This window comes from Pseudomonas oryzihabitans (assembly GCF_024652905.1).
Classification (GTDB): Bacteria; Pseudomonadota; Gammaproteobacteria; order Pseudomonadales; family Pseudomonadaceae; genus Chryseomonas; species Chryseomonas benzopyrenica.
In genome coordinates, this window is record NZ_CP102430.1 from 54,374 (window position 1) to 98,312 (window position 43,939).

Sequence of the window (43,939 nt, forward strand, 5' to 3'; positions counted from 1 at the left end):
TGGAACATGCTCAGGACGCCACGTCTGCCAGGCCGTGTCCCGATGGAAATTGCCATCAACAGCGCCGGCACCGATCAGCTGGGCAGCGCCGGCCAGGGCGGCGTCGTGAACAACCACTGGGCACAGATTTTCGGGGTGGCCGCTGCCGTTTCGATCATCGGCGCCGGCGCCTCCAACAGCGGCGTTTCCTCTGGCGATGAAGAAAACTCGGCGTCGCGCTACCGCAGCGAAGTGCAGGAGGCGGCAGCGAATTCCTCGCAAACGATCCTGAGCCGCTACGCGAATATCCAGCCGACGATCACCGTTCCCCACGGGTCGCGGGTAGTCATCTACCTCCAGCGCGACCTGGACTTCACCAAGCAATTCGCCAAGCAGGCCGAGCAGGCTGAAAACGGCGGCGTCACGTTCATCAATTGAGGGACCGTCATGTCTGAGATCGCATCCTTTCGGCGCAAACTGGAACCCCTGGTTTCTTTGCTGGACGATCCCGAAGTCTCCGAGATCGCTATCAACGGGCCGGGTAACGTGTGGGCGGGCTATCGCAGCAGCCGGTTCATGCGTCCGGTTGCTTGCGAGGGCGTGACGCTGCCACTGATCAAGTCGCTGGCCGATCTGATCGCCGCGCATACCGATCAGGAGGTCAGCGCCTATACACCGATCCTCTCTGGTCGGATCCCCATCAATCTCGACGATGGGGTATCGGAAAATGAGCGCGGCGACTATCGCGTCCAGGTCGTACTCGCCCCGGCTGTAGAACAGCACATTGGCGGGATCGTCTGTATCCGGAAGCCAGGTCGCAAGCAGATATCGCTGGATGAATACGAGGCCATGGGGGCGTTCGATTTCATCAACCAGCCGCGTCAGCCCGCCGAGTACGGCGACGATCACCTGGTAGAGCTCTACCGGGCCAAGCGCTGGAAAGAGTTCTTCAAGGGCATCGTCAAGGCTCGCAAGAACATCATGATCTCGGCGGGTACCAATGCCGGCAAATCCACGTTCCTGAACGAGCTGCTGCAGCACGTAGACCTTAGCGAGCGGCTGGTAACCATTGAGGACACGCGGGAGATCAAGGCTCCAGGTGAAAACGTCGTCCACCTGATCTATTCACGCGGTGGCCAGGGCAAGGCGAGGGTGACGCCGTTCGATCACCTCGAATCCATTCTTCGCCTCACGCCCGACCGGGCAATCATGGGGGAGCTTCGCGGAGGCGAAGCCTTCCCGTTCCTCGAACTGCTGAACACCGGCCACAGCGGCTCGATGTCCACCATCCACTCCGACTCCCCGGACCTGATGTTCGACCGCCTGGCGTCGATGGCATCCCGTGGCGGTGCCGACATGAGCAAGAGCCAACTCATCGAGTTCTCCCGTCAGCTCATCGACGTGGTTATCCAGTGGGAATACGGCTTCGATGGCCGCCGCATCATCACCGAGGTGCAATATGCAAAAGCTGCCTAAATTGACCCTGGCGATGCTGTTCGCTGCGGGCCTGCCTGCCCTGGCCTCAGCCGATGAAGGCCAACCAATGCGCTTTTCCGAACTGGCGGCCAAATGCGCGCCTTCGGTGCACCCTTCGACCCTGAAAGCGCTGGTCGGCAATGAATCGACCTTCAACCCCTATGCCATCGGCGTTGTGGGTACGCACCTGGCACGTCAGCCGCAATCGCTGGGTGAAGCCATAGCAACCGCCCAGCAGCTGGAACGCCAGGGCAAACGCTTCTCGATGGGCCTTGGCCAGCTACTGGTCACCAACATGCGGGCGAAGGGGCTGGACTACCCGGCAGTCTTCGAACCTTGCCGTAACCTGCAGGCCATCAGCGAACACCTGGCAGCTGACTACAAGAAGGCGCTAGCTACCAGCAGCAGCGAGCAAGAGGCGCTGCGCAAGGCCTTTTCCATGTACTACAGCGGCAACGAACTGCGAGGGTTCAAGCCGGATCATCCGGGTGAACCTTCCTATGTCGAGAAAGTGGTCACCCGGGCTCTAAACCCCTCGGCCGATGACCCGATTGTGCCTGCCGTAGAGGGCGCAGAAGCGGCAGAACCCATTTCCGCGGTAGCGGAGCCGGCCCCAGCTCGAACAGCGCCCCAGCGCGCTCGTAGGGCCGCTGAGCAGCAGGAGGGGCCATGGCTCACCTTTACAGACGACAACGGCCAGGTTCTTGCTGCTAGTCAGCAGCAAGCTCCCCAGCCCCAGCCCCAACAAGCCGAACAGCCGCAGATCCAGGTCCAGCTGAATACCGACGCTGATCCCGTCGATGCGCCGCGTGAATTCCAGCGCTTCCAGCCTACGGCGCCGGCTCCCGTCCAGCGCGAGGTCCAGGCTCCCCAAACCGTGGCAGAGCAGCGCCCGGCTACTCCCTCCTTCATTCAAATCGTCAACTGACTTCTCGCATGCGAGAAATGGAGCGTCTATGAGCATCAAGACCGCGATCCTCGCCGCAGCACTGGTCCTGGCCAGCAGCGCCTATGCCGATCAGCCGACCTCTCCGGATTACAGCTACGGATCCAAAAGCGACTCGGACGCTTGCGGCGCGACGCTGTGCCTGTTGGGCATGTCCCGCGATGGTGACTGCGACAAGTACGTCACCCGCTATTTCAGCATCGTTCGTACGAAGCATGGGAAATTCAGCCCCTCTCGCACCTCCGAGGCGCGGGGGGACTTCCTGGCCCAATGCGTCGAAGACAAAGCCAGCGGCAAGCAGGCAAACGACAAATGGGGAGGCTCCAAAGGTGGTTTCTAAGCTAGCAGCCATCAAGTCCCTTGCCCTGGTGGCACTGCTGGCCACGGGCATGCCGTATGCGCTCGCTGATCAGCAGCCAGCGGAAGGCAAGGCCCCGGTTCTGATCGATGGGGCTCGCCGGATCGAGGTTGGATTTTCTCCGGAAGGATCGGCCCTTGCCCTGGTGCTGCGCTCGATCAGCGCAGCGACCAATTCGATACGGCTATCCGCCTACATGCTGACCAGTCCCGATGTGACCAAAGCCTTGATCGAGGCCAAACAACGCGGCGTGGACGTGGCGATTGTGGCCGACCACGACGGCAATCTCGAAGGCGGCGCCGCCCGAGCTGGCCAACATGCACTGACGCTGCTGGCACGCGCCGGCATCCCCACACGGACCGTCAAGGTGTACCCGATTCACCACGACAAATTCATGGTGATCGACGGAAAGGCGGTCGAGACGGGCAGCTTCAACTACACGGCTGCAGCAGCAAAGAGCAACAGCGAGAATGCCCTGGTGGTCTGGAACGATGCCGATCTCGCTGAGCAGTACCTTCGCCACTGGCAAAGCCGGTGGGACAAGGGACAACCGTTCAAACCCAGCTATTGAGAGGTATGCGTATGGACAAGCAAAGCAGCGAGCCAACCACCTTCCAGCTCTTTCAGAAGGGCAAGGATCCGCAGGCATTCACGGATCCTCGCCAAGCAGGTGCAGCCTGGTTCAAGGCTGAAATGTCCGACAAGTCGGTTATCACGGTGCAGAAAGGTAACGGGCCAGCGCGGGTATACGCACAGGTGGGCAAGGAGGGCGCCCAGTACGCAAAGGATCTGCCATTCGACAACATGCCGGGCGCTGCCGATTTCAAGGCCTCTTTCAAAGACGCCCTGGAGCGACACAAGACTGAGCGAGCTGGAGCAGCTGCCGGCAAGGCGGCAGATTCACAGAGTCTGTCCAAACCGATGGACATGCCGGCAATTAGAGCCGCTGAGCGTGGCCACACCTATGAGGGGAAGATCGTCGGGTTCCAGAACAACAAGGTCATTCAGGCCGTGAGCGAAGGCCAGAAGACCTATCACGTCGCCCATGATCGGACGGCGCTGAGCAGCGCGAAAGCGGGCCTGCTGCATACCGGAAAGGATCTCTCCATCCGGTATCCCTTCGCGGGTGTCGGCATCGTTCAAGAACGCCAGCTGGAGCGCGAACGGAAGGCCCCGGCCCTGCAGCCGAAGTCACTCGGAGGCAAGGGCTTTTGAGGCTGCTGATCGCCTAAAAAGAACCCCGCCATGGCGGGGTTCTTTCATCTGTGCTTATTAAACGCAGGTAATGAGGCTTAGGAAGCGGTATCGGATAGCGAAAGCAACGGGAAACCTCTTCGACCGTGTTTCCCGCTGGAACGCTTTAGGGTTCCAGCTTACAGCCCCATGCTCCCCGTTTAATAACGGAACCCAAGGAGACTTCCAGTAGGGTCAGTATCGGTGAGTCGGATCCGGACGAAGCTGTCGTAATCAAAGCCTGAAGTAAAGTCAGCCACAGGAACCATATCGGTGTTCAGTGTGCAGATGTATTGGAAGCCGTATTTTGCAGCCATCGCGGCAGCAAGTTCCAAAGCATGGGCACGTTGCCGAGGGTCAACACCGTCAAAAATCGTGCTGTCGTGGATCAGGAAGTCGATCCCGAGACCACGCTGGCGTGCGAACGAAATCAGCATGAGGTCGTAGCAGAAGATTTTCATCTTGCTGATGCCCTCACTCGGACTGCCCGCTATCTCGACATCGAATTTGTAGCCAGTTTCGTCGATATCGATGACAAGCCGGCCAGGTGACTTATAAAGAGTCTCCGAGAACTCGGAAAAGAGGCCAAGCGCCTTTGACCACAGCACACGCCGCTCTTCATAGTCGAGGGTTGTTGCGCGCTTTAACTCGACGGTCTCGACCTTGATCGTGTCGGCCTTCGTGCTCATCTGACGAAGCTGGGTAATCCTATTGGTCAGTTCGTTAACTTTCAGCCGAGTAGCAGCATGCAGTTCCTGCAATTGAATAAATTCTTCCAGAGCGCCCTGTCCTGCAAGCGCACTAAGGTAGCCGGCACGTCGATCTGTGAGGGTCGCAATATCAGTCTCGCGCTCAACGACGGCAGCTTCTAGCGCGGCAATCTCGCTGGCGATGAACTGACGGCGATTGGCGATGATCTGGGCATTGAATGCCCGTGCTTCCTGCAGTGTCTTTTTGACCGCGCCAGGTAATGCGATGCCAGCCTCACTGTAAAGGGCTTCGAGACGGTCTATCGTTGGAGCGCCTTCGCTCATTAACGAATCGCGGTAGCGATTGAGACGGCGCTTATCCACGATATTGGCGTTGACCAGGCTATGAATTTCGCTAGTCATGAGGTTCGCCTGACTCTCGATTTCACGGTATTGGGGAAGAACACGGAAATTCGATAGAGCCTCTCGTTCACGCTCAAGCTGGGTTGCAAGGCGCAGGCGTTCGGCTTCGAGTTCGCCGAGTGATGCCAGCTCGCCTTCTATGGCTCCAGTCTTGATCGCCTGCTTGAGCGCATCGAGCGCTTTCTTTTGATCTTTCAGCTGCTGCCAGGCGGCGGCCTTCTCCCAATTCAACCCCAGTAGAAAGGCATTGTGGAGCTGAATGTCCCAAGTTTTCTGGTTGTCGAAGTGCTTGAATGGGATGTTATAGGCGGCTGTCTGGTTACGCACAAAATAGGAAAGCAGCGAACGTACCGAGGGCTTGTACCCGGATTCTGATGACAACTCACTGACACCGAATAGTGACCAGGCGAGAACGGCTCGCCACCTCTTGACGTCTAGTCCCGGGACACCTTCCTTGTTCGGCGTTGGCTTGATAGGCCAGTCATCGGTAGTCCCTTCGATTGCAAAGAACCCAGGTGTATCGACCGCGCGCGTCACAGCAACGTCGTTGCCCTGCAAGGAAAGCTCTAGCGTGAAAGCCCAACCCTGCAGAGCTTCAATGCGAAGCCCTTTTCCAGGTGCGGTATTACTGGCGAGGCAAAAGTCGATGATTTCAATTAGCGTCGATTTGCCCAGAGCGTTGGTCGTATCTTTATCCCCGGCCGAGGTAGATCGGTCCGCTAAGATAAGATTGACCCCCGGCTTTAGCGGCGTGGTGTGGAAGCCCTTTCGGTTGGCGCGAACAGCTCTGATCATGAGGCGGTCCTCACAATAAGGCCGTCTCGGATATCGATAGCGCCGATTAAATAAAGGAGGTTCGAGGCCAGCACAAATCGCTCGAAGGTCCCTACATTTGGTTCCTTGCGCAGACGCTCCCAGAGGCCTGAAATAGTCATTGGCATGTTGAGATGCGCCAACAGCGTAGCGCCGACACCGATCAGCGCCTCGTTCTGCGGGATATGTTTGGTCGGAAGAATCATCTCTCAAACACGTCGCAGATTTCGAAAAGGTAAATTAGAACGGCGATGCCTGCGGTCTTGTCTGCCTGTCGACGCAGACCACGTTGGGCAAAGGCGCACATTAATTCGAATAGCTCGTCACCCTTATGGCCCTCTTGCCGGCGAGCGTAATATTCTGCCAGGAAGCCGGCTTTCAATCGCTCAGGAAAGTCAGGATCCAGCTGCGCTTCTGCCTCGACATAATCGCTAACGGTGGCTCGTGAGGTTAGCCCAGCAGCGATGATGTGGCGAGATCCATTCGAAAGCGAGTTCTTCTTGACCTTCTCGTCTGGTGCGAGAAGGTCGAAAGAGCCATTTGGCGCCGGCGCCTGGCCAGCAACCCAAGAGACGGCGTTCTGCAATTCGGGAAAGGCAACATCCGCAAAGGCTGCTTCTATAGCTTGCCGGACCTGTCTTTCGTGGCTTTCTTTCAGTTGTAGAAGGGTTGCAGTAGGCCAATCGGCCGCAACCTTGTCGATGATCGTGTGGTGATCGGTACAGAGATAGATGAGGTTTTGGACGCTATCGCGCTCATCATCAGTCATAGAGCCGTCATGCCGGGCAGCAGTCGGCTTTTCGCCACAAATATGCGCTGCCTCGCCAACATAGGTATCGTCTCCCACCTGGGCACGGTACGTAAGGTGTTTGCCACACATCGGGAAGGCGCAGACGCCCCCGCTTCTGAACGCCAGGATGATTTTTGTTGTGTAACTAGCGCCCATGGCCACCGCCGATTTGGAGAGAATCCCTGCTGCTATTGCTATTTGACACGGCTTTCCGTACCTGTTCTGACGGCTCAATCAAACCGTTTTCAGTTTGAAGGCGTCATCGCCGTAAAACAATGGTTTGCCGTCAGCTCCCGCCAGTTCGAGCTTACCGTCAAGGACGGAATATTCTGGGGTTCCGGCTTACACCCCCGATGCCATTTCTTAGGTAATAGCCCTGCCTCATTCAGGTCCTCGCTTGGCCACCGCCCACGCCATCAAGGCCCGTCCGACGCTTGCGTTCCAGTCCAGCCTGGCCGTCCACTACAGTGCGAGGCTGTATGGGTTCGCGCCTTTGCTTCTCCCGATCCTGCTGTAGGGACAACGCCGTGGACTTGTCGTAGCGTTTGGCGATCGCAGCGGGTAGCCCACTGATCGAGTCAGCGTAAACCCGGGCTTCGAGTCGAGCCCGGCTGATGGCGACATACCAGAGGTTTTGCGAGGTCGTCCGGCTCTTGGTATTCAGCGAGATCATGACCCGATCATTCGTCAGGCCCTGGGCGCTGTGCACCGTTGCCGAATAGGCATGCTCCAGGTGCAAGGGCCTATTGGTCGGGAGGCTGACCGTCCGCTCAGGCTGGCCGTTCACCTCCTTGATCGAGGCCAACTGCACCACGCCATTCTCGATGCTCGTCACGCGCATACGGTCGCCGTTGGTGAGATCGAGCTTCGGATCCTGACGGTTGATCCGAATGAGGTCGCCGACCGACAGTTCGGGCTTTTCCAGCTTGTACACGCTGAGCTTGGTGGCCTTGCGAGGATTGAACTCGTAGCGATTGCCGCTGCGGTCTTTGACCACCAGCACGTTACCTGGCAGCGCCTGGTCTACCACGTACAGCTCGCCCCGAGTCAGGCCAGCGGCCTTGTAGTCCTTCTCGGGCTGGATGACCATTCCCTGCTTGTAGCTAGGGGCATACCGACGCTCTGCTTCGGTGGAATCAACCCGGTTTAGGGTCTCGAACTCCTTGCCTTTGCCCGACAGGCCGAGCGCCTTGCGGGCCATCTGGTTGATCTCCTTTCGATCCTTGTTGGTGCCGGCGACGATCAGCACCTCTTTCCGCTGCTCCGGGGTCAGGGCGATGTAGTCGCGCACGATTGCCTGGTGCCGGTCCGAGGCTTGCCGCAGTTCTTCGACGTGCTGCAGGTGCTGCAGCGCCTGGGCGGGCTTGCCATCCGCCGCGTACTGGACGGCCCGCTTCAATTCCGGATCCTTCTGCCGCTGGATCTCCTTGATTCGGGCCGTCTCCATGCCGTTGTGCTGCAGCTGCGCGAAGGGCTTGCCGGCTTCAATGGCTTCGGTCTGCTTGGTGTCGCCCAGCTGGATCAGGCGCGCACCCGTTTGCTCGACCTCTCGCATGAGCCGTTCCATCTGGCGGGCACCGACGACACCGGCTTCATCGAGAATGACGATTGTCTTGTCATCGAGGGTCTTGTTCTTGGTGTTGAAAAAGCTGGCCAGGGTATGGGCATCCAATCCCTCGTTCTTCAAGGCGGTGACCTGGTTGCCATAGGGTGCCAGCGCGACGACGCGATAGCCCGTCAGTTGCTGCGGGTCGCGGGTACTCATTGCCGTGTTCACAGAGTTGATCAGCTGCACGGCCCGCTCGACCGAATAGGTCTTGCCCGTGCCGGCGTCGCCCTGGATTCCAACGAATCGGTTGTTGGTCCCGACGATCACCTCCACGGCTTGGTACTGGCCAGCGGATAGGGTGGACCCTTGGAGCGCGCTCGCAACCTGCTCCTTGGTCATCAGGGGTGTGACCTGGCCACGTCCAGCGCGCTCGATGGCAAGTATCGCCTTTTCCCGCTTCAACGCTTTCTGTGTGGTGTACCGCTTGCCGGTCACCTCCAAGGATCCTCGCTTGATGGCCATGTCCACGTATTGACGTGACTGCTTCTCCGACCAGCCTTTCAGCTCCTGCAGGTGAGCGCGCCATCCTGCAGGCGAGAGTGCCGGCGAATCGGCATCGCCGCTGGCCATCCGGTAGGTGGGGGCGGATTCGATCAAGGTCCCCTGCTTGACCAGCCGGCGTATCTCGTCATCGACCTGATCAGGCGTCGCAAGGCCGATGGCCCGGCGCAACGCGACAGTCCGCAAGTCGTGGTCGCTTACCACTTGCTCACGCTCGGTCAGGTGGTTGATCGCGTACTGGACCACGGCCTGGCCGGGGGTGATGCCTTCCGGCAGGCTGTATTCCGCCTGGCCCTTGGCGGATCTGGCCGCGTACTCACGATTGTCGAGGTGACTGCGCGAACCGAAGTCGATGCCCAGCTCTCGCGCCTTGGTAACCCAGTATTCCTTGACCAGGTGCCGGTCGCGCTCGTCCTTTCGCGGACGGGTCGCCATGGCGATGATCTGCTTCTCAAGCGGTGTCGCATCGAGCCGGGTTTTTCCGTCCTTGGCGAGGGCTTCCTCGATCACCTTCGAGCGGCTGGAGAACGCTTCGATCTGCTCGCGGGAGATATGGGCCAGCTCGAAGTTGCCCTGGTTGTCCAGAACCCGGATCCCATAGCCCAGCGCTCGCAACTCCTGGGCGAGAATGCCCTTGTACATGGCATCGATCTGCGGCTGGATCTTGTAGATGTCGTCGTTCCGCAACGCCCGCCATTTGCCATCGGATCGCTGCGTCATGTTCATGACCACAGCATGCGTGTGAAGCTGCGGATCCTTGGCCCTGCTCATTTCGTGGCGAAACTTGCCGATGACAAGGTTTCCGGAGCGTTCCACCATCGACTTGCCGTCCACCTTCTTGCGGGTCTGAGCCAGGCGCTCGACCTCCTGCATGCTGCGGGTCACAGCGCGGTCGTGTGCGGCGATCACATCCTTGTCGCCGGCAATCAGGGATTGCATGGATACCGACTTGGGAGCCGAAAACGTCAGGTCCAGGCCCATGCGACGGGTGCCGGTTTCCTTGTCGAAGGTCTTGGCCATCCGCTCGCCGTTCGGCAACTTGCCGTCGAGCAGCCGTGCAAGCTCTTTCTGGTCGATTGCGCCCTCTAGGCCCAGCAGGTCAGCCCCGATGCCCTGCCATTCGCCAGGGGCCTCCTTGGCGTAGTAGTCATCAGCGCTGGAGAAATACCCTGCAGCTGCATACTGGTTGTCGCCTTTGATCAGCGTCACGTTGAACATCGGGGCACCTCGTCAGGCTGCAGCCTGGCCTAGAACAATGGCCGGCGCGCGCTCTTTGTAGTCCACGTGGGGCGATTTGATCTTGGTGATCGGGTAGTCCTCGGCAAATTTGACGTACGCCTCAAGGTCATTGAGGTTGGAGATTTCCGAGTCCATCACCACCGGCTCCGACTTGATTTCCTCGGCCCTGGTCTGCTTGCCGGCAGACCACGATCTGCGGAAACGCTTGACCTCGTGGTTGCCCAGGATCTCCCGGGCCTGGTCGGCGTTCTTCGCGTTCGCCGCCGCTAAGATGACGTAGTTTCGGAAGCACGAAAGCAGGGTTTCCGCATCGTCCCGGCCATAGCTCGCATTTAACTGCGACCAGTCCTGCAGGCTGCCAACCATGCGCAATCCATGTTTCCGGCCCTTGGTCGCGGCAGGAACGAAGCTCTCCAGCTTGCCCAGCGATTGCAGCTCATCGAGGAAGAGCCATAGGCGTTTGCCTGTCATGGGCTCCGAACTCAGGATCGTCGCGCAGATGGTGTCGATCCAGGTGGCCACCAGCGGGCGCATGGTGTCGCGCATGTCTTCCCGCCAGGTGATGAAGAGATTGCCAGCGTCTGGATCGTGAACCCACTGATAGAGCGAGAATGCGCCCTTGGTCATGTAGCGCAGTGGGCGGACGTACTTGTTGATCATGAACTGGATGCTGGCAATCGCCTTTTCCGCGTTGTCGCGGAAATAGCCCTCCGAGTCGGTGTTGGCCAGGAACGCCCGGACGGTCTCTCCGTCTTCGCGAACCAGCAGGTTCACCAGCGTCTCCTGGTCGGGGTTGTTGGTCTCCATCAGCTTGCGCATGGTGTCGGCGATGACGTTCCGTGCGTACTCGCACCATTCCTCGCTGCTCGGGTCGATCTGCGGAGGCACGATGGACTTGGCCATGCGGTTGAAGTCATGGACGCCACGGATCTCGTTGAAGATCGACCAGCCGACTGATCGGGCATCGAAGGGGTTGAGCACGTAATCCCCTTTGAAGCTGAATTTCGACAGGAACGTGCCGTTCGGGTCCACGACCGCCATGCGGTCGCCGCGCTTGAGCGCCGAGGCCATCATTCCCTCCATCGTCACGGATTTACCGGCGCCGATGGACGCGCAAATCATGGTGTTGCGGTCTTCCAGGTGCAGCGGCATCGGGAGTTTGCCGATCATGATCGGCTCAAGCTTCTCCAACCCCTTCTTGCGGCGTTCCCTGTTGGTCTTAGCGTTCCGCGCATTGACCTTGCTTTTGACGTGGTGCCAGTTGCGGATGCGAGATCCGCGCAACCACATCTGGAAGCGTTCCCCCCTGAATCCGTCGTCGCAATACTCGTACAGGTAGTAACAGAGGCCCGCGGCTGCCACGGAGGTTGCAATGGTCGCGCCGGTGACGACTGGGTTATGCCAGCCGTTGTGCAGCGTCTCCCTGAATGCCGCAGGGAACGGGGTCAAAGGCAGCCCCGCGAAGTGAATGCCTCCCAGCCAGCCCGCCAGCGGCAGACCAAAGCCGGCTGTCATGACGGCGGAATCGACCTCTTGTTTGTGCATCAGTCTTCTCCAGTCAGTCGCTCGATATCGTTGGCCAGCTCCGGCAGCAAGACCGCCAGGGCATCCTCGGCACCGTCCAGGTGCTGCAGCTGGGCACGCAACTCGTTCACTTTTCCCTGGGTCACGTTTTGCCGAATCAGGTAGATGGCCACCGTGAGAATTGCCCGGTTGCGGGTCTGCTCCTGGGCGATGCTTTCCAGCAATCCGATCATCCGTTGCTGCTCGGCCCAGTCCTCGACGCCTGGCCTGTGTGCCCCCTTGTCCATGGCCAACACGCGGTCGCGGATGTATGCCGAGAGGTGCTTGTAGCCAGCCAGTGCGGCGGCTTCTTCTACCCGGGCCAGCTGCTCGGTATTGAATCTGATGGGTACTGTCCGGCCCACGCTGCGCCCTCAATTAGCTGGGAAAAATGGAAATTTTCAGAGGTAAAGGTACAGGACAGCATGTGTAATGCAAGTGTGATACACAGAAACGCTTGATTGATGCTACTTGCGTGCTATTTTGTAATACAGATGTATCACAGTGATTTTCGGGTCTACTGGTCTGCAAGCCGCAGCCTATGCGGCTTTCACCTCCCGACAGGGAGGTGCGTGTTGTGTATTGAGACTTTGACCCTGTTAAGGGTTGAAGTTGATGCTCTTGTTAAGGGCGTTTTCAGTACCTAGGCCGAAGGCCGTAGAGATAGAAGGGGAGGGGAGTGCAAAAAGGGAGCAGATGAGACGCAGGTAGAAGGCAGAAGAGGTGCAGATTGACTACAATAGGGAGACAATTAGCATGCAATAGAAATGCAACAAGGGTGCAGGTAGGGTGCAAAATGGCAGGCAAGGACATTGAGGCAGCATTGATGGCTGTCGAACCAGAGACCAAGGCAGCAAAAATACGCCAGGTCATGCCGGTGATTGAAAGGCAGTTGAAGGCAGGGGTGACACGCAAGGCGATCCTGGAAGTGCTCAAAGCGCAGGGGATCGAGGTGAGCATGGACACGCTCAAGAGCTACCTATATCGGCACCGGAAAGCACAACGGGTGGATGCTGATCAGAAGCCAGCATTACCAGTTGGCCAACCTGAAAGCCAAGCGAGGCCAGTAGCCTCAGCACCAACAGACAGCCGCAGGGAATCAGAAGAGACGGGAGTTGTATCGTACGATACAGATGCAAAACCCAAGGCAGCTCCACAGGGTCATTTTGGACCTGCAGAACTCAGCAAGCTCATGAATCCCGGGGACGATCAGAACGCCCTGGATCTGGACAAATACGAAAGCGCAGCACGTAGCTCAAGGAAACGCAGATGAGTAAAACAGTCATCGTCAACTTCACCGGAAACTCCGGCAAAACCACGCTATCGGACAACCTGATCTGGCCTCGGAATGGTGGACTGCGGTTCGCAGTCGAGACCATCAACGCGGGCGCGGCTGATACTGCAGCCGAGATCGAGCGCTTGAAGGGCAAGCAGTTCGGCGAACTGTCGGAGGTGCTGCTGACCGAGGAAAACGTGGTGGTCGATGTGGGGGCATCGAACGTCGAAGACTTCTTCAAATTCATGGGCCAATACGACGGCTCCCACGAAGACATCGATTACTTCGTGATCCCAGCCGTACCGGAAAAGAAGCAGCAGGTGGACACGATCAACACGATCAAGACGCTCTCTGCCCTGGGCGTGCCGGCAAAGAAGATCCTGGTCGTCTTCAACAAGGTCCAGATCGAGGACGCCGACGATGTTCCGCAGACGTTCTCGGCGCTGTTCGGCTTCCATGAGGTGGAAAAGAAATTCACCCTCAAGCGGGATGCCGTGGTGTTCTCGAACGAGGTATTCGAGCGGCTGCGCGGGTTGAAAATGAACGTAGGCGAGGTGCTGGCCGATACGACCGACTACCGCGAGAGCCTGCGCGCTGCGACCGATGAGGCCGACAAGGAGCATGCCAAGCGCATGATCTCTGCCCAGCGGCTGGCCAAGTCGGCTTGGCGCAACCTGGATCAGGTCTACGCGACCCTCTTCGGCAAGGGGAAGTAGCCCATGGCCAAGGATCCGACCACGGCCCGGGAGGCGATGCTCGGGCAGATGATGGATGACTTCGATGTCATCGTGCGTCGGCTTGAGGAAGTCGATGCCGCGTTGGCAGAGAAGATCAGCCAGGCTGTTCGAGACGCCGCCGGCAAGGCCCTTTTGCAGTCGCAGATGAACTTCGAGTCGATGATGAGCGAGCAGCGCAATGCCCTGGTACAGGCCGGGCGCGAGGCGGCGGCAAGGATCGGTAACGAGATCAACCGCAGCACGGCTAGCCTGGTCACGGCACAGGCCGAGCGCCGCGCCGTTGGCTTCTCGGCGCTGTTGCTGGCCGTAGGCGCAGCGCTGGGCGCGGCTCTGATGTTCATTGCCGTGCGTGGCGGATACTTGGGTTGAAGTAGGGGGATCCACCCCCTTTTTCATTGCGTGTCTGTATCGTACGATACAGACGACAAACTGTATCGTTCACCTACCTTCCGCGCATGAGTATTCAATCCGGGGGGTTCTCGCATGCGAGAAAGGAGGCCCCATGGCCGGCACGGCAAGTCAGCTGCTGTACGACGAAATCGAAGCGGCCTATGACTGGTTCAATGAGCGGCTGTATGACGGAAAGCTGCCAGGCTGCATCTTCACGCTGCAGCGCAAGGCGAACACATTCGGGTACTACTCGGAATCTCGCTTTCTGCGCCGAAACGGCACCGGCAAGAGTGATGAGATCGCGCTCAACTGCGCGTATTTCGCCCATCGCAGCATCAAGAAAACGCTCTCCACACTGGTGCATGAGCAAGTTCACCAGTGGCAAGCCCACTTCGGTAAACGCTCTCGCGGCGGATATCACAATGCCGAGTGGGCGGACAAAATGGAGTCCATCGGGCTCATGCCGTCCGACACGGGCGAACCTGGTGGTCGCCGTTGCGGCCAGCAGATGACGCACTACATCATCGAGGGCGGCCCCTTCGATTTGGCCTGTGATGAGCTGATTGAAAGCGGGGCGATGCTGTCGTGGATCGATGTCGTCACCCAGCGTGTCCCCATGTCGGCAACCCAGCTCTTTGGTCCAGGCGGCGAGCCTGTGCCCCAGCCAGAAGACCCGACGATTGATATTCCGGCGCTCACGACTGCCGGCCTGATCCAACCGTCTTCCAGGCCCGAGGATCCGAAGAACAAGCGCAAATACACCTGCCCGAGCTGCCACCTGAATGTGTGGGGAAAACCGGGACTGAGTGGGAAGCTGCAATGTGTCGAATGCGAAGTCCGGTTTGTCGAACCCAGCGAGTTGGTTGAAGTGACCCTCGACGATGACGATCAGCCGGACACGGACGACTGAAACGAGCGTCCGCCGTCAGAATCTTTCGCCGTGCGGATCCAAGGGTGCAGCCCTTGGTCGCCGAAGGCTGCTTCTCCGCTGCAGCGGCTCCACGGAAAAAATCGGCCAGTGAGCGAGGCCCCAGCAAGGGCCAGTAGCGAGCGGTGCCGTTGTCCACGGGGTCGTTTGCGGGAAGGGGCGGAATCCTACGCTAAGGCTTTGGCCAGCGATATTCTCCGGTGAGATTGATGTGTTCCCAGGGGATAGGAGAAGTCGCTTGATATCTAGTATGACGTCTGTCGCACCTGCTTGATCGCGGCCGCGATAGCTAGATCGCGTTGCTCCTCTTCTCCATCCGCGTTCCAAGCTGCGGAAAGGCACCCATAAGCGTACGCCTGGTCGAGCAGGCGACGCGGATCGACGTCCAGCGCACGAGAGAATGCGTCCGCCATCTGTGCAATGCGTCTAGGATCGAGACAAAGGTCGTCTCTGTCAGCCGGATCGTAGAACATATTGGCGGCGCCAAAGCCCACTTCACCGACCAGACCGACGGGATCTATCACCAGCCAGCCGCGACTGGAGAACATGATGTTTTCATGATGCAGATCGCCATGTAGCCCACGCAGTTCCGAGGCATTGCTCATCATTTGATCGGCTATAATCGCCGCGTGGACGTAGTCAGTTTGACAACCTGCGTTTTGATCATCGCGCGCCCGCTGAAACAAAGCTGCAAAGCGATACCGGATCGGGAGAAGGGCAGAAGGCAGGGGTTCCTCAGATGCGGCATACAGCTTCGCCATTAGTTCCGCTGCAATTTCGGTCGCCTGGTAGTCGCCGTGCTCGGCAACGATGTGAGAGAGCATTCGCTCCCCGGCATATTCGAGCAACATCAGATTGTTCTCACGACCGAGCAACCGGACTGCTCCCCTCCCATTGCGCCATACCAGATAGTCGGCCCCGCGCAGTTCATCAGCAATGTCTTCTATAGGTTTCAATCCCTTGACGATTGCAGGAGTCCCGTCTGGCAATGAAACTTTCCAAACGAGGCTGGAAAAGGTGTCCGCAATGAGAACAGGTTGCGAAACGTGCCAATGAGCAGGAAAAACAGGCGGCATGAACATCAACCCCAAGTCAGAGGGTCCAATCGCAGATAGAAGGCAAGGCGTTCGCGGTCGGGGGCTTCGATCCCCAATACATTGAATAGGACAGCGAAGGCGCGCTCTGCTTCATCTGGCGCTGCCCAGTTCTCTTCGGCGTTAGCAATCATGAGTGCCAAATCGGCATAGCGATCTGCTGTTCCGAGCCGCCCAAGGTCGATCAGACCCGTGCATTGAAGAGTTTTAGGGTCCACCATGAAGTTCGGCATGCAGGGATCACCATGGCAAACAACCATATCGGTGCGCTCTTGGTCGAGCCGCACCGGTAGCTCTCGTTCGACACGAGCCAAAAGATCGAGCTGCGGCGTACTCTTGTCCTCGTCCGGTAAGAAGTCGGGATTGACGGCATTGCGGGACACCACATCAACGGCGCGTCCGAACATTCGCGACAGCCTGCGCTCAAACGGACATTGATCAACCGATAGGCTGTGAACAGCGCCAAGTTGCTGCCCCATTGACGGCCACGCTTTGAGCAAATCCGCTCCAGACAGATCAGCCGCCGGTACTCCCGGAATTGCCGTTATCACCAAGCATGCACCCTCCTGTTCCTCCTGCCAGTTGATGACCTCGGGGCAAGCCACACCTCGACCTTTGAGCCAAATGAGGCGGTCACGCTCTCCAGCGAGCTCACCGCGGCGGGAAGCAGGTGCGATTTTCGCGAAGGCATGCCCGTCACCACGTCGAAAAACAAAATCACCAGATTCTCCGCCTCTGACAGGCAACCAGTCAGAATGCGATTCACCAAAAAAAATATTAGTTCGATTCAATGGAGGTTCCTTCAGTTTTCTGATGAAGCGCGGAGGTGGCTCAACTTGCGAAAAGAAACGAGTTGCGACGTAAGTCCGAGAACATGCTTTCCATGGTCTCTGAGCTCGCCTTTGGGACCGACATATCGGTAGAGAGTGACGCGCTCGATGCCGAGTTCCTTGCAGAGATCGGAAACTGAAGTATCGCGCTGGGCCATGGCGGCTTGCGCGAGACGCACCTGAGCTTTGGTGAGCGCGAATTTTCGTCCGCCCTTGCGACCGCGCGCTCTCGCGGAGGCGAGACCCGCCATGGTGCGCTCTCGGATCAGATCCCGCTCGAACTCGGCCAAGGTGGCGAAGATTCCGAACACCATGCGACCGGACGCAGTCGTGGTGTCGATCTGAGCGCCCTTTCCAGTCAGAACCCGCAGGCCGATCTTGCGGTCTGACAGCTCCTTCACCGTGTTGACCAGATGGGCAAGCGATCGTCCGAGGCGATCGAGCTTCCAGACCACCAGCACATCGCCGTCACGCAATGACTTGAGGCAGGCAGTCAAGCCAGGGCGATCATCACGACCGCCGGAAGCAAGATCATCATAGATATTGTCCCGTTCGACACCTGCGGCGCGCAAGGTGTCGTGCTGCAGGTCGAGAGACTGCGAGCCATCGGCTTTGGAGACGCGGGCATATCCGATCAGCATGTATCACAAACGTTGGTTTGAGGCGGCGCTTCGGCCACGATTGCATTGACCTCTGGAAATGTATCTCAACCAGCTTCATAAACAAAGCGTCTTGAACGCTATCAGATTTTGAAAAAGGAACATGTATGCCGCGTCGCGTCACTCTAACCGATCGGCAGAAAGACGCGCTGTTGCGCTTGCCGACTTCACAGACGGATTTGCTCAAGCACTATACGCTGAGTGATGAAGACCTTGGGCATATCAGGCTGCGTCGGCGCGCTCACAACAGGTTCGGCTTCGCCCTGCAATTGTGTGTCCTGCGCTATCCCGGCCGGGTGCTGGCTCCAGGCGAACTGATCCCTGCAGAGGTCATCGAATTTATCGGAGCGCAGCTTGGCCTGGGTGCCGACGATCTCGTAGACTATGCTGCCCGCGAGGAAACACGGCACGAGCATCTTGCCGAGTTACGGGGGCTCTACGGCTTCCGCACCTTCTCCGGACGTGGTGCGAGCGAGCTGAAGGAATGGTTGTTCCGAGAAGCCGAGATGGCGGTGTCGAACGAGGATATCGCCCGTCGCTTCGTAGCCGAGTGCCGACGCACCCGCACTGTCCTTCCCGCGACATCCACGATCGAGCGGCTTTGTGCCGCGGCTCTCGTCGATGCCGAGCGACGCATCGAGACGAGGATCGCCATTCGTCTGCCTATGTCGATCCGAGAACAGTTGCTGGCATTGCTCGAGGAGACGGCTGATGATCGGGTGACCCGTTTTGTGTGGCTGCGCCAGTTCGAGCCTGGCTCGAACTCTTCGTCGGCCAACCGGCTGCTCGACCGGCTCGAATATCTGCAACGCGTCGATCTCCCCGAGGATCTGCTTGCCGGCGTTCCTGCCCATCGGGTGACTCGTCTGCGCAGGCAGGGTGAACGGTATTATGCCGACGGCATGCGCGATCTCCCGGAGGACAGGCGGCTTGCGATCTTGGCTGTTTGCGTCTCGGAATGGCAGGCGATGTTGGCCGACGCAGTGGTCGAAACCCACGACCGGATCGTCGGCCGTCTCTACCGTGCTTCGGAGCGTATTTGCCATGCAAAGGTCGCAGACGAAGCGGGGGTGGTGCGTGACACCCTGAAATCCTTCGCCGAGATCGGGGGCGCCCTGGTCGATGCACAGGATGATGGCCAGCCGCTGGGCGACGTCATCGCGAGCGGATCAGGGTGGGACGGCTTCAAAACCCTTGTTGCAATGGCAACCAGGCTCACCGCCACCATGGCCGACGATCCGCTCAACCATGTGCTCGACGGTTATCACCGCTTCCGCCGATACGCTCCACGCATGTTGCGCCTGCTCGATCTGCGAGCTGCGCCCGTTGCACTGCCGCTTCTGGAAGCGGTGACGGCCCTTCGTACCGGTTTGAACGATGCCGCGATGACCAGCTTCTTGCGGCCCAGCTCGAAATGGCATCGCCACCTTCGGGCCCAGAGGGCTGGCGACGCTCGCCTATGGGAGATCGCGGTGCTGTTCCATCTGCGCGATGCGTTCCGCTCCGGAGATGTCTGGCTTACTAGGTCCCGGCGCTATGGCGATCTGAAACACGCACTCGTTCCGGCACAAGCCATCGCGGAAGGCGGTCGTCTCGCTGTGCCATTGCGGCCGGAGGAATGGCTGGCAGACCGGCAAGCTCGCCTCGACATGCGGTTGCGCGAGCTTGGCCGTGCCGCTCGCGCAGGCACGATCCCGGGCGGGTCGATTGAAAACGGCGTTCTGCATATCGAGAAACTCGAAGCCGCCGCGCCGACAGGCGCCGAAGATCTGGTGCTCGATCTCTACAAGCAGATCCCGCCCACGCGCATCACCGATCTCCTGCTGGAGGTGGATGCGGCGACCGGCTTCACCGAAGCGTTCACCCATCTGCGCACAGGAGCACCCTGCGCTGACCGGATCGGGCTAATGAACGTTATCTTGGCGGAAGGGATCAACCTCGGCTTGCGCAAAATGGCGGATGCGACAAACACCCACACCTTCTGGGAATTGATCCGCATTGGACGGTGGCATGTCGAGGGCGAAGCCTATGACCGGGCGCTGGCCATGGTGGTCGAGGCACAGGCAGCGTTACCCATGGCCCGGTTCTGGGGCATGGGCACGTCGGCTTCGAGCGACGGACAGTTCTTCGTCGCTACAGAGCAAGGTGAGGCCATGAACCTGGTCAACGCGAAATATGGCAATACCCCGGGCCTGAAAGCCTATAGCCACGTCTCCGACCAATATGCGCCGTTCGCAACCCAGGTGATTCCTGCAACGGCAAGCGAAGCGCCTTACATCCTCGATGGCCTGCTGATGAACGATGCTGGACGCCATATCCGCGAGCAGTTCACCGACACGGGCGGCTTCACCGATCACGTCTTTGCCGCATGTGCCATTCTCGGCTACCGGTTCGCTCCGCGCATCCGCGACCTGCCATCCAAACGGCTCTACGCGTTCAATCCGTCGGCCGCCCCGGCGCACCTGCGAGCGTTGATCGGCGGAAAGGTCAACCAAGCCATGATCGAGCGCAATTGGCCCGACACCCTGCGCATCGCCGCCACCATTGCTGCCGGGACCGTCGCGCCAAGCCAGATTCTGCGGAAACTCGCCTCCTATCCGCGGCAGAACGAGCTCGCGACAGCCCTGCGGGAAGTCGGTCGCGTCGAGCGCACCCTGTTCATGATCGACTGGATTCTGGATGCCGAACTCCAACGGCGTGCCCAGATCGGGCTCAACAAAGGCGAAGCTCATCATGCGCTGAAGCGGGCAATCAGCTTCCACCGCCGCGGTGAAATCCGCGACCGTTCCGCCGAAGGCCAGCATTACCGCATCGCCGGCATGAATCTGCTCGCCGCCATCATCATCTTCTGGAACACCATGAAGCTCGGCGAGGTCGTTGCAAACCAGAAACGCGATGGAAAGCTGCTATCGCCCGATCTCTTGGCCCATGTTTCGCCGCTCGGATGGGAACACATCAATCTCACCGGAGAATATCGCTGGCCAAAGCCTTAGCGTAGGATTCCGCCCCCTCCCGCAAACGACCCCTCCACGGGCCAGGCGCGCTCCATCGCCTGGGCGGTGGGCAACGGCAGGGCGATTTCCTCGGCAAAGCCTCGATGCTCGATTGGAGCCGCTGCAGCGGCTGGCCCGCCCGGGCCAGTTTCGAACTAACTACCCTCCCCTGGCCATCAGCCTGTTCCTGGTCTGTAGGATCTGCGGATCCATGGGTGCAGCCCTTGGTCGCCGAAGGCTGCTTCTCGCTGCAGCGGCACCACGCGAAAAATCGTCCAGCGAGCGAGGCCCCAACAAGGGCCAGTAGCGAGCGGTGCCGTTGTCCACGGGCCAGGCGCGCTCCATCGCCTGGGCGGTGGGCAACGGCAGGGCGATTTCCCCGGCCAGGCCTCGATGCACGTTGGGGCCGCTGCAGTGACTGGCCCGCCAGGGGTAGCCGCTATCGAACCTGATCACCTGGAATGCGAGAGAGGCAATCTGGCCGTGAGGCCGGAAACTGGAAGACTCCCCTGTGCCGTACGGTAGAGTCCGAGTCCCTGGGCGAGGCTGGCCACCCTCGATTTCGCGCAGCCGCGCCGATCTGCCCGGGCCTGGTCAGCAGCAGCTGGCCAGCCCGGCGCGCAGCGTGAGATCCGAGCCCCTGGGCGAGGCTGGCCACCCTCGATCTCGCGCAGCGGCGCCGATCTGCCTGGGCAGCTGGTGGCGTCACCTGGTATCCCTGGTGGTGAGGTGGTTCGTCCAGCAAACAACGGATTCCGTGTGCCGTACGATAGAAAGCAAGCGGAGCGCGCAGGCCGAAGGCCGGAGGCGTGAGGATGGAAGCCCGAAGGGCCAAGACCCGGCGCGCTCTTTGCCGGGGCTTGGTTTACGACAGCCGACCCCCGAAGGGGGCACGCCCGGAAGCGGGGCCGGGATCGCAGGCGTTGCAACGTGATCGCTGGCGTTGAAGCCTTACAGCTCAATGCCGGTGTGTTTTTCGATCTGCTTCTTCGCGAAACCCTTCGCCAACTGACCCAAAAGGTCCAGTGTGAAGGTCCCGGCTTTTTTCGCGCCGTCTCGGGTCATTGCCCACACCTCCTCGTCTCTGACCGAATCAACGAAATCGTGGCCTTCGTCGGTGAGAGCGCGGAAGTAAAAATAGCCGAAACGCACGGGGAATCCTCCGGTATCGATCCATCCCTTATCGACGATCAGCTTGTAGTGATACTCGACCTGCTCAGGGGTAAAACCTTCGATTGGAAAGTCTTCCCCGATGTCAGGCGAGCTGATTATGGAGCTGGGGGATTTATCCCAATCCTCCAGTTTCAACATGATCACGCGGATCAGTTCCATATCTCTGCGCATGGTCAGATCCTGCTAGACGTTCGGCGTCTTGGGCTGCGGGTAGGGCTTGGCCATCTCCCTGACCTGCTCGGCCAGCTCGGGGGGCAGCCACACCAGAACCGGAATGAGTTCGCTCGCGCCCTGCTCTTCCAGGATCAAGCGCACCCGCTTGACGGCGGCATGCGCGTTTTGCCGGGAAATGCCACGGGCGGTGGCTACGTCCTGAATCCGCTGGCCGTCCACCAGCACGGCTTTGGCTATCTCGACGGTCGCGATGGCCAGGCGCCGGGACGCGAAAACGGGCGCGATCTCCTTCCACTGCTCTTCGGTGTAAATCGGCTGCATTCAGTCGGTTCCTTGGGGTCAGTTATCGATCAGCCGCGGCTGGTCTCGCCGTATACGCTGCCATATCTCGGCATGGGTGATGGTGGGCAAGGCAAGAAACGACCAGTATTGCCCTTTTGCACGGGCGTACACGCGCACCAGGTCGCCGATCTCTCGGCCCTGCAGGATGAAACTGTCGCCGGCGTCGCCGGCGTGGAAGTCGAGCACTTGGCCCCGGCTGAGCGCGTAGTCATAGCGCGATTCGGTGACACGCTGCGGTCGCGTTCCGTGCGCGTTCTCCTGGGCCTGCAGGAACTCCGCTTCGTCGCCCAGTACCGCGCCTGGGTGCCTCACTCGGATCTCCTGCAGCATGAGCCAGCTGCAACGTGCGGCCCACGCATTCGGGGCGATTTCGCGGGCGTAGTCGATGATGGCGGTCTGTCCGGGTACATAGAAAACTTTTTGCATGGCGGCGCTCTCCCTACATGAGGAAGACCGGGCGCAGCGCGCCCGGTCGGTTGCGATTACGCGGCTTGGCGCAGGTGCTGGGCCAGTACCCATAGGGCGCGGTTGAGCTTCACGTCCTGATCAATGCCGGTGACGGCGCGGGTAGTGGCGCGGCGGCCTTGCTTGGTGCGACCTCGCAGCCCGCCCTTGATGGTGTTTTCCTGTACGCGGTTGAAGGTGGACCAAAGGTCGCTGGCTGCATCCTCGCGGCGACGCGGGGCCAGCAGCTGGCTGGCAGTGACCGGCGCCGGTCCCTCGGCGGGATCGTAGCGGTAGGCCAGGGCCGCTTCGGCGAAGGCGTGCTGCAGGTCGCCGCCCAGCTGGACCTCCTTCATGGTCTCGCGCTGATCCTCGATCAGTGCGAACTGATTCAGCACTTCATAGGCGCCTTCGATGACCTCGCCGATGACGTTATGGCGCCCGCTGTGACGGACCTTCTGATCCATCGCCGCGTCGCCCAGTACCAGGCCATTCGCGCAGACGAAGCGGAAGCAGCCGCCCATCATCTGATAGCTGCTGGTGCCGTCGTGGCTGTTCAGCAGAATGATTTCGTTCGCCTCCTTGGCCACGATGGTGTTTGCGTGGCGCAGGCGGATCATGTGCTTGGTGTGCTCGCGCTTGCCGCTGTTGCGGACGCGGGTCTGGCAAGCCATGAACGGCATGAACCCTTCGCCCCGGAGCGCTTCGAGTACGTCAACGGTGGGAATGTAGCGGTAGCGATCGGAGCGGCTTTCGTGCGCTTCCTCGGCAAAGATCGAGGGGGCCACGGTGGCGATTTCCTCATTCGAGAGCGGACGATCACCACGGATCATGCAGGGGTTACGGAAGTTGCTGGATAGACGCATTGTGAATCTCCTTCGCGATGTGCCCGGAGCGGTTGCCGCCGCTGGTTCCAGGCTGTCGGAGCGGGATTGCTTCGACGGGATTAGTATCGCAAAAGGACGTTCCTAAGTCAACTATTAGTCAAATCCGATTTGACCGTTTATCAGATGTAGAAAGGCCCGGTTTCCCGGGCCTGGTCTTACTGGGTTTCGACTGCTTTAGTCGAGATCGCCGCAACCACGCGGGCAGCAATCGAAGTCCAGGCCGTGGCAGCAAATGCCCACAGCGGCGTTTTCCTGCAGTAGTTCATCAACCTCCCTGGGAGACATATAGCCGTATGCCTCGCGGGCATACTCGAACGCGGGTGCCACCCCGTCCGCATGTTCGTCTGTGCCGAACTCGTCGTTCATGCTGGAGCAAAAGGCTTGGTGAACCATCCCGTCATAGGTAGGGAAACGCTCGCAAGCTGCGCCATACAGAGCCTCTACTCTGCGCTCCAGCGCCTCAATGCCGCTGACTGCTGGCCAGATTTTCCGGGCGAATCCCAAGAGGTCGCCGGCAGGGAGCCAGTTGCTGACGCTGCTGATTGGAGCCTGGGCGGTGATAGTCATGTGAATCTCCTTCGCGATGTGCCCGGAGCGGTTGCCGCCGCTGGTTCCAGGCTGTCGGAGCGGGATTGCTTCGACAGATTCAGTATCGCAAAGGGATGATCTTGTGTCAACTGTTAGTCAAATCCGATTATACTAATTGTGTTTCTCGCACGCGAGAATTTAGACTCCAAAGTTGCAGCTTGCGCGCTCTGCCGATCTGCTTTAATGCCGAGGTTTGGGCGCGGGAAACAAACGCTTTTCAGCAGCGACCGCGTAGCGGTTGCCTCCTTGCTCTTGGGAATGGAGTCACCTCCCTGCTCGGAGGATCTGCTCGGCAGCCTTCGGTAGGACGCGGTAAGCCCGGACTATCCAGAGACAGGCCGCGTGCAAGGGGTCGTGGAATACCGCAGGGCGCTCGCGACCGAGGATATGCCGCGAAAGCCCCTTGCAGGCAAGGGCTGGCGGCGGATAGGCCATTGGGGCGTCCGCTTCCTGCCGATGGCAGCTGAGCCCGCGCAGGGGTAGGCCGGAACGACCGGCAAGCGGAGCGCGCAGGCCAAGGGCCGGAGACGTGAGGATGGAAGCCCGCAGGGCCAAGACCCGGCGCGCTCTTTGCCGGGGCTTGGTTCACGACAGCCGTCCCCCGAAGGGGGCACGCAAAGCCCTGGATCCTCCACGGCTGAGGTGCCACAGATTGAAGGCTGATTCAGCCCGTGCACAGCTTCGGAAACTCGTTGGCTAGCATCGGGCGGTCCGACTTCATCATGCTCCGGATCCCCCTTTCGAGATCATCCCGGCTGAGGCCCCACGATATCGCCAAGGCCCCTCGGATCTCCTCAACGGTTGCCGTGCGCAGCCAGGCCAAAACGTCCTGATAGGGCTGGCTGCGTCCCTCGTTACTGTCGTCCATGTCGAATCCTCAAATGTCCTTATCATCGTAATTCCCGCACAGCGAGCGGCACTGCTCTGCGCGGCGTAACAAGTCGTCGCCGTCCTCGGCGCAGAGGGAGGCAGCACCCTCGTACAACTCTGCCGCTGAATACCATTCTTTGCGTTGCTCGGCCAGCCGTGCAGCTTCGTGAAGGGCCAGGCTAGAGCGTTGGGCTTTGCTCAAGGTGAGGTCGCGGAACATGGTCGTTCTCCTTCGCGTGTCCGGGGACGGTTGCCGCCGTCGGGTCCCGGTTGGTGGTGTGCCCCGAACAAGGGGCACGGTGGTCAGGCTACGTTTTCAATGGGGCTGGCCAGCGAGAGGCTGACAGCGATAGGGCGCACCCAAACGGGCGTGCTGCTGAGCAGGAAGGTCTCCCCCTGTTTGGACAGCAAAAGGGTTTGGGCCATGACTCCGGCGATAGCCTCGGCGGCTTTCGGTGGGACGGCGTTACCGATCCGCTCGCACCATGCCTGATCGCTCAGGCCATCCAGTTCGAGTTGCTCTTCCGGATCCACCAGGCTTTGCAGCGCCGCCTTCTCCAGCGTGGTGAACGGTCTGTGCCAAGTGCCATCGAGGCTCCTGATAACGCAGGTCAGTCGATCGCTGGCCGCTGGCATGCGCGGATCGGCAACGCTCCAGCGTCCGTTGTCGAGGCGCGCCCTGGCGGAGACGGCTCCGGCTGTCCCATCCCACGGCACGACGCCGTAGTGGCCGCCTGTAAGGTAGGCGTCGCCCTTCACGCGGCGCAGGCCGGTGCGCGGATCCTGAACAGCGAAAGCGCCCTGCCCTGTCGTGCTGCCGGCGATCACTGTGCGGGCCGAGCCGGTCCAGCGGGTCACGTTGTACTTCCCATGGCCACCAGCTGCGCCGCGAGGATCTGCAACGCTAAAGGTGCCCTGCCCTGGCGACTTGATGCCGATGATGGCGCCGGTCGGATCGGACCAGCGCCGTACGCCATATTGCTGGTACTGGGCGGCGTTCGCGGGACTGCGTGGATCCGCGACAGAGAACGCGCCGTTAGTGGGGCCTGTCTGGCCCGCGATGGTGCCCACGAAATCCTCCCAACCGCGCACACCGAGATAACCTGAATAGGCTTCCGGCACGATCACAAAGTCACGCAGGTGGCCATCTTCGACGGCCAGCTGGTCGAGGCTCCGCCAGTCTTTGCCTGCCTCTACCAGGGCGAGCCTTACCCATGTTTTCCATTGGAGCGCGGGAATACGGTGCATGGGACCGGCGCGCTCAATGTCGCCTGGCAATGGCATGCGGCCCAGCAGCGAGCCGACAGATTGCAGCGTTCGCTTCTCGGGTTCGTAGAGGAACGGCGGCACCTTCTCGACGTGGCGAGCCACCAGCAGGAAGCGTTTACGGCGCTGGGCCAGGCCGCCCAGCTCGCCGCAGTCGTGGGTGGTCTCGTTCACGGCGTAGCCGAAGAAACTCAGTACCTGGGCGATCTGGTCAAGCAGGTGACGACCTCGGGTCGCCAGGCGCGGCACGTTCTCGAACACGATCAAGCTGACCGGATTGTGCTGCCAGGCTTCGCACATGAGCCACACACAGCGCAGCGTCAGTTCGTTGAGCGCCTGATATTTCGGCGTCTGGCTCAGGGTCTCGGACAATAGGCCGGAGGCACCTTTGCAGGGGCTGCTGATGAACACCACATCAGGATCTTGGAAGCCCGCTGCGCGACGAATGTCTGCCGGTGTCGCCTCCCGCCATTCGGCAGGAGGTTCCTTGCCGTGAAAGTCGGTGTATTGCTCGCGGGTGAAGAGGTCCATCTGGGTGCCAGGCACGCCGGCAATGCGGCCGAAGTCGCGCAGCGCGCCGGGGTCCACGTCCACCCCGCCGATGCAACGCCAATCGGCCTGGAGGTGGCCGACCACCTCCCTGTTCTGATTGAACCCTTTGGCGCCGCCTCCGATGCCACAGCAGAAGTGGAAGTGCTTGAGCACATACCTTGTGAGCATGATCGTCTTCCGTCACGGATGCCCGGGCGCTAGGTCCGGGCAGGTTGTAGGTCAGAGGGCGCGGGCGGTTGCCTTGGCCATGTCGCGGAAAATCTCGGCGTGCAGCTCCAGCGGGAACTCGGCCAGGACTTCGCGCTGTCCGGTCGTGTTGCGCAGCGCGACGACGGTGTAGAGGGTCACGGAAGACGGGATTTGCCCTGGGCGGGTCTGAAAGGAGGGTTCAACGGCAAAGCCGTTGAATTCGCGAAGCTGCGCGGCTTCGCTGAAATAGAACAGGTGGAATTCGGTAGCCATGGTGGATCTCCTTCGCAATGTGCCCGGAGCGGTTGCCGCCGCTGGTTCCAGGCTGTCGAAGCGGGATTGCTTCGACGGATTCAGTATCGCAAAGGCTTGAACTCAAGTCAACTATTAGTCAAATCCGTTTTGACAAATAGTCTTAATCCCATAGCTCCAGCTGCTCGACCTTGGTGCTCACAGTGGGGATCACCTGCGACCGCGAGTCCAGCGCGTTGTCCGGATCTCGTAGGGTGTCGGACAGCCTGGCGAACCGTGCTCGATCCCCCTCCCCGCGCTTCACGTTGAACGCTTCATCCACCACGCCATTGATCCTGGCCCACTGATTCCAGGCGAAGCTACGGCCCAGCCCTACCGTTGTCGTCGTGCTGGGAAAGCTGTCGGCATTTCGCACCAGGTCTTCCCATGAGGCGCCGAACTCCACCGCGTCGAACCGGCTGTGCTTGCCGGTGAGTGCCTGCCGCTCCAGAAGCAAGGCCCGCTCCAGCAATTGGGGATGATAGGCGGCCAGCCAGTACAGCTCCCAATGCTTGGACGCGGGACAGAAGAAGCACGCCGACTTGATCGGCACCCGATCGGCGCCGAGGGCCTGGGTTATGGCTCGCACGCAATCGCGGCGAGCCCAGCGGATCAGTTGCAGCGGATAGACATAATCAAAATCGGCATCCGCTGGCTTGAGGCGCTGCGAGCGCCGCAGGTCAGCCCTTCCGCAGTCGTAGCCGATCAGCTTGACGATCCGTTGGCCGGTTGCTGTCGCCTGCTGCCAGAGCGGGTGCGGGGCTCGTGCGTTCGGTCCGGAGCGAGCGCCTTTGATGAACTGGTCCTGTGGCACCTGCTTCCACTTCACCGAACAGGATTTCATGCCAAAGGCCAGGCTAGGCAGGGTCTCGTTGGCCATACAGTTGCCGTAGAGATCCTGGTAACCCGTCGTGGGCTTGGGCACCTTCCGGCAGACGCTGACGGTCGGCCATCCCCAGCCACGCAGCACAGTATTCATCGCCTCAACATGGGCCAGGGTTTCCGGCTTCTCGGCGCCGGTGTCGGCAAAGGTGATGAGGTCGGGGCGCAGGCCCGCTGTGTGCAAGGCAACGAGCATGGCGGTCGAATCCACACCGGATCCGAAGCATACGGCCAGGAGCCGGCCAGCCAGCGCCGTGTGCAGGGTTTCGATTTGGTCCAGGGACAATACGGGCTGAGCGCCGTCCACCGGACAGCCGCGGCTAATCGCGTTCATGGATGCTCCTTCGCGGTGCCCGGGCGGTTGCCGCCGCTGATCCGGGCACTTAGGGGGGATTTACTGGGTGTCGTCGCCTTCGAGTTCACTCAGGCTGGGGGCCAAGTCGATGACCGCAGGTCCATCGACTGGGCCTGTCACCTCGAAGACGCAGGCGCTGCCGGGTTGACCCGCTGCAATCTCCGGTTTGAAGTAGGCCAGGGCGCAGGCCTCGGCGGCGGCCAGATGGTCGCCGTCCACGTCGATATCAATTTCCCAGACCACGCGGTAATGGGGCATTGGGGGATCTCCTTCGCTAGGCCGGGCGGTTGCCGCCGCTGATCCGGCCTGTGGTTATTCGCCTTTGAAGTACCCGGCGCGCTGCTCCAGCTCGCGAGCAATCAGCTCATCCGCGAAGAGCGGTGCCTGCTTGTCTATGCGCCGCGCTAGGTTCCTTTGCCTTACTCGGGCTTTGGCTTCCGCGCTCCAGCGCTTGCCGGTTTCGTTGCCGGGAAAGTCGAGACAGACGCCGTAACCCACTGGGCGAGACTCCCAGGCGGCGCGCATCGCTTCTGGCATTCGCTCGCCGGCTGGGGCCTCGATCACCAGCAGCTCAAATTCCCCCGGACACGGAACGTGCGGCAGGCACCACCGCAACGAGTAGCGCCACATCAGCGGCGCTATCGGCTGGGCTGGGGACGCCATCAATCGAGATCCCACTTCGCCTGGTCGTATCCCGCGAGCTTGCTCATGGCCGAAAGGCGAAGGCCATGCAGCGTGAGGAAGGCGCTGGTGGTGTAGTAATCAGGATTCTGCTCGGACTGGTACTCAAGGCAGCTCATCAGCTTGAGGACTTCAACCGCCGAAGGCTTGCGGACCGTTTCGTCCAGCTCGAACCGTTCGGCCTGGAGCGTTTCACGCGGGTAACGGTGCTGCACGGAGCGGATGTTCTCGTCCAGCAGCTGCTGGCCCTGGCTGGTGAGAATCTGGCGAGTGGCGTCGTCCGGCTTGCCGACGCAAGCAAACATGACGATGGCGGAAATGTGGCTTTGGCTGACGACGTAGGCGCTCATGAAATTCTCCTTCGCGATTTGCCCGGAGCGGTTGCCGCCGCTGGTTCCAGGCTGCCGAGGCGGTATTGCTTCGACGGATTCAGTATCGCAAATGGACACCCTTATGTCAACTATTAGTCAAATCCGGATGTACATTTATTTTACTTCTCGCATGCGAGAATCTTGCTACGCTGTGATTTATAAGCTACAATTGTCTCATGAAAACGATTAAACAAACCGCCACTTTCAGGAACTGGGAACGCAAGCTGAAAGACAAGCAGGCGAAAGCAATCATCGCTGCGCGGGTCTTTCGGGTTGCGAACGGATTGCTCGGTGATGTCCAGCCAGTCGGCCAGGGCATCAGCGAACTCCGCATTCATCATGGTCCCGGCTATCGTGTGTATTTTCAGCAGCGCGGGAACCAGCTGGTCCTGTTGTTGTGTGGTGGAGACAAAAGCAGCCAAGCGCGGGACATCGAGACCGCCAAAGCACTGGCCAGCCAGTGGAGTGATGACGAATGAAAGAGAAAATTTTCGACTACGATCCCGCCGATGCCCTCACGGACCCGGCGTCCATCGCTGTCTTCCTGGAAGACGCTTTCGAGACTGGCGACGCCGCCTACATCGCCAAGGCCCTGGGCGTTGTCGCCCGTGCCAAAGGGATGGGTGAGATTGCCAAGGAATCGGGCTTGTCCCGTGAAAACCTGTACCGCTCGTTTTCAGAAAACGGCAATCCGACCCTGAAAACCATGTTGGCCGTCATGCAGGCTGTCGGCCTGGATCTGACTGCCCGCGTCCATATCACTCCAGCACACTAACGGGCGGCCTGACGCGCAGAAAGTCGAGACACCGACGCGCTTGGCCCTTGCCGTTTGCTGCTCTTGCCGATCTGCTTTAATGCCGAGGTTTGGGCGCGGGAAATAAACGCTTTTCAGCAGCGACCGCGTAGCGGTTGCCTCCTTGCTCTTGGGAATGGAGTCACCTCCCTGCTCGGAGGATCTGCTCGGCAGCCTTCGGTAGGACGCGGTAAGCCCGGACTATCCAGAGACAGGCCGCGTGCAAGGGGTCGTGGAATACCGCAGGGCGCTCGCGACCGAGGATATGCCGCGAAAGCCCCTTGCAGGCAAGGACTGGCGGCGGATAGGCCATTGGGGCGTCCGCTTCCTACCGATGGCAGCTGAGCCCGCGCAGGGGTAGGCCGGAACGACCGGCAAGCGGAGCGCGCAGGCCAAGGGCCGGAGACGTGAGGATGGAAGCCCGCAGGGCCGAGACCCGGCGCGCTCTTTGCCGGGGCTTGGTTCACGACAGCCGTCCCCCGAAGGGGGCACGCAAAAGCCCTGGATCCTTTACGTGTGAGGTGTAGAGCCTGTGACTAGACTGGCGGACCAGGACGCTGAAAAATGCTGGATTGATAGCCATTCATCGGGAGTAGGGAGGCATCGACGACTAGGGGGGGGGCAAATATTTGCATTTTTGCCGGGGGGTGCTTACCATGTTCCTCGACTACGCAGACAGCAGAAAATTTGTCGGCGGAGCTGCGAAGGCCTGGCTAGCACAGGTCAAATGAAGGGAAATCGTAAGGCGTTTGGGTTGTTCCGCTTCAGTGCGGGAGACTTGCCTTCGAGGCCGTCCTTCCTCGTAGTCACCCAATCTTTCGCATCTTGGCCTCAGTCGCGTGATAAGCGTTGACTGGGGCAAGTTCGTTTTGCCCCCTCCTTGTGTATCTCGACGACTGGTTCAGCGAAGCTATCCTCCTAGCTTTTGCGTCATTCCTCGAATCTTCGAGTCATTCGCGTGAAAGGCGGTGATTGGAGCCAGGTACGTTTTGCTCCCTTCGCTGCGTACCTCTACGACCGCTACGGCGCAGTAGCTACCCGTGCCTACCTTCACCTTCCTCTTGTTGAACATGATCCCCTGTCTGTATTTGGGCTTGTTCGTGCCTACCTCGCTATAGGCGCAGTACGCATGAGTCAGTATGGCTAGTACCTCTGCCGGGGTGCAGCCGTCCTTGATCCCGCGCGTGTCCAACGGGTGAGCGACAGCTTCCAGGTCGATGAGGATCCCTCTGCAGTTTGGTTCAGGCCACTGGTTCTCGCGGCAGATCCTCTTGATCCGGTCGAACTGCTTGGGTGTCAGTAGGTAGGTGAATACGGGAGGTTCCGTCACGTGGGCCAAGGCCACGCCTGCCTGCTGCATGTTGATGACTACACTCATCAGCTCGCTAAATGCTTCTACTAGGCTCTCATCTCCTAGCTCCCTTGGGGTTTTACTCATTGTCATGCTTCCCGCGCTTGGCGAGCGGATAAGTTACCGCCGTCGCCGCCTCACTTGACCAATTCCAACGGCTTCGCCTTTTTGGGCTTGGCCGTGCCATCACTCGCAGCCTTTTGCTTCTCGCGGGCATCCATAATCGCCTTGGCGAAGGGCTCGGCAGCTTTGATAAGGCCCTCGAATGAGTACCTGTTAGCGAGATTGCCACCTTGCTTTGATTTACGAGCATGCCGTTGGATGTAGCCTCTCTCCTCAAGGCCTGCGATAGCACGCTGAACCGTACGAGGGGTGCAGCCGATCTTCCCGGCCAGAGTTTCCTTGGTCGGAAAGGGATCGTTTCCAGCGGTCCACCAGAAGCTCGCCAGGTGCACAACGATCAACACATCCAGTTGCTTGAGACCCAACTGTTGGGAGCAGTCGAAAATCACGTTGGGGATAGCTGTCCATCCTGCTGCTACCAGGTCCTTTCCCCACTTTTGCTCGATGGACTTATTGTCCGGTGCCGCAGCCGGTTTTTTTGCCTTAGCCGTAGTCATCGCCTGACCTCTATATGTTCGGATGGCGCGAGTATGCTGGCTCGAAAAATGGCTGACAACGGGAGGGGGGGAGACGCCTGTGTCAGCCCCTTTCATGAGTATGCTGTGTCTCGATTGACTGGGTGTGATTGAGGATGAGTGTGTATGAAATGGGAATTCTTTGGGAGTCATCAGCGTCGCCGGGATGGAGAGGTGCATGTCTCCCGGGATAGGGTCATTGGTGACTCCCCCCGGCGACATTAATGCCTCCCTACCACCCGAAAAAAATTTCAAATTCCCTCAAAAAAGTAGCCTTTTCCTGCCGAACGGCTGGAAATGACCAGTTCCACCCTGGATACGACTTTCAAACTCTCGATTAAAAAGTCTACCGCGACGTCCTTACGGGTCTGACTACCTACCCCTCCAAAGCCGCAGCAATTTACGCCGCTTGGCTAGCCGACTGGCCAACCCTGGATTACTGTATATCTAAACAGTCCTTCGGCGGTGCCGTATGTACATCCTCAAATTCCGACCCCTCGCTCCATCGGCGCTGACTCTGAAAGTGATGCCAGGCTGCGCAGCTGGTGGATTTCCCAGCCCTGCAGCTGACTACTACGAACCCCCACTGTCACTCGATGAGTTGATGAACATCCGTGCCCCGCACGTCTGGCTCGTCGAAGTCGAAGGCGACAGTATGCGCGACGCCGGCATCTTCCACGGCACCCGCCTGGTCGTGGATCGATCCATCACCCCATGCTCTGGCCACATCGTGCTGGCCTACGTGGACAATCAGCCGCTGGTGAAGCGGCTGGCCAAGTCCCCTTCGGGCTGGTTGCTTGAATCGGAGAATCCCGCCTATCGCACGATCAGGCCCGAGGAATACGGCGCGATTGAGGTGTTCGGCGTCGTCACCTGGGATCTGACCCAACATGCCCAGTGACTCACGGCCACAGGTCTTTGGCCTGGTGGACGTGAATTCCTTTTACTGCAGCTGCGAGCGCATATTCCGACCCGAGTTGAGGCAGCGGCCTGTCGTCGTCTTGTCCAATTCGGACGGCTGCATTGTGGCTCGTACGACCGAGGCGAAAACCTTGGGGCTGAAAATGGGAGATCCCTATTTTAAGGTGCGCAGGTTCCTGGAGCAGAACGGCGTCGCCGTGTTCAGCAGCAATTACACCCTGTATGGCGAGCTGAGCCACAGAGTCGGCCTGGCCATCGCCTCCCTGGTGCCGGAATGGGAGCGGTACTCCATCGATGAGCTGTTCGTGCAGCTGGACGGGCTACCCGAGCCGTTGGCCGACGTGGGCCGTGCGATACAGGCCCGGGTGCTGCAGTGGACGGCGCTGCCTGTAGGCGTCGGTATCGGCCACACGAAGACCCTAGCCAAAGCCGCCCAGCATGCCTCCAAGGTCTGGCGAGACCGCACGGGGGGCGTGGTCGATCTACGCAAACCCGAGGCAGTGGAGTGGTTGCTGCGGCGCATGCCGGTCGATGAGGTGTGGGGGATCGGTCGGCGGATGCGGGACAACCTGGCCCGCGATGGCATCGCTACGGCCTGGGAGTTGTCCAGGGCGGATCCGCGAGCCATGGGCCGCAAGTACAGCATTGTTCTTGAGCGCACTATCCGAGAGCTACAGGGCGAATCCTGTCTGGATCTCGAACTGTCGGTGCCGGCGAAGCAATCGATCTGTTCAAGCAAGATGTTTGGCCAGCGGGTGCATACCCTCCAGGCCCTGCACGAAGCCCTGGCGACGTATGTGCATCGGGCCGCTGAGAAACTGCGGAAGCAGCGTTCACTCTGCGGAGCCCTGCGGGTGGGTATCCAGACCTCGTTCCATGGCGACGGCCCGAAGTATGCGAACGCGGTGACGTGCGTTCCGGCCTATCCAACCGATGATGTTCGGCAGCTGACCAAGTACGCCCTGCAGGCCGCGCAGGAGATCTTCCGGCCCGGCTTCGCCTACAGCAAAGCCGAGGTGCTGCTGATGGATCTACGCAAGCGAGGGGAGTACACGGAAGACCTGTTCACCCCAAGCCAGCCAGTGCGTACCGACGCGCTGATGGAGGTGATGGACAAGATCAATCGGCGCTGGGGGCACGACTGCCTGCGAACCGCTGCTGTTCCCCTGTCTCCTGACTGGGGCATGCGTAGAGCGCTGCTGAGCCCCAGTTACATGACCAGCTGGGGCCAGCTGTGGAAGGTGCAATGCCGCTAATTCTCGCGTGCGAGAATTCTTACACGCTGAGGGCCTTGGCAGGTGGAAACGGCGGAATAGCTTTTCCTTTGGGGTCGCTATAGGCATCCCAATACCACCACCCAGTCGGGGTGTACTGATCGTCGTAGTAAGTCGCCTTTTCGGCTTTTCGATCCAGGTAGTCCTGGTCGTTCCTGCCGTAAACCTCCATCGGAACGTGCCGGCCATTGCCTACGTCGGTCAGCCAGAAATCGGGGAAAACCAGCTCTTTACCGGCATCGAATCGCATCGGTTTCACGAATGCTCGCCTTTGCTCACGCAACTGCTTCTCAATCTTCCACTCGTACCCGGACTCAACCGGCACCCATGCCTGCGAGACGATCATCAAGGCGATGTTGAGCACTTGCGTCTTATAACGGCCCTTACTGTCCTTCTCAGGCTGGTCTGTCTGCATGATGGCGACCACAGGGCATTTCTTCCGCCATGCAAGCATCGCAAGCGGGTAGCTCTGGACGGCCTGATCCCATAAATCGGGGGTGATGTTCAGATACGGTAAGCCCCAGCCGCTATCGATCTTGATACAGCGACTCATGGCCTCCTCGATGTCTGCAGAGTGCTCGGCCAGCTGGCCGATAGCGATCAGGCGACGCTTGTTCTTGGCGGCGCTCTCCACCTTGCCCCTATTTGCTGTCTCCTGGTCGCCCCGCGTGCCCGCAACAATCAAAGCATCGCCAATACGCATGCGCGATACAACGACTCGCTTCGCCGCACGCAACAAGCGGGCGTGAACGGGTCCTATCCAGCGATTGCCCGTGTCGGGGTCCCACTGGTTCAGCCTCGCTTCGGTCCAGAGCAAATGCAGCAACCCGCCCAATGTCATGGCGGGTTTCGAGGTTTTCGAGGTGCTGGATTTTGCAGTCGTCGGAGCCTCTACCTCCACCAGCTGGACATCGACAGGCTCCTTCTTCCGTAGCGACAGCGTGAGCTTCACCCTCAGCTTACCGTCGTCGGTTTCCTCTACTACGCCCACGCTATAGGCTCCCAGCCCGGACTGTTCGGGCGCCTCCGCGTAGTACTGGCAATTCACCGCGTGCTCTGCGCCTGTACGCGGATAGCGGGATAGGTGATAGGAATCCTTTTCCGACCTGTAGCGTACGGCCAACAGGCGGTCGCCAGATCCTGGACACAGGCAGCGTACAAGATCTTTGCCGTGTGCCTTCTGCAGTACCGCCTTCCACTTGGCAGCATTCTGGCGGGCCGTCTGGTAAGCCTCGGAGTAGCGTTCTACCTTCGCGCCTTCGCCGATACTCACTGGATAGCATTTGTCGGACATTGGTGAAAACTCCGTATCCCTGGGCAACTGCGGGAACCTGATGTAGCATGAGAACTGGATTTTGCTCCTTCGCAAAACCCTAGAAACCCGCTTGCATTGCCGTGCAGCGGGTTTCGCCTTTTCTGGCCTGACAAATTGCTACGTCGAGGTGCCTGGATCCGTTACCGCGACCCAGCATTTCGCACCGTCGTAGGCATTGCCGCCCTCGGCAACGAACACATGGCCATCTTCATCGATTGCATAGGCCCCTGGTTGCTCATGGTTGGCGTTGCGCAAGCAATCTTTCCAACCATAGGCCTGGCCTTGCCACACAAGCACGATGCCTCCCTGACGTTCAGGGTTTGTCCTGCGGTAAGTGCGGGCGACCGCTCGCACGGTACTCAGTAAATAGCCCATTGGATGACTCCGGTAGGTGATAGCAGCTGGCTGCATCAGCTGCTGTGAGGAATCGACGGCATGTCCGGAAGCATGTTGTCGAATGAGTCCTGGGCGGGTGGTTCTTCGCCAGGCCCTGACGGAAGTTGGATATCGCCGTCGTCCATGGTGGGCAGTTGCTTGAGCTTATCCGTCCCAAGATCGGACTGGTCCTCGGTCGAGACCAGAACCCGGGCGCTGAAAAGGGCATACTGCAGATTGTCGCGCTTGTCGGCCCAGGCGATGCGACTGTTGACCACGTAGGCCAGTGTCCCGCCACGTTGGCCACCGACACTGATCGTCTGGACCCAGTTGTGTTTGGTCAGTACGCTGATCGCCCGTTTCGTGGTGGCTACAGAGGTGTCCATCAGCTTGGCCAATGTCGCTTGGCTGATGATCAAAGCCCCTTGCTTGTCCATGTGCTGCACCAGGATGTGCATGAGCTGGGCAGCCCTGGGTGCCTGAGCTGTGAGCGCGGCCCAAGCTTCGTGCCCGGCACGTTCGGTCTGAACCCAAGTGCCGCGCTGAGCTGGCTGGGCCAGGGCGCGAATGTCGTTCTTGTCGTCAGTCATGAAGACTCCCGCTGGCTGTGCTTCGTGTTCGATATCATGCAGATTTGTCAGATATCGTTCATGGATGGAACTAGCCTAGCTCATCCTGTGAGCGATAGATAGCTCATCCCTGCTCGATATCTTCCAAGGTTTGCGCGATATCGTTCAGCCATGAGCGAGGGGTAGCTCATGGTGGGGGTAGCTCATGGGGTGAGCTAACCTAGCTCACGGATCGTGAGCGAGGGGTAGGTCATAGATAGTGAGCGACGGTCGCTCACAGAGCATGAGCGAAGGTTGGTTCACGGTATGAACCAGGTGCCGGCCTGCAGGCCGCATTGCTCAAGGGTTCGCTAGTCGTCCCTCTTATGATCTCCTAACCCCTGATGCTTTTGCCGTGGCTAGCAGGTCCGCAAAATCGCCTGCCGGCGGCGGCCAGTCGTGAATACCTGACAGACTACGGCTGCGCCTTCGCTAGTCAGGAATCCCCGACCGGCTTCTGTGGAAGCTCATCGCGTATACGCATAACCGTCGTTGTCGAACAGGTAGCGTGCCTTGCCGTGGCACGGATACCCAAGCCCGCATCTAGCAGCTCACGGACCCGTTTTCGAAGATCCTCATCAACCGGCCTTCCGCGATAAACCCCTGCAGCCTTTGCCTTGATGATGCCCTGGGCCTGCCGCTCGCGACGTTGCTGGTAATCCTTCCTGGCAATCGCTGCCATCATGTCGATCATCATGTAGTTGATGGCCGATAGCATCCGATCGGTAAATTCATCGCCCGAGGGCAGGGTGATGCCCTGGTGGCTGGTCGGCAGGTCGATGGCGACAATCCGTAGACCTCGCTGATCAATCGCTGATCTGAGTTCCCTCCAGTCCTGGTCGCTCATCCTCGATAGCCGATCAATGCTCTCGACCAGCAGCACGTCCCCGCGCCTGGCATCTTTCAGCAGCCGGATCAGTTCGGGGCGATTCGCGTGCGTACCGCTGACGTTTTCCATGTAGCTGGCCGCGATGGCCAGGCCGAACCCCTGGACGAACGTCTCCAGCTGGTCGCGTGCGCGGCTAGCATCCTGATCCGCCGTCGATGCTCGAAGGTAGGCTCTGATAAACATTAGGGGCCTGTATCAATATGGGTGTTACTGAATGACTGTATCAAATAGGGTGTACATTAACTAATCAGCTAGCTCGACTGGATCGAGGACCGCACGTATCAGTTGATGTATACCCTATTGTTACACGTCAAGCGGTAACGACGCTGATCAATCCGAGGGCTTTCACTCGTCGAGATCCTTCGGCGTCATCGACTGGTTCTGCCAGTACCGCTGGCGTTCTGCCTCGGCCTCCTGAACGAAGCGGTCGATCATTTCGACAGGGCCACAGATTTGGGCCGTACGCCAGCCTTCGGGTGTCTGTGTGAGATAGGCCGAATAGATCTTGTCGCGAATCGCCAAGGCCCTTTGCTTTGTCAGGCCATGTGCATTGGCGACCGCTACAAGGCCCTTGCCTTCCACCAGTATCTCGAATGCCGCGTCCAGGCTCCGTGGGTGCATCTTCGAAGTGCTGCGGATCCGTTCGAATTCCTCTCGCGGTATCCGCATGTCCTGGTCAACGTGCCGGGTACTCATTCGGGTTTCCAGACTTCGGCCAGCTTCTGGCGAGCGGCCTCCAGTTCGGCCTTGAGATAGGCATTCTCAGATTCCAGCGTCTGCACCTGGGCTTCCAGCACCGACTTGCTTTCACGGAGCTTATCCAGCTCGTCATCGAGTAATGCTTGAGGGGCCGGGGCAGGGGAGGCAGGGTTCGTGTCGGTTTTTTTCGACCCGGCTTTGTGGACGCGCAGGGCTTTGGTAGCGCGCAGGGTGGTGCGGACCTCCTGACGCAGGTTGAGATCCGGATTGTCATCGGCACGGTTGATCAGGTCTGCAGCAGCTTGCGGATCTAGGCGCTCAAGACGACCGATGTCGTTCACCGTCGATATGTCAGCTGTCACGCCTCGCGTTACCGCTTCTCGGCTGGCACCGTCGCGACTCACGTTCTCCAGATAGGCCAGGCGCTCGGCCACCCAGTTGAGGCCCTTGTTCCATTCTGCAGCCACCTTTTCCAAGGTGCCCAGCTCGTCCTTGCTCTCCTTGAGTGCCAGGGCCAGGTCGAGCTGAGTCAGGTTCTCACTATGGACATTCTCGGAACGCTGGATACGTCTTGCCTGTGCATCGGTCAGGTCTTTGACCACGGCCATGACCAGCACGCCCGCGATGATGCAAGCGCGATATCGACGTTCGCCGGCGACCATCAGGTATTTGAAACCGGACTCCGGATTCGGGTGAGGCCGCAGCACGCATGGCTCGATCTGCCCATTCTCGAGAATGTCCTGGGCCAGCTCGTTCAAGGACTCTTCGGAAAACCCCGGATTGTCCTTGCGGCGAATCTGCTTTACGCACTCGATCTCGCCCGGGCTGATCGACTCGATGCGGGACCCGTCGTTGATGGTCGGTCTTTTCTGGAAGTCCGATAGTTTCTTGGCCGTCGCGGTGGCTGCTCGGCCAAAGGCGTTTTTCTTCTCCGTCATGATGCGGTCCTCACGCTGAGTAGATCTTGCTGAGTACAGCCTCGCAGGCCTCTTTCATTTCCTTTCCCGCCGCACGCTGACTGCCACTTCGCGCCTTCCACCAGACCGGGGTGCCGTTGGCCAGCGCCTTGTTGATGCAAGGCCGGTGGGTGATCTGCTGGCTGAACATGGCGTCGCCGTGTTCCTCGCGAAGACTGGGCAGGATCTCCAGTTCCTCAGCGGACCGGCTGTTGATCAGGTTCGGCATGAAACCGAGGAAGCGCAGGTCGGGGTTGTACTGTTCGCGGACCGTTTCGATTGTCGCCATCAGCTTGGGCATGCGGGCCAGGGTGAAGGCACTGATGTTGAAGGGGGTCACGACCGAATCGGACGCCGCCAGGGCCGCGATCATTCGGCGCTGCAGGTTGGGAGGGGTATCAATCAGGCAAAGATCGAACTGGTCAGTGAAGCGATCCAGAGCCTTGCTGAGGTTGGTCACCACGTCCAGGTCCATGTCATCGACATCGAGCAGCGCGACATCTGCCTCGATAAGCCAGATGTTCTCGGCTACCTGTCGCGGCTCCAGCTGCTGGTGATCGTCGCTGAATAGCTGGCTCGCAACCAGGTAGGGCGAGTCGTCGTCTTCCTCTACAGGCGGGAAGAACTGGGAAAGGTCGCTTTCGTCGAGATCGACGACTAGCACGCGCTTGCCTTGCTCGGCCGCATAGCAGGCGAGGTGGGCTTCAAGGGTGGTTTTGCCTACGCCACCTTTCTGGTTCGCAACAGTGGTGCGTTTCATGGTGCCCTTCCTGTGATCTCCGATGGAGCAGTGAGTGGATGTGGCACTATCCTTTCACTGGTAAACCCCTAAGTCAATATCTTTTAGGGGTTTACTTTCTCGCATGCGAGAACCTGTTTTGGGGCTGCTACAATCGGGCTATGCCATTGATTTAGCCGTGGGCCAGTTTCCTTGCGCGTGTCTAGATCAATGGTTAGGGGGTTGGCCGGGGCGGCTCCTGGTCAACCTCCGCACTTCACACAAGGCGCCTATTCGGCGCCTTTTTTGTGACTGATCGGGCATAAATTCGGACTGATATCAAAGTGCCCGCCGTAAAGTGTCTATTAAGTCACGGACACAACTCCTTACATTCAACACCATCCGCACCACATTGAGGCGCCATCAATTGGCCACCTCAGTATCTGGCACCGATGCGTCTAGCACGGGCATTTGAGCGATTTCCACCCTCATCAGGGACCGGAAAAATCCATTCAAGACGGCGATTTAGCAGCACAGCTCACAGAAAGCCAGCCAAGGCGATGTGACTTCTCTCGCACAAAATCGCGATTTCAGAAAACAAAACCTTGATTTCATGAAACGAAAAGCCTATTTTGAATCACGAAACACGGAAAACGCCATTCAAAACCCCAAAGAGGAAGAAAATGCGAGGTGGCATCTAGAAAGAAACCGTCGAGGTCAGCACTATCCGCCCTGTTCTTAGCTACCCGCTACCCAGAGGCACTGATGCAGACCCTAGACAAGAAAGAACTCGCCACTTTTGTGCGAGCACAGCCTGACTACCGTGTGTACCTAAAGGAGACCTGGCTCGACTCCAAGACTCGCAATTGGATCCTCGTTATTGAGATTCCATCCACTGAGCAACTTTTCACGGTAGTTACCACGCAGGGAAAGACTCGACATTTCAAGATGGTTGAAACCGCGATTGATTTCGTCAAAGAGACCTGCCCCAACAACCAAAATAAAGCGGTAATCGTAACGTACGGGGATGCCCCGTCATGACTAAAGAGGATGTAAAATGCAACGCTCTGAACTCAAAGCTGAATGCAACGTAGGTAACAACGATAAACAAAACTGGCGTACTTGGCTCAAGGCCAAAACTGCAACTACCCTGAAAGCTGTATTCGCTCAAAAGACTCCCTCCCATAAAGCCCTGATGCGTGAGGACTGGGTGGCCAAGGCCACCAAGTTCGCGGTGCTGGGCTCGTTCCTCTCCCTCGCGCTCTTTCCTGAATTCGCCAACGCGGCCATGGATTTCAGCGGGCTCAAGAAGCTGGCGAAGGACGTCGTATCCTTCCTGATCTTCGACGTCGGCTACTACCTGGGCATCGCAGCCATCGCGTTCTGCGGCTTCCAGGCCAAGTCGGGCCGCATGTCCTGGGGTCAATTCGGATGGGCCGTCGCTGGCGTGTTCCTGGTCTTCTTCGCGCCGAACCTCGTGGACACCATCAAGGAAGGCGCTCAAACGCAGCTGAAATAACATGGCCGAGAACGACGACCTTGAACAAGGTGAAGTGCTCGTTCTGGCAATGGCCCGACCTTCAATGGTCGGCCCATTTACTCTGTCGAGCATCCTAATAAGTCTGATCGCTCCAGTAATTTGCTCATTACTGATCCGCTCATTGTATCCGTTGGGGCTTATTCCATTACTGTTCGCCGTTTCCTACTGGATATGTAGCAAAGACGTATACCTATTCGGTGTATTGCAAGCGGCAAGCAACTTGAGAGCTTCACGGCTACGCAAACTTTGGGGGTATCGCAGTTATGCGCCTCGTTGATACCGCATTCAAAAAGCTGACGAAAAACATGGATCTGTCGCTCGGCGTACAACAACCCGAGGGCGCTGCGCTGGATGACGACGAATTGCTGGTCAGCGCAATGGTCCCGTACGACGTTCACTACGACGACCAGACCGTAATGACCAGCGAGGAAGCATTGGTGCAGGTCATCAAGGTGGATGGCCTGCTGTTCGACTCCCTGTCGGCTGAGCAAATCAAGCGCTTCGAGCATCAGCGCAATACTGTGCTGCGTACCGTGGCCAGCAGCGACATGACGATCTATGTGCATGTCGTTCGCCGGAAGACCACTGACTTCCCCGATGGGGTCGGCAGCACCTGGTTCGCGCAGCAGTACAACCAGCGGTTGCGCAAGCGCTATGAAAGCCGGGGCTTCTTCGTCAACGACATCTATATCTCGCTGGTGAGAAAGCGTTTCCGTGCCGGCATGCCTGGTCTGATGGACCGGGCCGTCGCCCTGATGACCGGCACCGAAGCCAGCAAGACAGAAGCCGAGTCGATGGAGGCCATGGCCGACGCGCTGTACAAGGCGTCCAACCTGGTGCTGCGTAGCCTGTCCGACTACGGCCTTCGTCGCCTGCAGATTCAACGGCACCCGCAAGCTACCGACGGGCTGATAGATCGCGAGAGCGCGTTCCAAGCTGTCCAGCGGTACAGGCTCAAGTGGGCGACCTTTAAGACCGAGCTGGGCGATCTTGAAGAGTACGACGCAGAGGCGGTGTATGACTTCCTCGGTGAAGAGTTCTGCGAGCTGAGCAGCTTCTTCAACTACCTGATCAACCTGGATGATCGTCGCGTGCCGGTCACTGATCTCAAGATCAATGAGGCGCTGCCCTACGCTCGGCTCAATTTCCGGGTGCTGGCCAATATGTGCGAGGTGCGCGGCAGCACGTCGTCGAAGATTGGCGCCGTACTGAGCATGGGTGAATGGCCCCGCCGTACGCCCTCCCGCATGTTGGACAAGTTCCTGCAGCAGCCGGTGGAGTACGTCATTACCCAGTCGTTCTCGTTCATCAACCGCATCGAGTCGGAGCAGGGGATGATGGATGAAACCCGGCGCCTGACGGTGGACGACAAGCACAATATCTCCGAGGACGATCAGAAGGAGCTCAAGCAAGGCATCAGCGACCTGCGTCGGGGAAACGCCGTCAACGGCGCGCACCACCTGACGATCTTCGTGCATGTCGATTCGCTGCCGATGACCACCGAGGCCAATCGCGAGATCAATCGCCGCAACCTCGATCACGCGGTCGGCCTGGTCGAAGGATGCTTCGTGGAAATGCTGGTGAAGCCGGTCCGCGAGTGGTTCGCCCTGGAAACGTTCTTCTGGTCCCAGCTGCCTGGTCAGAAGGAAGCGCTCATCGGTCGTCGCGGCAAGATCAAATCCACCAATTTCGCCGGGTTCGCGTCGCTGCACAATTTCGCCCGCGGTCGTCGTGATGGCAACCTGTGGGGACCGGCGATCACCGCGTTCGAGACCGAGAGCAATACCCAGTACAACTTCAATTTCCATCGCGAAATGGAAGGCATGGTCGCCGGCCACACGGCAATGGCAGCCGATACCGGGTCAGGCAAGACAACCCTGCTAGCGGCCCTGATCAGCGAGGCAGATAAGGCACAGCCGCTGGTGTTCTGGTTCGACAACCGCTACGGCGCCAAGGTGTTCATGAAGGCAATGGGCGGGATCCATACCACCCTGTCACCTCATGGCCAAATGCGCTGGAACCCGCTCAAGCTGCCCGATACCCCGGAAAACCGAGCGTACCTGGTGGACTGGCAAGTCCAGATGCGTGAGTGCTACGCGACCACTCCGACCAGTGCCGACGACATCAAGCGGTTCAAGACCGCTGTCGAGGAAAACTATCTGCTGCCCGAGCAGGATCGCCGTCTGCGCAATGTGGTGTGGACCTACGGTCAGGGCGAGCTGGCCGACGTGATGGCCATCTGGCACGGGGCCAAAGGGGTCACAGGGGCGA

50 protein-coding genes (1 of these 50 only partly in view) are annotated in these 43,939 nt (G+C 59.5%); 19 read left to right on the forward strand and 31 right to left on the reverse strand.

The window, feature by feature from the left end:
- The 6 genes in view from NRG74_RS24160 to NRG74_RS24185 are tightly spaced (at most 49 nt apart) and all read left to right on the forward strand, a layout consistent with a single transcriptional unit that may run on beyond the window.
- A protein-coding gene (locus NRG74_RS24160; RefSeq protein ID WP_257706775.1) for a TrbI/VirB10 family protein crosses the window boundary here: on the forward strand, window positions 1-417 show its 3' end. It extends 879 nt beyond the left edge of the window; only the last 417 of its 1,296 coding nucleotides appear in the window; its start codon lies beyond the left edge, outside the window; its stop codon occupies window positions 415-417.
- A 9-nt stretch (window positions 418-426) separates the two neighbouring features.
- Window positions 427-1,455 carry a P-type DNA transfer ATPase VirB11 gene (virB11, locus tag NRG74_RS24165; protein WP_074585195.1) on the forward strand — a complete coding sequence of 343 codons (1,029 nt, stop codon included), beginning with the start codon at window positions 427-429 and terminating at the stop codon, window positions 1,453-1,455.
- A complete protein-coding gene (locus tag NRG74_RS24170; RefSeq protein ID WP_257706776.1) occupies window positions 1,439-2,383 on the forward strand; it encodes a lytic transglycosylase domain-containing protein in 945 nt (314 codons plus the stop codon). Before virB11 ends, NRG74_RS24170 begins: the two co-directional genes overlap by 17 nt.
- Window positions 2,384-2,411: 28 nt before the next feature.
- Window positions 2,412-2,741, forward strand: a complete 330-nt coding sequence (locus tag NRG74_RS24175; protein ID WP_257706777.1) for a TrbM/KikA/MpfK family conjugal transfer protein — start codon at window positions 2,412-2,414, stop codon at window positions 2,739-2,741.
- Window positions 2,742-2,790: 49 nt separating this feature from the next.
- Window positions 2,791-3,330 carry a phospholipase D family protein gene (locus NRG74_RS24180; RefSeq protein ID WP_437181208.1) on the forward strand — a complete coding sequence of 180 codons (540 nt, stop codon included), beginning with the start codon at window positions 2,791-2,793 and terminating at the stop codon, window positions 3,328-3,330.
- Window positions 3,331-3,341: 11 nt separating this feature from the next.
- On the forward strand, window positions 3,342-3,974 hold the full coding sequence (locus NRG74_RS24185; protein WP_257706779.1) for a KfrB domain-containing protein: 633 nt from the start codon (window positions 3,342-3,344) through the stop codon (window positions 3,972-3,974).
- A 179-nt stretch (window positions 3,975-4,153) separates the two neighbouring features.
- On the opposite strand, the gene NRG74_RS24190 is transcribed toward NRG74_RS24185, so the two are convergent.
- The 6 genes from NRG74_RS24190 to NRG74_RS24215 all read right to left on the reverse strand — a co-directional run bounded on the left by NRG74_RS24190 (window position 4,154) and on the right by NRG74_RS24215 (window position 11,984).
- Window positions 4,154-5,899 (reverse strand): DUF2326 domain-containing protein, encoded by a 1,746-nt coding sequence (locus tag NRG74_RS24190; protein WP_257706780.1) that lies wholly within the window; start codon window positions 5,897-5,899, stop codon window positions 4,154-4,156.
- Window positions 5,896-6,123 carry an ABC-three component system middle component 6 gene (locus tag NRG74_RS24195; protein ID WP_257706781.1) on the reverse strand — a complete coding sequence of 76 codons (228 nt, stop codon included), beginning with the start codon at window positions 6,121-6,123 and terminating at the stop codon, window positions 5,896-5,898. The genes NRG74_RS24190 and NRG74_RS24195 overlap by 4 nt, the downstream gene beginning before the upstream one ends.
- Entirely contained in the window at window positions 6,120-6,863 is a 744-nt protein-coding gene (locus tag NRG74_RS24200; RefSeq protein ID WP_257706782.1) for an HNH endonuclease, read from the reverse strand. The genes NRG74_RS24195 and NRG74_RS24200 overlap by 4 nt, the downstream gene beginning before the upstream one ends.
- A 229-nt stretch (window positions 6,864-7,092) precedes the next feature.
- Window positions 7,093-10,035 carry a MobF family relaxase gene (gene mobF / locus NRG74_RS24205; RefSeq protein WP_257706783.1) on the reverse strand — a complete coding sequence of 981 codons (2,943 nt, stop codon included), beginning with the start codon at window positions 10,033-10,035 and terminating at the stop codon, window positions 7,093-7,095.
- Window positions 10,036-10,047: 12 nt separating this feature from the next.
- Window positions 10,048-11,601 carry a type IV secretion system DNA-binding domain-containing protein gene (locus NRG74_RS24210; protein ID WP_257706784.1) on the reverse strand — a complete coding sequence of 518 codons (1,554 nt, stop codon included), beginning with the start codon at window positions 11,599-11,601 and terminating at the stop codon, window positions 10,048-10,050.
- Window positions 11,601-11,984 (reverse strand): hypothetical protein, encoded by a 384-nt coding sequence (locus NRG74_RS24215; RefSeq protein ID WP_257706785.1) that lies wholly within the window; start codon window positions 11,982-11,984, stop codon window positions 11,601-11,603. The genes NRG74_RS24210 and NRG74_RS24215 overlap by 1 nt, the downstream gene beginning before the upstream one ends.
- Window positions 11,985-12,415: 431 nt before the next feature.
- Between NRG74_RS24215 and NRG74_RS24220 the strand changes: the two genes are divergently transcribed.
- The 4 genes from NRG74_RS24220 (at window position 12,416) to NRG74_RS24235 (ending at window position 14,932) form a co-directional block, all read left to right on the forward strand.
- On the forward strand, window positions 12,416-12,892 hold the full coding sequence (locus NRG74_RS24220) for a hypothetical protein (RefSeq protein WP_257706786.1): 477 nt from the start codon (window positions 12,416-12,418) through the stop codon (window positions 12,890-12,892).
- Window positions 12,889-13,611 (forward strand): StbB family protein, encoded by a 723-nt coding sequence (gene stbB / locus NRG74_RS24225; protein WP_064308198.1) that lies wholly within the window; start codon window positions 12,889-12,891, stop codon window positions 13,609-13,611. The genes NRG74_RS24220 and stbB overlap by 4 nt, the downstream gene beginning before the upstream one ends.
- Before the next feature lie 3 nt (window positions 13,612-13,614).
- The gene (locus tag NRG74_RS24230; RefSeq protein WP_064308199.1) at window positions 13,615-14,001 is read left to right on the forward strand and encodes a hypothetical protein; all 387 of its coding nucleotides are present in this window, start codon (window positions 13,615-13,617) and stop codon (window positions 13,999-14,001) included.
- Between the two features lie 133 nt (window positions 14,002-14,134).
- Window positions 14,135-14,932: a SprT-like domain-containing protein gene (locus NRG74_RS24235; protein ID WP_257706787.1), complete on the forward strand. Its 798-nt coding sequence runs from the start codon at window positions 14,135-14,137 to the stop codon at window positions 14,930-14,932.
- A gap of 263 nt (window positions 14,933-15,195) precedes the next feature.
- On the opposite strand, the gene NRG74_RS24240 is transcribed toward NRG74_RS24235, so the two are convergent.
- Genes NRG74_RS24240 through NRG74_RS24250 form a run of 3 tightly spaced genes read right to left on the reverse strand, consistent with a single transcriptional unit; the run spans window position 15,196 to window position 17,515 of the window.
- Complete coding sequence (locus NRG74_RS24240) at window positions 15,196-16,032, reverse strand: APH(6)-I family aminoglycoside O-phosphotransferase (RefSeq protein ID WP_257706806.1); 837 nt, start codon at window positions 16,030-16,032, stop codon at window positions 15,196-15,198.
- Complete coding sequence (gene aph(3'')-Ib, locus NRG74_RS24245; protein WP_001082319.1) at window positions 16,032-16,835, reverse strand: aminoglycoside O-phosphotransferase APH(3'')-Ib; 804 nt, start codon at window positions 16,833-16,835, stop codon at window positions 16,032-16,034. The genes NRG74_RS24240 and aph(3'')-Ib overlap by 1 nt, the downstream gene beginning before the upstream one ends.
- An 11-nt stretch (window positions 16,836-16,846) precedes the next feature.
- Entirely contained in the window at window positions 16,847-17,515 is a 669-nt protein-coding gene (locus NRG74_RS24250) for a recombinase family protein (protein WP_023434504.1), read from the reverse strand.
- Between the two features lie 125 nt (window positions 17,516-17,640).
- Here NRG74_RS24250 and NRG74_RS24255 point away from each other — a divergent pair, with 125 nt between their 5' ends.
- A complete protein-coding gene (locus tag NRG74_RS24255) occupies window positions 17,641-20,526 on the forward strand; it encodes a Tn3 family transposase (RefSeq protein WP_006473469.1) in 2,886 nt (961 codons plus the stop codon).
- Window positions 20,527-21,477: 951 nt separating this feature from the next.
- Here NRG74_RS24255 and NRG74_RS24260 read toward each other — a convergent pair.
- The 13 genes from NRG74_RS24260 to NRG74_RS24320 form a co-directional block, all read right to left on the reverse strand.
- Entirely contained in the window at window positions 21,478-21,870 is a 393-nt protein-coding gene (locus NRG74_RS24260) for a DUF2513 domain-containing protein (RefSeq protein WP_064308201.1), read from the reverse strand.
- Between the two features lie 12 nt (window positions 21,871-21,882).
- Window positions 21,883-22,194, reverse strand: a complete 312-nt coding sequence (locus NRG74_RS24265; RefSeq protein ID WP_257706788.1) for a transcriptional regulator KorA — start codon at window positions 22,192-22,194, stop codon at window positions 21,883-21,885.
- 18 nt (window positions 22,195-22,212) lie between these two features.
- Window positions 22,213-22,641, reverse strand: a complete 429-nt coding sequence (locus NRG74_RS24270) for a hypothetical protein (protein ID WP_064308203.1) — start codon at window positions 22,639-22,641, stop codon at window positions 22,213-22,215.
- A gap of 56 nt (window positions 22,642-22,697) precedes the next feature.
- On the reverse strand, window positions 22,698-23,525 hold the full coding sequence (locus NRG74_RS24275; protein WP_064308204.1) for a DUF932 domain-containing protein: 828 nt from the start codon (window positions 23,523-23,525) through the stop codon (window positions 22,698-22,700).
- Between the two features lie 195 nt (window positions 23,526-23,720).
- Window positions 23,721-24,113 (reverse strand): hypothetical protein, encoded by a 393-nt coding sequence (locus NRG74_RS24280; RefSeq protein WP_257706804.1) that lies wholly within the window; start codon window positions 24,111-24,113, stop codon window positions 23,721-23,723.
- Window positions 24,114-24,798: 685 nt separating this feature from the next.
- On the reverse strand, window positions 24,799-25,002 hold the full coding sequence (locus NRG74_RS24285) for a hypothetical protein (RefSeq protein WP_257706790.1): 204 nt from the start codon (window positions 25,000-25,002) through the stop codon (window positions 24,799-24,801).
- Between the two features lie 9 nt (window positions 25,003-25,011).
- Window positions 25,012-25,224, reverse strand: a complete 213-nt coding sequence (locus NRG74_RS24290) for a hypothetical protein (RefSeq protein WP_074585490.1) — start codon at window positions 25,222-25,224, stop codon at window positions 25,012-25,014.
- Window positions 25,225-25,307: 83 nt separating this feature from the next.
- Window positions 25,308-26,990 (reverse strand): DNA cytosine methyltransferase, encoded by a 1,683-nt coding sequence (locus tag NRG74_RS24295; protein ID WP_257706791.1) that lies wholly within the window; start codon window positions 26,988-26,990, stop codon window positions 25,308-25,310.
- Window positions 26,991-27,041: 51 nt separating this feature from the next.
- Window positions 27,042-27,284, reverse strand: a complete 243-nt coding sequence (locus NRG74_RS24300) for a hypothetical protein (protein WP_257706792.1) — start codon at window positions 27,282-27,284, stop codon at window positions 27,042-27,044.
- Between the two features lie 142 nt (window positions 27,285-27,426).
- Window positions 27,427-28,518, reverse strand: coding sequence for a hypothetical protein (locus NRG74_RS24305; RefSeq protein WP_257706793.1), 1,092 nt, complete (start codon window positions 28,516-28,518; stop codon window positions 27,427-27,429).
- 60 nt (window positions 28,519-28,578) lie between these two features.
- The gene (locus NRG74_RS24310) at window positions 28,579-28,797 is read right to left on the reverse strand and encodes a hypothetical protein (protein WP_257706794.1); all 219 of its coding nucleotides are present in this window, start codon (window positions 28,795-28,797) and stop codon (window positions 28,579-28,581) included.
- A gap of 54 nt (window positions 28,798-28,851) precedes the next feature.
- On the reverse strand, window positions 28,852-29,172 hold the full coding sequence (locus NRG74_RS24315) for a theronine dehydrogenase (RefSeq protein ID WP_257706807.1): 321 nt from the start codon (window positions 29,170-29,172) through the stop codon (window positions 28,852-28,854).
- A gap of 29 nt (window positions 29,173-29,201) precedes the next feature.
- Window positions 29,202-29,570 (reverse strand): hypothetical protein, encoded by a 369-nt coding sequence (locus NRG74_RS24320; RefSeq protein WP_257706795.1) that lies wholly within the window; start codon window positions 29,568-29,570, stop codon window positions 29,202-29,204.
- Window positions 29,571-29,767: 197 nt separating this feature from the next.
- On the opposite strand from NRG74_RS24320, the gene NRG74_RS24325 reads away from it, so the two are divergent.
- Both NRG74_RS24325 and NRG74_RS24330 read left to right on the forward strand, forming a co-directional pair.
- Entirely contained in the window at window positions 29,768-30,070 is a 303-nt protein-coding gene (locus tag NRG74_RS24325) for a type II toxin-antitoxin system RelE/ParE family toxin (RefSeq protein WP_257706796.1), read from the forward strand.
- Window positions 30,067-30,366 (forward strand): addiction module antidote protein, encoded by a 300-nt coding sequence (locus NRG74_RS24330; protein ID WP_064308223.1) that lies wholly within the window; start codon window positions 30,067-30,069, stop codon window positions 30,364-30,366. The genes NRG74_RS24325 and NRG74_RS24330 overlap by 4 nt, the downstream gene beginning before the upstream one ends.
- Before the next feature lie 928 nt (window positions 30,367-31,294).
- Here NRG74_RS24330 and NRG74_RS24335 read toward each other — a convergent pair.
- Together NRG74_RS24335 and NRG74_RS24340 are read right to left on the reverse strand one after the other, a co-directional pair.
- Complete coding sequence (locus tag NRG74_RS24335) at window positions 31,295-31,822, reverse strand: hypothetical protein (protein ID WP_257706797.1); 528 nt, start codon at window positions 31,820-31,822, stop codon at window positions 31,295-31,297.
- A 50-nt stretch (window positions 31,823-31,872) separates the two neighbouring features.
- A complete protein-coding gene (locus NRG74_RS24340; protein WP_257706798.1) occupies window positions 31,873-32,355 on the reverse strand; it encodes a helix-turn-helix domain-containing protein in 483 nt (160 codons plus the stop codon).
- A 490-nt stretch (window positions 32,356-32,845) separates the two neighbouring features.
- Between NRG74_RS24340 and NRG74_RS24345 the strand changes: the two genes are divergently transcribed.
- Both NRG74_RS24345 and NRG74_RS24350 read left to right on the forward strand, forming a co-directional pair.
- Complete coding sequence (locus NRG74_RS24345; RefSeq protein ID WP_257706799.1) at window positions 32,846-33,274, forward strand: LexA family protein; 429 nt, start codon at window positions 32,846-32,848, stop codon at window positions 33,272-33,274.
- Window positions 33,264-34,550: a Y-family DNA polymerase gene (locus tag NRG74_RS24350; protein WP_257706800.1), complete on the forward strand. Its 1,287-nt coding sequence runs from the start codon at window positions 33,264-33,266 to the stop codon at window positions 34,548-34,550. Before NRG74_RS24345 ends, NRG74_RS24350 begins: the two co-directional genes overlap by 11 nt.
- Before the next feature lie 19 nt (window positions 34,551-34,569).
- Here the strand turns inward: NRG74_RS24350 and NRG74_RS24355 are convergent, their stop codons facing one another.
- The 7 genes from NRG74_RS24355 to NRG74_RS24385 all read right to left on the reverse strand — a co-directional run bounded on the left by NRG74_RS24355 (window position 34,570) and on the right by NRG74_RS24385 (window position 40,170).
- Window positions 34,570-35,862 (reverse strand): DUF1173 domain-containing protein, encoded by a 1,293-nt coding sequence (locus NRG74_RS24355; RefSeq protein ID WP_257706801.1) that lies wholly within the window; start codon window positions 35,860-35,862, stop codon window positions 34,570-34,572.
- Window positions 35,863-36,000: 138 nt separating this feature from the next.
- Window positions 36,001-36,258, reverse strand: a complete 258-nt coding sequence (locus tag NRG74_RS24360; protein WP_074585186.1) for an antirestriction protein ArdR — start codon at window positions 36,256-36,258, stop codon at window positions 36,001-36,003.
- A 35-nt stretch (window positions 36,259-36,293) separates the two neighbouring features.
- Entirely contained in the window at window positions 36,294-36,848 is a 555-nt protein-coding gene (locus NRG74_RS24365) for a hypothetical protein (protein WP_074585187.1), read from the reverse strand.
- A 454-nt stretch (window positions 36,849-37,302) separates the two neighbouring features.
- The gene (locus tag NRG74_RS24370; protein ID WP_257706802.1) at window positions 37,303-37,938 is read right to left on the reverse strand and encodes a recombinase family protein; all 636 of its coding nucleotides are present in this window, start codon (window positions 37,936-37,938) and stop codon (window positions 37,303-37,305) included.
- Between the two features lie 162 nt (window positions 37,939-38,100).
- On the reverse strand, window positions 38,101-38,451 hold the full coding sequence (locus tag NRG74_RS24375) for a transcriptional regulator KorA (protein ID WP_257706803.1): 351 nt from the start codon (window positions 38,449-38,451) through the stop codon (window positions 38,101-38,103).
- Complete coding sequence (locus tag NRG74_RS24380; protein WP_074585189.1) at window positions 38,448-39,392, reverse strand: ParB/RepB/Spo0J family partition protein; 945 nt, start codon at window positions 39,390-39,392, stop codon at window positions 38,448-38,450. Before NRG74_RS24380 ends, NRG74_RS24375 begins: the two co-directional genes overlap by 4 nt.
- A 10-nt stretch (window positions 39,393-39,402) precedes the next feature.
- A complete protein-coding gene (locus NRG74_RS24385) occupies window positions 39,403-40,170 on the reverse strand; it encodes a ParA family protein (protein ID WP_064308178.1) in 768 nt (255 codons plus the stop codon).
- 723 nt (window positions 40,171-40,893) lie between these two features.
- Between NRG74_RS24385 and NRG74_RS24390 the strand changes: the two genes are divergently transcribed.
- The 4 genes from NRG74_RS24390 to NRG74_RS24400 all read left to right on the forward strand — a co-directional run.
- Complete coding sequence (locus NRG74_RS24390; protein WP_064308179.1) at window positions 40,894-41,169, forward strand: hypothetical protein; 276 nt, start codon at window positions 40,894-40,896, stop codon at window positions 41,167-41,169.
- A gap of 16 nt (window positions 41,170-41,185) precedes the next feature.
- Window positions 41,186-41,647, forward strand: coding sequence for a TrbC/VirB2 family protein (locus NRG74_RS24395; protein WP_082900428.1), 462 nt, complete (start codon window positions 41,186-41,188; stop codon window positions 41,645-41,647).
- Between the two features lies 1 nt (window position 41,648).
- Window positions 41,649-41,945, forward strand: a complete 297-nt coding sequence (locus NRG74_RS24495; RefSeq protein WP_074585191.1) for a VirB3 family type IV secretion system protein — start codon at window positions 41,649-41,651, stop codon at window positions 41,943-41,945.
- On the forward strand, window positions 41,932-43,939 hold a 2,008-nt coding region (locus NRG74_RS24400; RefSeq protein ID WP_257706805.1), incomplete at its 3' end, for a type VI secretion protein. The genes NRG74_RS24495 and NRG74_RS24400, both read left to right, overlap by 14 nt.

What these genes read in the sequence shown, in the direction of transcription:
- virB11 (WP_074585195.1), top strand. Translation starts at nt 427, where the DNA reads ATGTCTGAGATCGCATCCTTTCGGCGCAAACTGGAACCCCTGGTTTCT.
- NRG74_RS24170 (WP_257706776.1), top strand. Translation starts at nt 1,439, where the DNA reads ATGCAAAAGCTGCCTAAATTGACCCTGGCGATGCTGTTCGCTGCGGGC.
- NRG74_RS24175 (WP_257706777.1), top strand. Translation starts at nt 2,412, where the DNA reads ATGAGCATCAAGACCGCGATCCTCGCCGCAGCACTGGTCCTGGCCAGC.
- NRG74_RS24180 (WP_437181208.1), top strand. Translation starts at nt 2,791, where the DNA reads ATGCCGTATGCGCTCGCTGATCAGCAGCCAGCGGAAGGCAAGGCCCCG.
- NRG74_RS24185 (WP_257706779.1), top strand. Translation starts at nt 3,342, where the DNA reads ATGGACAAGCAAAGCAGCGAGCCAACCACCTTCCAGCTCTTTCAGAAG.
- NRG74_RS24190 (WP_257706780.1), bottom strand. Translation starts at nt 5,899, where the DNA reads ATGATCAGAGCTGTTCGCGCCAACCGAAAGGGCTTCCACACCACGCCG.
- NRG74_RS24195 (WP_257706781.1), bottom strand. Translation starts at nt 6,123, where the DNA reads ATGATTCTTCCGACCAAACATATCCCGCAGAACGAGGCGCTGATCGGT.
- NRG74_RS24200 (WP_257706782.1), bottom strand. Translation starts at nt 6,863, where the DNA reads ATGGGCGCTAGTTACACAACAAAAATCATCCTGGCGTTCAGAAGCGGG.
- mobF (WP_257706783.1), bottom strand. Translation starts at nt 10,035, where the DNA reads ATGTTCAACGTGACGCTGATCAAAGGCGACAACCAGTATGCAGCTGCA.
- NRG74_RS24210 (WP_257706784.1), bottom strand. Translation starts at nt 11,601, where the DNA reads ATGCACAAACAAGAGGTCGATTCCGCCGTCATGACAGCCGGCTTTGGT.
- NRG74_RS24220 (WP_257706786.1), top strand. Translation starts at nt 12,416, where the DNA reads ATGGCAGGCAAGGACATTGAGGCAGCATTGATGGCTGTCGAACCAGAG.
- stbB (WP_064308198.1), top strand. Translation starts at nt 12,889, where the DNA reads ATGAGTAAAACAGTCATCGTCAACTTCACCGGAAACTCCGGCAAAACC.
- NRG74_RS24230 (WP_064308199.1), top strand. Translation starts at nt 13,615, where the DNA reads ATGGCCAAGGATCCGACCACGGCCCGGGAGGCGATGCTCGGGCAGATG.
- NRG74_RS24235 (WP_257706787.1), top strand. Translation starts at nt 14,135, where the DNA reads ATGGCCGGCACGGCAAGTCAGCTGCTGTACGACGAAATCGAAGCGGCC.
- NRG74_RS24240 (WP_257706806.1), bottom strand. Translation starts at nt 16,032, where the DNA reads ATGTTCATGCCGCCTGTTTTTCCTGCTCATTGGCACGTTTCGCAACCT.
- NRG74_RS24250 (WP_023434504.1), bottom strand. Translation starts at nt 17,515, where the DNA reads ATGCTGATCGGATATGCCCGCGTCTCCAAAGCCGATGGCTCGCAGTCT.
- NRG74_RS24255 (WP_006473469.1), top strand. Translation starts at nt 17,641, where the DNA reads ATGCCGCGTCGCGTCACTCTAACCGATCGGCAGAAAGACGCGCTGTTG.
- NRG74_RS24260 (WP_064308201.1), bottom strand. Translation starts at nt 21,870, where the DNA reads ATGCGCAGAGATATGGAACTGATCCGCGTGATCATGTTGAAACTGGAG.
- NRG74_RS24265 (WP_257706788.1), bottom strand. Translation starts at nt 22,194, where the DNA reads ATGCAGCCGATTTACACCGAAGAGCAGTGGAAGGAGATCGCGCCCGTT.
- NRG74_RS24270 (WP_064308203.1), bottom strand. Translation starts at nt 22,641, where the DNA reads ATGCAAAAAGTTTTCTATGTACCCGGACAGACCGCCATCATCGACTAC.
- NRG74_RS24275 (WP_064308204.1), bottom strand. Translation starts at nt 23,525, where the DNA reads ATGCGTCTATCCAGCAACTTCCGTAACCCCTGCATGATCCGTGGTGAT.
- NRG74_RS24280 (WP_257706804.1), bottom strand. Translation starts at nt 24,113, where the DNA reads ATGACTATCACCGCCCAGGCTCCAATCAGCAGCGTCAGCAACTGGCTC.
- NRG74_RS24285 (WP_257706790.1), bottom strand. Translation starts at nt 25,002, where the DNA reads ATGGACGACAGTAACGAGGGACGCAGCCAGCCCTATCAGGACGTTTTG.
- NRG74_RS24290 (WP_074585490.1), bottom strand. Translation starts at nt 25,224, where the DNA reads ATGTTCCGCGACCTCACCTTGAGCAAAGCCCAACGCTCTAGCCTGGCC.
- NRG74_RS24295 (WP_257706791.1), bottom strand. Translation starts at nt 26,990, where the DNA reads ATGCTCACAAGGTATGTGCTCAAGCACTTCCACTTCTGCTGTGGCATC.
- NRG74_RS24300 (WP_257706792.1), bottom strand. Translation starts at nt 27,284, where the DNA reads ATGGCTACCGAATTCCACCTGTTCTATTTCAGCGAAGCCGCGCAGCTT.
- NRG74_RS24305 (WP_257706793.1), bottom strand. Translation starts at nt 28,518, where the DNA reads ATGAACGCGATTAGCCGCGGCTGTCCGGTGGACGGCGCTCAGCCCGTA.
- NRG74_RS24310 (WP_257706794.1), bottom strand. Translation starts at nt 28,797, where the DNA reads ATGCCCCATTACCGCGTGGTCTGGGAAATTGATATCGACGTGGACGGC.
- NRG74_RS24320 (WP_257706795.1), bottom strand. Translation starts at nt 29,570, where the DNA reads ATGAGCGCCTACGTCGTCAGCCAAAGCCACATTTCCGCCATCGTCATG.
- NRG74_RS24325 (WP_257706796.1), top strand. Translation starts at nt 29,768, where the DNA reads ATGAAAACGATTAAACAAACCGCCACTTTCAGGAACTGGGAACGCAAG.
- NRG74_RS24330 (WP_064308223.1), top strand. Translation starts at nt 30,067, where the DNA reads ATGAAAGAGAAAATTTTCGACTACGATCCCGCCGATGCCCTCACGGAC.
- NRG74_RS24335 (WP_257706797.1), bottom strand. Translation starts at nt 31,822, where the DNA reads ATGAGTAAAACCCCAAGGGAGCTAGGAGATGAGAGCCTAGTAGAAGCA.
- NRG74_RS24340 (WP_257706798.1), bottom strand. Translation starts at nt 32,355, where the DNA reads ATGACTACGGCTAAGGCAAAAAAACCGGCTGCGGCACCGGACAATAAG.
- NRG74_RS24345 (WP_257706799.1), top strand. Translation starts at nt 32,846, where the DNA reads ATGTACATCCTCAAATTCCGACCCCTCGCTCCATCGGCGCTGACTCTG.
- NRG74_RS24350 (WP_257706800.1), top strand. Translation starts at nt 33,264, where the DNA reads ATGCCCAGTGACTCACGGCCACAGGTCTTTGGCCTGGTGGACGTGAAT.
- NRG74_RS24355 (WP_257706801.1), bottom strand. Translation starts at nt 35,862, where the DNA reads ATGTCCGACAAATGCTATCCAGTGAGTATCGGCGAAGGCGCGAAGGTA.
- NRG74_RS24360 (WP_074585186.1), bottom strand. Translation starts at nt 36,258, where the DNA reads ATGGGCTATTTACTGAGTACCGTGCGAGCGGTCGCCCGCACTTACCGC.
- NRG74_RS24365 (WP_074585187.1), bottom strand. Translation starts at nt 36,848, where the DNA reads ATGACTGACGACAAGAACGACATTCGCGCCCTGGCCCAGCCAGCTCAG.
- NRG74_RS24370 (WP_257706802.1), bottom strand. Translation starts at nt 37,938, where the DNA reads ATGTTTATCAGAGCCTACCTTCGAGCATCGACGGCGGATCAGGATGCT.
- NRG74_RS24375 (WP_257706803.1), bottom strand. Translation starts at nt 38,451, where the DNA reads ATGAGTACCCGGCACGTTGACCAGGACATGCGGATACCGCGAGAGGAA.
- NRG74_RS24380 (WP_074585189.1), bottom strand. Translation starts at nt 39,392, where the DNA reads ATGACGGAGAAGAAAAACGCCTTTGGCCGAGCAGCCACCGCGACGGCC.
- NRG74_RS24385 (WP_064308178.1), bottom strand. Translation starts at nt 40,170, where the DNA reads ATGAAACGCACCACTGTTGCGAACCAGAAAGGTGGCGTAGGCAAAACC.
- NRG74_RS24390 (WP_064308179.1), top strand. Translation starts at nt 40,894, where the DNA reads ATGCAGACCCTAGACAAGAAAGAACTCGCCACTTTTGTGCGAGCACAG.
- NRG74_RS24395 (WP_082900428.1), top strand. Translation starts at nt 41,186, where the DNA reads ATGCAACGCTCTGAACTCAAAGCTGAATGCAACGTAGGTAACAACGAT.
- NRG74_RS24495 (WP_074585191.1), top strand. Translation starts at nt 41,649, where the DNA reads ATGGCCGAGAACGACGACCTTGAACAAGGTGAAGTGCTCGTTCTGGCA.